Annotated in this window: 51 protein-coding genes; 23 read left to right on the top strand and 28 right to left on the bottom strand. The window is 70.2% G+C overall.

What is annotated here, in order from left to right:
- The first annotated feature begins 107 nt into the window (after positions 1-107).
- The gene (locus ACT541_RS02775; protein ID WP_476134087.1) at positions 108-1,337 is read left to right on the top strand and encodes a glycosyltransferase; all 1,230 of its coding nucleotides are present in this window, start codon (positions 108-110) and stop codon (positions 1,335-1,337) included.
- Between the two features lie 77 nt (positions 1,338-1,414).
- Here ACT541_RS02775 and ACT541_RS02770 read toward each other — a convergent pair whose 3' ends face one another.
- From ACT541_RS02770 to ACT541_RS02750, 5 genes are all read right to left on the bottom strand, one after another.
- Positions 1,415-2,392 carry a glycosyltransferase family 2 protein gene (locus ACT541_RS02770; protein ID WP_476134086.1) on the bottom strand — a complete coding sequence of 326 codons (978 nt, stop codon included), beginning with the start codon at positions 2,390-2,392 and terminating at the stop codon, positions 1,415-1,417.
- A gap of 175 nt (positions 2,393-2,567) precedes the next feature.
- A complete protein-coding gene (locus ACT541_RS02765; protein ID WP_476134085.1) occupies positions 2,568-3,695 on the bottom strand; it encodes a DegT/DnrJ/EryC1/StrS family aminotransferase in 1,128 nt (375 codons plus the stop codon).
- Positions 3,696-3,758: 63 nt separating this feature from the next.
- Positions 3,759-4,898 carry an ATP-grasp domain-containing protein gene (locus tag ACT541_RS02760; RefSeq protein WP_476134083.1) on the bottom strand — a complete coding sequence of 380 codons (1,140 nt, stop codon included), beginning with the start codon at positions 4,896-4,898 and terminating at the stop codon, positions 3,759-3,761.
- Positions 4,895-5,974 carry a Gfo/Idh/MocA family protein gene (locus ACT541_RS02755; RefSeq protein WP_476134081.1) on the bottom strand — a complete coding sequence of 360 codons (1,080 nt, stop codon included), beginning with the start codon at positions 5,972-5,974 and terminating at the stop codon, positions 4,895-4,897. Before ACT541_RS02755 ends, ACT541_RS02760 begins: the two co-directional genes overlap by 4 nt.
- Before the next feature lie 156 nt (positions 5,975-6,130).
- Positions 6,131-7,231, bottom strand: coding sequence for an FkbM family methyltransferase (locus tag ACT541_RS02750; protein WP_476134080.1), 1,101 nt, complete (start codon positions 7,229-7,231; stop codon positions 6,131-6,133).
- A gap of 296 nt (positions 7,232-7,527) precedes the next feature.
- On the opposite strand from ACT541_RS02750, the gene glpD reads away from it, so the two are divergent.
- From glpD to ACT541_RS02705, 9 genes are all read left to right on the top strand, one after another.
- The gene (glpD, locus tag ACT541_RS02745) at positions 7,528-9,063 is read left to right on the top strand and encodes a glycerol-3-phosphate dehydrogenase (protein WP_476134079.1); all 1,536 of its coding nucleotides are present in this window, start codon (positions 7,528-7,530) and stop codon (positions 9,061-9,063) included.
- The gene (locus tag ACT541_RS02740; RefSeq protein WP_476134077.1) at positions 9,060-10,160 is read left to right on the top strand and encodes an ABC transporter ATP-binding protein; all 1,101 of its coding nucleotides are present in this window, start codon (positions 9,060-9,062) and stop codon (positions 10,158-10,160) included. Before glpD ends, ACT541_RS02740 begins: the two co-directional genes overlap by 4 nt.
- A gap of 14 nt (positions 10,161-10,174) precedes the next feature.
- The gene (locus tag ACT541_RS02735; protein ID WP_476134076.1) at positions 10,175-11,254 is read left to right on the top strand and encodes an ABC transporter ATP-binding protein; all 1,080 of its coding nucleotides are present in this window, start codon (positions 10,175-10,177) and stop codon (positions 11,252-11,254) included.
- 3 nt (positions 11,255-11,257) lie between these two features.
- Positions 11,258-12,154, top strand: coding sequence for a carbohydrate ABC transporter permease (locus ACT541_RS02730; RefSeq protein ID WP_476134074.1), 897 nt, complete (start codon positions 11,258-11,260; stop codon positions 12,152-12,154).
- Between the two features lie 3 nt (positions 12,155-12,157).
- On the top strand, positions 12,158-12,952 hold the full coding sequence (locus ACT541_RS02725) for a carbohydrate ABC transporter permease (RefSeq protein WP_476134073.1): 795 nt from the start codon (positions 12,158-12,160) through the stop codon (positions 12,950-12,952).
- Between the two features lie 10 nt (positions 12,953-12,962).
- Positions 12,963-13,289 (top strand): DUF2160 domain-containing protein, encoded by a 327-nt coding sequence (locus ACT541_RS02720; RefSeq protein ID WP_476134071.1) that lies wholly within the window; start codon positions 12,963-12,965, stop codon positions 13,287-13,289.
- Positions 13,290-13,446: 157 nt separating this feature from the next.
- On the top strand, positions 13,447-15,183 hold the full coding sequence (locus ACT541_RS02715; protein WP_476136012.1) for an ABC transporter substrate-binding protein: 1,737 nt from the start codon (positions 13,447-13,449) through the stop codon (positions 15,181-15,183).
- Positions 15,184-15,309: 126 nt separating this feature from the next.
- Entirely contained in the window at positions 15,310-16,803 is a 1,494-nt protein-coding gene (gene glpK, locus ACT541_RS02710; RefSeq protein ID WP_476134069.1) for a glycerol kinase GlpK, read from the top strand.
- An 87-nt stretch (positions 16,804-16,890) separates the two neighbouring features.
- The gene (locus ACT541_RS02705) at positions 16,891-17,697 is read left to right on the top strand and encodes a DeoR/GlpR family DNA-binding transcription regulator (RefSeq protein WP_476134067.1); all 807 of its coding nucleotides are present in this window, start codon (positions 16,891-16,893) and stop codon (positions 17,695-17,697) included.
- An 8-nt stretch (positions 17,698-17,705) separates the two neighbouring features.
- Here ACT541_RS02705 and ACT541_RS02700 read toward each other — a convergent pair whose 3' ends face one another.
- The 9 genes from ACT541_RS02700 to ACT541_RS02660 form a co-directional block, all read right to left on the bottom strand.
- Positions 17,706-18,644, bottom strand: a complete 939-nt coding sequence (locus ACT541_RS02700) for an AEC family transporter (RefSeq protein WP_476134066.1) — start codon at positions 18,642-18,644, stop codon at positions 17,706-17,708.
- A 182-nt stretch (positions 18,645-18,826) separates the two neighbouring features.
- Complete coding sequence (locus ACT541_RS02695) at positions 18,827-19,780, bottom strand: D-2-hydroxyacid dehydrogenase (protein WP_476134064.1); 954 nt, start codon at positions 19,778-19,780, stop codon at positions 18,827-18,829.
- Positions 19,781-19,883: 103 nt separating this feature from the next.
- Complete coding sequence (locus ACT541_RS02690; RefSeq protein WP_476134063.1) at positions 19,884-21,893, bottom strand: transketolase family protein; 2,010 nt, start codon at positions 21,891-21,893, stop codon at positions 19,884-19,886.
- A gap of 108 nt (positions 21,894-22,001) precedes the next feature.
- Entirely contained in the window at positions 22,002-23,891 is a 1,890-nt protein-coding gene (locus tag ACT541_RS02685; protein ID WP_476134061.1) for a TRAP transporter large permease, read from the bottom strand.
- Positions 23,892-23,896: 5 nt separating this feature from the next.
- Entirely contained in the window at positions 23,897-24,928 is a 1,032-nt protein-coding gene (locus tag ACT541_RS02680; RefSeq protein WP_476134060.1) for a TRAP transporter substrate-binding protein, read from the bottom strand.
- A gap of 98 nt (positions 24,929-25,026) precedes the next feature.
- Complete coding sequence (locus ACT541_RS02675) at positions 25,027-25,908, bottom strand: NAD(P)-dependent oxidoreductase (protein ID WP_476134058.1); 882 nt, start codon at positions 25,906-25,908, stop codon at positions 25,027-25,029.
- A gap of 88 nt (positions 25,909-25,996) precedes the next feature.
- A complete protein-coding gene (locus ACT541_RS02670) occupies positions 25,997-26,998 on the bottom strand; it encodes a transketolase family protein (protein WP_476134057.1) in 1,002 nt (333 codons plus the stop codon).
- A complete protein-coding gene (locus ACT541_RS02665) occupies positions 26,995-27,843 on the bottom strand; it encodes a transketolase (RefSeq protein WP_476134056.1) in 849 nt (282 codons plus the stop codon). The genes ACT541_RS02670 and ACT541_RS02665 overlap by 4 nt, the downstream gene beginning before the upstream one ends.
- A gap of 157 nt (positions 27,844-28,000) precedes the next feature.
- The gene (locus ACT541_RS02660) at positions 28,001-28,750 is read right to left on the bottom strand and encodes an SDR family NAD(P)-dependent oxidoreductase (protein ID WP_476134055.1); all 750 of its coding nucleotides are present in this window, start codon (positions 28,748-28,750) and stop codon (positions 28,001-28,003) included.
- Positions 28,751-28,859: 109 nt separating this feature from the next.
- Here ACT541_RS02660 and ACT541_RS02655 point away from each other — a divergent pair, with 109 nt between their 5' ends.
- Positions 28,860-29,747, top strand: coding sequence for a LysR substrate-binding domain-containing protein (locus ACT541_RS02655; RefSeq protein WP_476134054.1), 888 nt, complete (start codon positions 28,860-28,862; stop codon positions 29,745-29,747).
- A gap of 10 nt (positions 29,748-29,757) precedes the next feature.
- Here ACT541_RS02655 and ACT541_RS02650 read toward each other — a convergent pair whose 3' ends face one another.
- From ACT541_RS02650 to ACT541_RS02615, 8 genes are read right to left on the bottom strand one after another with little or no spacing between them, the layout of a single operon-like run.
- Positions 29,758-30,354 (bottom strand): hypothetical protein, encoded by a 597-nt coding sequence (locus ACT541_RS02650; protein WP_476134053.1) that lies wholly within the window; start codon positions 30,352-30,354, stop codon positions 29,758-29,760.
- A 43-nt stretch (positions 30,355-30,397) separates the two neighbouring features.
- Positions 30,398-31,162 carry a hypothetical protein gene (locus ACT541_RS02645; protein ID WP_476134052.1) on the bottom strand — a complete coding sequence of 255 codons (765 nt, stop codon included), beginning with the start codon at positions 31,160-31,162 and terminating at the stop codon, positions 30,398-30,400.
- Positions 31,159-31,932: a S1 family peptidase gene (locus tag ACT541_RS02640; RefSeq protein WP_476134050.1), complete on the bottom strand. Its 774-nt coding sequence runs from the start codon at positions 31,930-31,932 to the stop codon at positions 31,159-31,161. The genes ACT541_RS02645 and ACT541_RS02640 overlap by 4 nt, the downstream gene beginning before the upstream one ends.
- Positions 31,929-32,426 carry an RT0821/Lpp0805 family surface protein gene (locus ACT541_RS02635; RefSeq protein WP_476134049.1) on the bottom strand — a complete coding sequence of 166 codons (498 nt, stop codon included), beginning with the start codon at positions 32,424-32,426 and terminating at the stop codon, positions 31,929-31,931. The genes ACT541_RS02640 and ACT541_RS02635 overlap by 4 nt, the downstream gene beginning before the upstream one ends.
- Before the next feature lie 28 nt (positions 32,427-32,454).
- Positions 32,455-36,090 (bottom strand): tubulin-like doman-containing protein, encoded by a 3,636-nt coding sequence (locus ACT541_RS02630; RefSeq protein ID WP_476134047.1) that lies wholly within the window; start codon positions 36,088-36,090, stop codon positions 32,455-32,457.
- Positions 36,091-36,124: 34 nt separating this feature from the next.
- Positions 36,125-36,604: a hypothetical protein gene (locus tag ACT541_RS02625; RefSeq protein WP_476134046.1), complete on the bottom strand. Its 480-nt coding sequence runs from the start codon at positions 36,602-36,604 to the stop codon at positions 36,125-36,127.
- A 25-nt stretch (positions 36,605-36,629) separates the two neighbouring features.
- Complete coding sequence (locus tag ACT541_RS02620) at positions 36,630-38,234, bottom strand: hypothetical protein (protein ID WP_476134045.1); 1,605 nt, start codon at positions 38,232-38,234, stop codon at positions 36,630-36,632.
- Positions 38,207-39,616 (bottom strand): hypothetical protein, encoded by a 1,410-nt coding sequence (locus tag ACT541_RS02615; RefSeq protein ID WP_476134044.1) that lies wholly within the window; start codon positions 39,614-39,616, stop codon positions 38,207-38,209. The genes ACT541_RS02620 and ACT541_RS02615 overlap by 28 nt, the downstream gene beginning before the upstream one ends.
- Positions 39,617-40,072: 456 nt before the next feature.
- On the opposite strand from ACT541_RS02615, the gene ACT541_RS02610 reads away from it, so the two are divergent.
- From ACT541_RS02610 to ACT541_RS02595, 4 genes are all read left to right on the top strand, one after another.
- Positions 40,073-40,630, top strand: a complete 558-nt coding sequence (locus ACT541_RS02610; RefSeq protein ID WP_476134042.1) for a sigma-70 family RNA polymerase sigma factor — start codon at positions 40,073-40,075, stop codon at positions 40,628-40,630.
- A complete protein-coding gene (locus ACT541_RS02605) occupies positions 40,627-41,313 on the top strand; it encodes an anti-sigma factor (RefSeq protein WP_476134041.1) in 687 nt (228 codons plus the stop codon). Before ACT541_RS02610 ends, ACT541_RS02605 begins: the two co-directional genes overlap by 4 nt.
- Positions 41,314-41,348: 35 nt before the next feature.
- Complete coding sequence (locus tag ACT541_RS02600; protein WP_476134039.1) at positions 41,349-42,914, top strand: S8 family serine peptidase; 1,566 nt, start codon at positions 41,349-41,351, stop codon at positions 42,912-42,914.
- Between the two features lie 203 nt (positions 42,915-43,117).
- Complete coding sequence (locus ACT541_RS02595) at positions 43,118-43,417, top strand: hypothetical protein (protein ID WP_476134037.1); 300 nt, start codon at positions 43,118-43,120, stop codon at positions 43,415-43,417.
- Between the two features lie 81 nt (positions 43,418-43,498).
- Here the strand turns inward: ACT541_RS02595 and ACT541_RS02590 are convergent, their stop codons facing one another.
- A complete protein-coding gene (locus ACT541_RS02590) occupies positions 43,499-43,816 on the bottom strand; it encodes a hypothetical protein (protein ID WP_476134036.1) in 318 nt (105 codons plus the stop codon).
- Positions 43,817-43,853: 37 nt separating this feature from the next.
- Here ACT541_RS02590 and ACT541_RS02585 point away from each other — a divergent pair, with 37 nt between their 5' ends.
- A complete protein-coding gene (locus ACT541_RS02585) occupies positions 43,854-44,222 on the top strand; it encodes a hypothetical protein (protein ID WP_476134035.1) in 369 nt (122 codons plus the stop codon).
- Here ACT541_RS02585 and ACT541_RS02580 read toward each other — a convergent pair.
- Positions 44,145-45,161, bottom strand: a complete 1,017-nt coding sequence (locus ACT541_RS02580) for a hypothetical protein (RefSeq protein ID WP_476134034.1) — start codon at positions 45,159-45,161, stop codon at positions 44,145-44,147. The genes ACT541_RS02585 and ACT541_RS02580 overlap by 78 nt on opposite strands.
- Complete coding sequence (locus tag ACT541_RS02575) at positions 45,161-45,868, bottom strand: lysophospholipid acyltransferase family protein (protein ID WP_476134033.1); 708 nt, start codon at positions 45,866-45,868, stop codon at positions 45,161-45,163. The genes ACT541_RS02580 and ACT541_RS02575 overlap by 1 nt, the downstream gene beginning before the upstream one ends.
- A 143-nt stretch (positions 45,869-46,011) precedes the next feature.
- Between ACT541_RS02575 and ACT541_RS02570 the strand changes: the two genes are divergently transcribed.
- Positions 46,012-46,293, top strand: coding sequence for an acyl carrier protein (locus ACT541_RS02570; protein ID WP_476134032.1), 282 nt, complete (start codon positions 46,012-46,014; stop codon positions 46,291-46,293).
- Complete coding sequence (locus tag ACT541_RS02565; RefSeq protein ID WP_476134031.1) at positions 46,290-47,504, top strand: beta-ketoacyl-[acyl-carrier-protein] synthase family protein; 1,215 nt, start codon at positions 46,290-46,292, stop codon at positions 47,502-47,504. The genes ACT541_RS02570 and ACT541_RS02565 overlap by 4 nt, the downstream gene beginning before the upstream one ends.
- A gap of 13 nt (positions 47,505-47,517) precedes the next feature.
- Here the strand turns inward: ACT541_RS02565 and ACT541_RS02560 are convergent, their stop codons facing one another.
- Together ACT541_RS02560 and ACT541_RS02555 are read right to left on the bottom strand one after the other, a co-directional pair.
- Positions 47,518-49,173 (bottom strand): ATP-binding cassette domain-containing protein, encoded by a 1,656-nt coding sequence (locus tag ACT541_RS02560; RefSeq protein WP_476134030.1) that lies wholly within the window; start codon positions 49,171-49,173, stop codon positions 47,518-47,520.
- 87 nt (positions 49,174-49,260) lie between these two features.
- Positions 49,261-49,920 carry a DUF4833 domain-containing protein gene (locus ACT541_RS02555; RefSeq protein WP_476136010.1) on the bottom strand — a complete coding sequence of 220 codons (660 nt, stop codon included), beginning with the start codon at positions 49,918-49,920 and terminating at the stop codon, positions 49,261-49,263.
- A 352-nt stretch (positions 49,921-50,272) separates the two neighbouring features.
- Between ACT541_RS02555 and ACT541_RS02550 the strand changes: the two genes are divergently transcribed.
- From ACT541_RS02550 to ACT541_RS02540, 3 genes are read left to right on the top strand one after another with little or no spacing between them, the layout of a single operon-like run.
- Positions 50,273-51,376 carry an inositol-3-phosphate synthase gene (locus ACT541_RS02550; RefSeq protein ID WP_476134028.1) on the top strand — a complete coding sequence of 368 codons (1,104 nt, stop codon included), beginning with the start codon at positions 50,273-50,275 and terminating at the stop codon, positions 51,374-51,376.
- Entirely contained in the window at positions 51,373-52,203 is an 831-nt protein-coding gene (locus ACT541_RS02545) for an SDR family oxidoreductase (RefSeq protein ID WP_476134026.1), read from the top strand. The genes ACT541_RS02550 and ACT541_RS02545 overlap by 4 nt, the downstream gene beginning before the upstream one ends.
- Positions 52,200-53,081, top strand: coding sequence for a phosphatidate cytidylyltransferase (locus tag ACT541_RS02540; protein ID WP_476134024.1), 882 nt, complete (start codon positions 52,200-52,202; stop codon positions 53,079-53,081). Before ACT541_RS02545 ends, ACT541_RS02540 begins: the two co-directional genes overlap by 4 nt.
- Before the next feature lie 3 nt (positions 53,082-53,084).
- Here ACT541_RS02540 and ACT541_RS02535 read toward each other — a convergent pair whose 3' ends face one another.
- Entirely contained in the window at positions 53,085-53,588 is a 504-nt protein-coding gene (locus tag ACT541_RS02535; RefSeq protein WP_476134023.1) for a phosphatidylglycerophosphatase A family protein, read from the bottom strand.
- A gap of 108 nt (positions 53,589-53,696) precedes the next feature.
- Here ACT541_RS02535 and ACT541_RS02530 point away from each other — a divergent pair, with 108 nt between their 5' ends.
- A complete protein-coding gene (locus tag ACT541_RS02530) occupies positions 53,697-54,839 on the top strand; it encodes an LptF/LptG family permease (protein WP_476134022.1) in 1,143 nt (380 codons plus the stop codon).
- Positions 54,836-56,020, top strand: a complete 1,185-nt coding sequence (locus ACT541_RS02525) for an LptF/LptG family permease (protein ID WP_476134020.1) — start codon at positions 54,836-54,838, stop codon at positions 56,018-56,020. Before ACT541_RS02530 ends, ACT541_RS02525 begins: the two co-directional genes overlap by 4 nt.
- The last annotated feature ends 129 nt before the right edge of the window (positions 56,021-56,149 follow it).

Here is a 56,149-nt window from a genome sequence, read left to right as displayed (position 1 = left end):
CTTGTGCGGCGCCGGATCGGGCGAATGAATGATCAGCTTCTCCTTCTCGGCGAAGGTCGCCGGCGGATAGGGAGGGCCGTCAGGCGACCCAGATCGAAAGGCTGCAGTTGAAGGTCGTCGTGAAGCGCGATACCGTTTTTGCCCGTGACGTCGCTCTGTCGGCAGCGAGGGTTGGCCGCAATGCTTCGAATTCGCCGCGCGAACGGAATCACTCCAACGATTTTCTCACCCGCAACGAATACGCTGGAACGAGACGACTGTGGAATCCACGTGCAATGAGCATGACCAAACCGCGTGTCTCCGTCGTGATGCCTTCCTACAATCACGCTCCGTTCGTTGCGGAAGCGATCGAGAGCGTTCTATCGCAGAGTTTCTCGGATCTGGAGCTGGTCATCGTAGATGATGGATCCTCCGATGAATCCTGCAGTGTGATTCGCTCCTTTCGCGATCCCCGAATCGTCTTTGAAGCTTTCGAGAGGAATAGAGGTTCCGTCGAAGCGGGAGCGCGCACACTTGCTCTTGCACGCGGCGACTACATTGCCATCATGAGTTCAGATGATCGTTTTCTACCAAGAAAGCTTGAGAGGCAGGTCGAGATACTTGAGACACGCCCCGACGTGATCGCCACATTCGGCCTGCCGAAACTCATCGATCACGAAGGTCGCCCCCTGCCGAAGGGGAGGTCGACGATCGGTCGAGCTTTCGATCGACCGGTAAACGATCATACGGAACAGGTTCGAGCGCTCTTCTACAAAGGAAACTTCTTCTGCCATCCTACCATGTTGGCTCGCAGAACCCTTTACGAACGCTGTGGTGGCTACGACCCTCGCCTACGCCAGTTGCCCGACTACGACATGTGGTGCCGGGCGGTCGGTGTCGGACCGCTGCACATACTCGATGAGCCACTGACGGAATTCCGCATTCACCGAGACGGAGGCAACACGAGTGCATCTTCGCCGTCGAACCGCCGCCGCGATGCATGGGAAGCCGCGCGTGTACTCGAACGCTTTCCATCTCTGCCCGAGGACCTCTTGGAAGCGGCATTCGGCGCCGACGTGCCGGAAGCAGGACGCAATCGTGGCTATTCCTGGCGGGTCAAACTGGCCTTGATCGCCGTGGAAATCACGCATTCCAGACCGCATCAGGTCTTCGCGGTAGAAGCCATCGAAAAGGCTTACGACGCAGGCGAGCCAGGAGTCGACTCCTCTCTCCTCCATGAGATACGCGGGAGAAGCAATCCGTTCCGCATTTCCGACCGTCGGCTGAAACGGCTCCAAGAACAGGCTCGGCGGCAATGGTGGCGCTTCGTCGATCATCTGAGCGGCATCGGAAGATGATCTGCCGACGCCCCTGTCCCTGTTTGGCGCGAAGAGCGCGGAGGTGAGAGGCGAATCGGATCCCCCCAGGGGGCGGCTCACCAGGGCTCGCGTTTCCGAAAACCGGTGTGGTAGAAGAAACTACCCAAGCGCGCGCCGATTGCAAGCCTCGCGGACCGCACTAGATCGCGAACGCGACTGCCGGGTTTGACGGCCCAAATCTCGTGCCTATTCTCCCACGCGAACCGCGCCAATCCGACGGCGAAGCAACTCGTTAGCTTCTCTTCCCACAGAGAGGAGAGGCGAGAGTAGGATTCTCCGACAGGCCCGGGGAGCCGAGAGAACGCCCTGAGCCGCTTGCCGACCTCGTCTTCTCGCATTTCTCGACGAGACCGGTAGCCGCTTCTGATGGGCTTCGGCTTGTGCCTATTGCGGCGCGCCATGTCCGTGACATTCGCTTCATGCTGGCGGTATCGGACGAGCGGTCGATCGATCCGAACGATCCGACCGATCGAGGTCGCGACAGCTGCGAGCCACCAGTCGTAGATCGGGATGTCGGGAAAGGGCAGCGCGATCTCACGGAGCCGACGATGAAACAGCATCGCGTGACCCGAAACGCAATTGGAGAATGCGAAGACGAGCGGACCGCCTCCGTCGACCGCTGTCATCGTCTCGAAAGCACGTCGCCCCATCGGCCGGCCATCGGCATCGATGAGTTGCGAATCCGAATAGACGAGAACGACATCAGGAGGGATCGCCGCCTTCAGCAACACGGCCAGCTTGTCGACTTCCCATACGTCGTCCTGATCACAGGGAGCAATCCATTCACCGCATGCCGCCGCAATCAGGCCCTCGAAGTTGCGCTGCAAGCCCTTCCGCTGGACGTTGCGCAATATGGTGAAACGCGAATCCTCCGCAGCATGACGCTCGAGGATCGCGAGCGTCCCGTCGTCTGAAGCGTCATCACCGATCAAGACCTCGAAGTCCGTGAAGGTCTGTGCTCGAATTGATGCAATCTGCTCGTCGAGATAGCGCGAGCCGTTGCAAGTAGCCAGTGCGATCGTCACGGTAGGCATCGTTGATCTCCGCGCGACTTAATCAATACAGACGAACTCCAATTCCCAAAAACACTCGACCGTGCCATCCCCAGGCATCCCCGACCGAAGCACCTCGGATGACGATTGCCATTGTTGCGCTTGCCCTCTGGCCAACCTCTGGATCCGACCGAAAATAGAGCGACCGCGGAGGCTCTCAGGCCGACACGGCCTTGCCGCGGAACACCTTCTCGATGTCGGCGACGTCTTCCGCCTCGACGCCGGAGTGGAACGGCAGGCAGAGCACCCGGCGCTTGACCGTCTCGACATGGGCCACGTTCCGCGTCGTGACGATCGGCCGGCCGCGGTAGGGTTCGAAATCGGTGCAGATCGGGTGGAAGTACTTCCGGGCGTGGATGCCGATCCGCTTCAGTGCGTCGTAGACCGCGTCACGGCTGCGGCCGAAGAGGGTCTCGTCGATCACGATCGGGAAATACTGCTCGGAATTGCTCACGCCCGGCTGCTCGGGCGGAAGGCCGATGCCCGGGAGATCGGCGAGGAAGGCGCGATAGGCTGCCCGGAGGCGGCGGCGCTCGGCCTGTTCGGCCTCGACCAACGGCAGATTGAGCAGGCCGACGATCGCCTGCAGCTCGTTCATCTTGCCGTTGATGCCGACCGAGACGACCTCCTCCTCGTTCTTGATGCCGAAGTTGCGGAGGAAATAGATCGTCTCGTCGTCCTCGCGCCGCGCGGTGGTGATCATCCCGCCTTCCAGCGTGTGGAAGAGCTTGGTGGCATGGAAGGAGAAGACCGAGGCGTCGCCGAAGGTGCCGATGCCGCGCCCGTTCACCGTCGTGCCGAAGACATGGGCCGAATCGTAGATCAGCCGCAGGCCGTGGCGGGTGGCGATCGCCTGCAGCGCGTCGAGATCGCAGACCGTGCCGTAGACGTGGACGGCGAGGATGGCGGACGTCTTGTCGGTGATCGCCTTCTCGACGGCGTCGGGCGAGAGCGTCAGCGTCACCGGATCGACGTCGGCGAAGACCGGTTCGAGCCCGTTCCAGGTGATGGCGTGGGCGGTCGCGGCGAAGGTCAGCGGCGTGGTGATCACCTCGCTGCCGGGCGGCAGGTCGAACATCTTCAGCGCCGCGAGCAGCGCGATCGTGCCGTTGTTGAAGAGCTTCGCCGTCGACACGGCGAGCCGATCGGCGAGCGCCGCCTCGAGGCGCTGGTGGAACGGGCCGCCGTTCGACAGGACGCGGCTCTTCCAGACCTCGCTCGCCATGCGCTGGAAGTCGCCCTCGTCGGGCATGATCGGTCGGGCGACGTAGAGGGGCCTCGGCATGGTGGCGGTTCCTGCATTCGCGGCCCTGCGGCCGGCGCGAAGGTGGGCGATCGCGTCGCCCCGTCAGAGCGGGCGATAGACGCGCCGCTCGAGAAACAGTCGATGGGCCTCGTCGCGGCTCGCCTCGTCGGTCGGCTCGACGAAGAGGACGCCGATGCGGCCGGCATGACCCGGCGCCAGAGGTTCGCCCAGCCCCTGGAGCGCGAAGAAGGCGCGCACCGGAAGGAGGTGGTCGAAGCCGAGGCCGGAATAGATGCGGGCCTGCGGCGAGGTCACGGTGTGGCGCAGCACCGGGCGGCGCTCGGTCGCGGCGGTTGCCAGCGGTTCGCCGAGGAAGTGCGAGGCGTATTTCGCGGCGTGGCGGTAGCCGGTCGAATATTCGATCAGCAGCGCGTAGAGGTCGCCCGGGCAACGCCGAGTGATCTCGACGATGGAGACGCGCTCGCCGTCCCACAGGAACTGCAGGTGGACGAGACCGTCGACGAGGCCCAGCGCCTCGGCGATGCGGTCGACCGCGGTCGCGAGCTGGGCGCGCGCCGCCTCGGGCATGTCGAAGACGACGTGGCTGGTGTCGACGGCATAGGGGTCGACCGACGAGCCCTCGATCACGAAGGTGCCTTCGACGGCGCGGCGGTCTTCGATGAAGACCGACCAGCTGTGCAGCTGTCCGGTGACGAAGGGTTCGATCAGCAGGCGGCCGGTCGGGCTCGCCGCCGTGGCCCGGTCGATCGCATCGCGGCTCGCCTGCCGGTCGGCGGCGTCGAAGACGGTGATGCCGCGGCCGCTGAAGGCATCGACCGGCTTGCAGATGAAGCGCCCGGCGGCGGGCAGCTTCGCCGGATCGATCGCCCGCGGTGCCGGCAGGTCGAGATCGGCGCAGAGGGCGCGGAACGAGGCCTTGTCGGAGAGCGTGTGGTTGGCCTTCGCACCGTCGAGCCGACCGTCGCCGCCGGCGATCGCGACGCAGGTGGCGATCGAGACGTCGGTGCAGCCGGGCACCAGGCGGTCGATGCCGAGGCGTTCCGCATGGGCGGCGACCGCCGAGACGTCGGAATAGTCCTGTTCGATCCAGCGCTCGCCGGCGTCACGGGCGATGGCGTCGCGGGCGCGGTTGCCCATCACCCAGACGTCGTGGCCGCGTTCGACGAGGTGGCGGAAGATCGGCAGGGCCGAGAAGCCGGTGTCGACGAGCAGGACCTTCATGACCGCACCGTCTCCGCCGCGCCGTCGTCGACCGAGGCGATCGCGACCGTCGCGCCGGTGGCGATCGAGCGGCGGATGGCGTTGACGACGCGCAGGTTGTTCCAGCCGTCGCGGGCGGTGACGCGCGGCGTCGCGCCGTCGGCGATCACCGCGACGAAATGGTCGAGCTGCGCCTCGAGCGGGTCGCGGCGGCGGAAGTCGATCCGGCCGTGCTCGAAGGGCTTCCACCACGAGCTGCCCTCGGCCGAGGCGTAGCTGCGCGTGCGCATCGAGGGGAAGTCGAGCGATCCGCGGGTGCCGGCGAAGTGCCAGCAGTTCTCTTCGGGGAAGTGGGGATAGGACGGGTTCTCGCCCGAGGTCATCTCCCAGCTCTTCGAGCTCGCCGCGGTGTCGGACAGCAGGAAGGTGCCGAGGGCGCCGCTCTCGAAGCCGAAGGTCATCGCCACCGTGTCCTCGACCTCGTAGCCGCGGGTGCGTTGCGAGGCCACCGCCGAGACCTTCTCGATCTCGCCGGCGAAGTGCCGCATCAGGCCGATCTCGTGGATCAGGTTGATCAGGATCGGACCGCCGCCGATCTTCGTCCGCCAGGGGCCGTCGAGGAAATACTGGGCGGGCTTGTAGAACAGCGCCGAGCCGGTCAGCGCCACCATGTCGCCGAAGGCGTCGCTGTGCAGGAAGCCGTCGGCCGCCGCGAGCAGCGGGCTGTAGGTGCGGTGATGGCCGACCAGGATCGGCACGCCCGCCGCCTCGGCGGCTTCCGTCAGCCGCCGCCCCTCGTCGAGCCGGTCGGTGATCGGCTTCTCGACCAGCGTCGGGATGCGCCGGTCGATGCAGGTCATCGCCTGGGCGAAGTGGAACTCGTTGGGCGAGGAGACGATGGCGCCGTCGATCGTCTCGGCGGCGAGGGCGGCCTCGACGCTCGCATAGAGCGGCGTCTCGTGGGCGCGGGCGAAGGCGAGGTTTTCCTCGCTCGTCGGTGCGACCACGGCGGCGAGGCGGCATCGCGGATGGGCGCGGACCAGACGGGCATGCTGCGTGCCGATCAGTCCGGGCCCGGAGAGCAGGATGGAGATCATGTCGTCGTCGACCGAGCGTGTAGGCACCGACCCTCCGGCGGCCTGGGCCACCGGAGAGCGGGCAATTCGAGAAGCCCACTTGCTACATCCCGGGGTGCCGCTTGTCGAGGTCGGGGGCCTGCCGGGCCCCGCGGCGCGGCGCCGCCGACCGTCGCCTCAGCCCTTCTTCGGCACGAAATACATCACCGTCTCCGACCAGCCCTCGGTGTAGTGGCGCAGGTGGAGGTCGTAGTCGACGCCGAGCGACAGGACGTATTCCGGGATCTCCCAGAAATCCGAGGCGCGGTGATAGACGGCGATCGCCAGGATCGGCCGGTCGGCGGCGATGTGGCCGGCGGCGCCCTTCAGCGCCGGGATCTCCCAGCCCTCGAGGTCCATCTTGACGAAGGAGACCGGCTCGTCGACGGCGGCGTCGAGCGTCGTCACGTCGATGAAGGACGAGCCTTCGTCCGACACCGCGCTCGCCGATCCGGCGTCGGAGGAGAAGGCGAGGCGCCCGGCGGTGTCGGAGACGCCGAGCGGCACGAAGCGGATGTCGCGCACGCCGGCGAGCCGCGCCTGGGCGGCGGCATGGTTCTCGGCCGAGGGCTCGAACAGATGGACGCGGGCGTAGTCGGGATGGCGGCGGACGAACTCCTCCGTCGTGTCGCCGTCGAAGCCGCCGCAGTCGACGAAGACCGCCCCGGCGGCGGGCGCGGCGAAGGGTTCGAAATACTGGTCGCGCAGCGCGACGCGGAAGCCCTCCATCAGGGCGATGTCGGCGGTCAGGCGATAGGCGACGAGCGTGTCGAAGATCCGGATCGATTCCGCATCGGCGAGCCGGGCGCGGACGGCGCTCCAGCGCGCCGCGTGCGCGGCGAAGGCCTCGCGCGCCTCCGCCACGAAGGCGGGCAGCGGCAGGTCGGAGGCCGGATCGCGCGTGAGGTCGGCATAGGCGAGGATCCGCGCCTCGGGGATCGCCTCGAGCCGGCGGCGGGCCGAGATCGGGCTGATCGAGGTCGAGGCGTTGATCACGGTCGCGCCGCGCGGGACGTCCTCGGTGCGCACCTCGGGCGTGCCGTTCCAGGTCGATCCGGGGGCGGCGAAGTCGTTGACGACGCCGGCGACGGGATGGCGCGCGATCAGCGCCGCGGCCTCCGGGTTGCGCCCCATGACGTAGAGCGGCCCGTCCCGCAGGGCGCGGTCGACGGCGTGCGGCGCGGCGCGGCCGGTGAAATCAGCGATCGTCTCTCGTACGAACCGCCCTGCATCGAACATCCGATCGGTCTCCTGTCGGCGAACGCGCGCGAAACCGTCTCGTGCCGCGTGTCGCGGCCGCTCGTCCCGGGGGGCGGCGGCGCGGGGGGATATTGCTGCGGTCGCGGCGGGGGAGCAACAGGGGATCGACGCCGAGCCCCGCCCGTCCCCGGCCGCCACGGCGATCACGGAAAATTCGGAAAGGGCGTTTTCATTTTCGATTGACTTCGTTTCGCGCGGCAAATAGAAAATCACACAACAAAAATTCCATGGCAACGACCATGGGAGGGGACGGAAATTCACGGAGGAGGATCGGCATGGCCGAGGTCTACGACCTTGCCGTGATCGGCGGCGGCATCAACGGATGCGGCATCGCGCGCGACGCGGCGGGACGGGGTTTGTCCGTCCATCTCTGTGAAATGAACGATCTCGCCAGCGGCACCTCGTCCTGGTCGACGAAGCTCGTCCACGGCGGGCTGCGCTACCTCGAATACTACGAGTTCCGGCTGGTTCGCGAGGCGCTGTTCGAGCGCGAGATCCTGTGGCGCATGGCGCCGCACGTGATCGAGCCGCTGCGTTTCGTGCTGCCGCATCACCGCGGCCTGCGCCCCGCGTGGTTCCTGCGCCTCGGCCTCTTCATCTACGACCATCTCGGCGGCCGAAAGCTGCTGCCCGCCACCCGCACGCTCGATCTCGTCGCCGACGCGGCCGGCGGGCCGCTGAAGCCGGGCCTCTTCACCAAGGGTTTCGAATATTCCGACTGCCGCGTCGACGACGCCCGGCTGGTGGTGCTCAACGCCCGCGACGCCGCCGCCCGCGGCGCGGTGGTCGAGACGCGCTCCCGTGCGGTGCGCTCGACGCGCGGGGCGGACGGCTGGACCATCGAACTCGAGGCGCGCGACGGGGAGATGCGAAAGACGATCCGCGCCCGCGCCGTCGTCAACGCCGCCGGTCCCTGGGTCGCCGACGTGCTCTCCGGCGCGCTCGGTTGCGAGCCGAAAGCGAAAGTGCGCCTCGTCCAGGGCTCGCACATCGTGGTGCGCCGGCTCTACGACCACGACCGCTGCTACATCTTCCAGAACGCCGACGGCCGCATCGTCTTCGCCATCCCCTACGAGCGCGACTTCACGCTGATCGGCACCACCGACCTCGACTATCGCGGCGACCCGGCCGAAGTGCATGCGACCGAGACCGAAATCGCCTATCTGCTGGCGGCGGCGGGCGAGTATTTCCGCGAGCCGATCCGCCGCGACGACGTCGTCTGGTCCTATTCCGGCGTCCGCCCGCTCTACGACGACGGCGCCAGCGAGGCGAAGGAAGCGACCCGCGACTACGTCTTCGATCTCGACGACACGGTCGCCGGCGCGCCGCTCCTGTCGATCTTCGGCGGCAAGATCACGACCTATCGCCGTCTCGCGGAGGCCGCGCTGAAGCGGCTCGAGCCGAAGCTCGGGCGCCTGGCGCCCGCCTGGACGGCCGGCGTGCCGCTGCCCGGCGGCGACTTCGGCGTCGACGGGCGCCCCGCGCTCGAGGCGGCGCTGCGCGTCGCCCATCCCTGGCTCGGCGAAGCCCTCGCCCGCCGGCTGGTGGCGACCTACGGCACCGAGACGACGCGTCTCCTCGACGGTGTCGCCGACGAGACGGGGCTCGGCCGGCGCTTCGGCGCCGATCTCACCGAACGCGAGGTCGACTGGCTGATCGAAAAGGAATGGGCCTGCACCGCCGAGGACATCCTGTGGCGGCGCACCAAGCTCGGTCTGAGGATCGGGCAGGACGACGCGGCGGCGCTCGAGGCGTACGTTCGCGAAAAGCGGTCCGCAGAGGCCGCGGCGACGGGGAGGGTGTCGAAGTGAGCGTGCGTCTCGAGGGCGTGTCGAAGATCGTGGGACGGGAGACGCATCTCGCCGATGTGTCCCTGGCCTTCGAACGCGGCACGCTGAACGTGGTCCTGGGGCCGACGCTGTCGGGCAAGACCAGCCTGCTGCGCGTGCTCGCCGGCCTCGACGTGCCGACCGCCGGCCGGGTGTGGGTCGACGGCGTCGACGTGACCGGCGTCGACGTGCGCAAGCGCTCGGTGGCGATGGTCTACCAGCAGTTCATCAACTATCCGAACCTGACGGTCTTCGAGAACATCGCCTCGCCGCTCAGGGTTCGCGGCGCCGGCCGGGCCGAGGTGGAAGAGAAGGTGCGCGCGGCCGCGGCGACCTTGCGTCTCGATCATCTCCTCGACCGCACGCCGCTCGAGCTCTCCGGCGGTCAGCAGCAGCGCTGCGCCATCGCCCGCGCCATCGTCAAGGGCGCCGACCTCGTCCTCCTCGACGAGCCGCTCGCCAATCTCGACTACAAACTGCGCGAGGAGCTGCGCGAGGAACTGCCGCGGATCTTCGCCGAGAGCGGCGCCGTCTTCGTCTATGCGACGACCGAGCCGAGCGAGGCGCTGCTGCTCGGCGGCTCGACCGCGGCGATGTCGGAGGGCCGGCTCGTTCAGTTCGGACCGACGCTCGACCTCTATCGCCGGCCGATCGATCTCTTCGCCGCGCGCACCTTCTCCGATCCGCCGCTCAACGTCATGACGGTGGAGAAAGAGGGCGATACGGTGCGGCTTCCGACCGGCGCGCCGGTCGCCGCCGTCGGCATGCTGGCGAACGCGCCCGACGGCACGCTGCAGATCGGCGTACGGGCCCACGATCTCTCGCTCGCCGGCATCTCCGAGGAGCCGATCCGGCTGGTCGGCGCGGCGGAAGTCACCGAGATCACCGGATCGGAGAGCTACCTGCACTTCCATGCCGGCCCGCTCCACTGGGTGGCGCTGCTGCCCGGCGTCCACGAGATCGCCCCCGGCGCGCCGGTGGCGGTCCGGATCGATCCGCGACGGCTGTTCGTCTTCGACGCGGACGGACGACTCGTCGCCGCGCCGGACGCCGGTCCGTCGTCCGATCTAATCGATTGAGGCGAGAGCGAAACATGGCACGCATCGATTTCGTCGATCTCGCCCACGCCTACCGGCCGAACCCGACACGGGAAGCCGACTACGCGCTGAAGGCGATGACCACCACCTGGCGGCAGGGCGGCGCCTATGCGCTGCTCGGGCCTTCCGGCTGCGGCAAGACCACGCTGCTCAACATCATCTCCGGCCTCGTCACGCCGTCGCACGGCGCGGTGCGTTTCGACGGCGTCGACGTGACGCGGCTGCCGACCGAGAAGCGCAACATCGCGCAGGTGTTCCAGTTCCCGGTGATCTACGACACCATGTCGGTCTACGACAATCTCGCCTTCCCGCTGCGTAACCGGAAGCTCGCCGAACCCTTGGTCGATGCCCGCGTCCGCGAGATCGCCGGCCTCCTCGACCTCGACGGCGACCTCAAGCGCCGCGCCCGCGGCCTCGGCGCCGACGCCAAGCAGAAGATCTCGCTCGGGCGCGGTCTGGTCCGCCCCGACGTCGCCGCCATCCTCTTCGACGAGCCGCTGACGGTGATCGATCCGGCGCTGAAGTGGGAGCTGCGCTCCAAGCTCAAGGCGATCCACCGCAAGCTCGACATCACCATGATCTACGTGACGCACGACCAGACCGAGGCGCTGACCTTCGCCGACACGGTGGTCGTCATGTACGACGGCGGCATGGTCCAGTCGGGCCGGCCCGACGAACTCTTCGACCGGCCGGAACACACGTTCGTCGGCCATTTCATCGGCTCGCCGGGCATGAACGTGCTCGCCGCCGAGGTCTCCGGCCGGACGGCGCGCGTCGGGTCGGCGACGATCGATCTGGTGCACGGCTACGACCGTCTGCCCGCGGGCGCGCGGATCGAGCTCGGGGTCAGGCCGGAACATGCGGTGATGACCGCGGGCGAGGGCCTTCCCGTCACCGTCGAGCGGATCGACGACCTCGGCCGCGTCCGCTACGCCCGGGTGCGGCTGGGTGATGCCCGGCTCTCGGTGCTGGCGCCGCGGGGCATCGCGATCGACGGATCGACTGCCCGCATCGCGATCGATCCCGCCCGCGTCCACGTCTATGCCGACAGCCGCCGCGTGGCGGGGGAGAACTGAGCCATGGACAAGCCCATCCGGCATTCCGCCTGGTTCTTCGTCCTGCCGGCCTTCGCGCTGGTCGTCTTCAACGCCGTCGTGCCGATGATGACGGTGGTGAACTATTCGGTCCAGGACACGTTCGGCAACAACCAGTTCTTCTGGAACGGCATCGGCTGGTACCAGGAGCTGCTCGACCCCGCGACCGATCTCGGCGGCCGTTTCTGGGACAGCCTCGGCCGCAACCTGCTGTTCTCGGCGATCATCCTGGCGATCGAGGTGCCGCTCGGTGTCGCCGTCGCCATGTGCCTGCCGCGCAAGGGCTGGACGGTGGCGCTCTGTCTCGTGGTGATGGCGCTGCCGCTGCTCGTTCCATGGAACGTCGTCGGCACGATCTGGCAGATCTTCGCCCGCGAGGACATCGGCCTGCTCGGCTGGGTCGTCAACCACGGGCTCGGCATCGAATACAACTACACCGCCGGCGTCTTCTCCGCCTGGGTCACCATCGTCGTCATGGACGTCTGGCATTGGACCAGCCTGATCGCGCTGCTCGCCTATGCCGGGCTGAAGTCGATCCCCGACGCCTATTATCAGGCCGCCCGCATCGACGGCGCCTCGCGGCTGGCGGTCTTCACCGCGATCCAGCTGCCCAAGCTGCGCCGCGTGCTGGTGATCGGCGTGCTGCTGCGCTTCATGGACAGTTTCATGATCTACACCGAACCCTTCGTGGTGACCGGCGGCGGGCCGGGCAACTCGACGACGGTCCTTTCGATCGATCTCGTCAAGATCGCCCTCGGCCAGTTCGACCTCGGCAAGGCCGCCGCCATGTCCATCGTCTACAACCTGATCGTGCTGACCGTCTGCTGGGTGTTCTACACCCTCATGACGCAGCTCGACGCCGACCGTCCGCAGGAGGGCTGAGCCATGCGCGGCCGCAACGTCCTTCTCGTCCTCTATCTCCTGTTCCTGATGTTGCCGATCTACTGGCTCGTCAACATGAGCTTCAAGTCCAACACCGAGATCACCAACGTCGGCCTGACGCTGTGGCCGCGCGACTTCACGGCGCAGAACTACGTCAACATCTTCACCGATTCGGCGTGGTACATGGGCTATGTCGACAGCCTGATCTACGTCGGGCTGAACACGGTGATCTCGATCTCGGTGGCGCTGCCGGCGGCCTATGCCTTCTCGCGCTGGCGCTTCCTCGGCGACAAGCACCTGTTCTTCTGGTTCCTGACCAACCGGATGGCGCCGCCGGCGGTCTTCGCCCTGCCCTTCTTCAATCTCTATTCGGCGATCGGCCTGTTCGATACCCATTGGGCCGTCGCCCTCGCCCACACGATCTTCAACGTGCCGCTGGCGATCTGGATCCTCGAGGGCTTCATGTCGGGCGTGCCGCGCGAGATCGACGAGACCGCCTTCATCGACGGCTACTCGTTCCCGCGGTTCTTCGTGAAGATCTTCGTGCCGTTGACCGCGTCGGGCATCGGGGTGGCCGCCTTCTTCTGCTTCATGTTCTCGTGGGTCGAGCTGCTGCTCGCCCGCACGCTGACCAACAACATGCCGATCTCCTCGATCATGACCCGCACGGCCTCGTCGTCGGGCATGGACTGGGGCCAGCTCGCCGCCGCCGGCGTGCTGACGCTGATCCCCGGCGCGCTGGTGATCTGGTTCGTCCGCAACTACATCGCCAAGGGCTTCGCCCTGGGTCGGGTCTGAGGAGGGCGCCATGTTCGACATCGCCTGGATGGCCTGGACGCCCGCGACCGTCCTGTTCTACGCCGCGATCCTCGCCGCACTCGTCACGCTCACCGTGCTGGCGATCCGCTTTCCGGAGACCGAACGGGTCGGAATCCTGCGCATTCCGACGACGCGCGGCGACCGACTGTTCGTGACGCTGCTCGGCACCGCCTTCATCCACCTCGCGTTCCTGGCGCTGTTCGGCGCCGACACGATCGCGACGCTGCCGATCCGCGACGGCGTCGAGATCTCGCGGCTGTGGATCGGCTCGCTGATTTCCCTCGTCTACGGGGCGGCGGTGTTCCGCTTCGTGTGACGTCCGCGGAATTCGGGCGCGACCTCGCCGAGGGGCCGCGCCCGAGCAAGGAGACGGTCCGCCGCCAAGGCCGCGGGCCGCTCGAAAAACGAGCCGGGACGGTGCGCCCCCGGCATCGAAAACGATCGCGCACCATCGGGAGGAAGACATGAAACGGATGACCAAGCGCCTCGGACTGGCCGCTCTCGCCGCGGCCCTGATGACCACCAGTGCCATGGCCGGCATGGACGAGGCGAAGAAGTGGGTCGACAGCGAGTTCCAGCCCTCGACCCTGTCGAAGGAGGAACAGCTGAAGGCGCTCCAGTGGTACGCCGATGCCGCCAAGCCCTTCGCCGGCATGGAGATCAACGTCGTCTCCGAGACGCTGACCACCCACGAATACGAATCGAAGGTGCTGGCCAAGGCCTTCACCGAGATCACCGGCATCAAGGTCAAGCACGACCTCATCCAGGAGGGTGACGTCGTCGAGAAGATCCAGACGCAGATGCAGTCGGGCAAGAACATCTACGACGGCTGGATCAACGACTCGGACTTCATCGGCACCCACGGCCGCTACAATCAGACGCTCAACCTGACCGACTGGATGGCGGGCGAGGGCAAGGCGGTCACCGACCCGATGCTCGACCTGCCGGACTTCATCGGCACGTCCTTCACCACCTGGACCGACGGCAAGCTCTACCAGCTGCCCGACCAGCAGTTCGCCAACCTCTACTGGTTCCGCTACGACTGGTTCACCAACCCGGACATCAAGGCGAAGTTCAAGGCCAAGTACGGTTACGAGCTCGGCGTGCCGGTCAACTGGTCGGCCTACGAGGACATCGCCGAGTTCTTCACCAACGACATCAAGGAGATCGACGGCGTCAAGGTCTATGGCCACATGGACTACGGCAAGAAGGACCCGTCGCTCGGCTGGCGCTTCACCGACGCCTGGCTGTCGATGGCCGGCAACGGCGACAAGGGCCTGCCGAACGGCCTGCCGGTCGACGAGTGGGGCATCCGCATGCAGGGCTGCAACCCGGTCGGCTCCTCGGTCGAACGCGGCGGCGACACCAACGGCCCGGCGGCGGTCTATTCGATCACCAAGTATCTCGAATGGCTGAAGAAGTACGCTCCGCCGGCGGCCGCCGGCATGACCTTCGGCGAGGCCGGACCGGTGCCTGCCCAGGGCAACGTCGCCCAGCAGATCTTCTGGTACACCGCCTTCACCGCCGACATGGTGAAGCCCGGCATCCCGGTGGTGAACGGCGACGGCACGCCGAAGTGGCGCATGGCCCCCTCGCCGCACGGTTCCTACTGGAAGGAGGGCATGAAGCTCGGCTACCAGGACGTCGGTTCGGTGACGCTGCTGAAGTCGACCCCGGTCGACCGCCGCAAGGCCGCCTGGCTCTATCTCCAGTTCATCAACTCCAAGGTCGTGTCGCTGAAGAAGAGCCACGTCGGCCTCACCTTCACGCGTGAATCGGACATCTGGGACAAGTCCTTCACCGACCGCGCGCCGAAGCTCGGCGGCCTGATCGAGTTCTACCGCTCTCCGGCGCGCAAGCAGTGGACCCCGACCGGCAACAACGTTCCGGACTATCCGAAGCTCGCCCAGCTGTGGTGGCAGAACATCGGCGACGCCGCCTCCGGCGCCAAGACGCCGCAGGCCGCCATGGACAGCCTCGCCGCCGCCCAGGACAGCGTCATGGAACGTCTCGAGAAGTCGGGCGTGCAGGGCGCCTGCGGTCCGAAGATGAACAAGAAGGAGACGGCCGAGTACTGGTTCGCCAAGGCCGAGAAGGACGGCACCATCGCGCCCCAGCGCAAGCTGGCCAACGAGAAGCCGAAGGGCGAGACCGTCGACTACGACACGCTGATCAAGTCCTGGCCGGCCAACCCGCCGAAGAAGAACTGATCGGCGTCGCATCGGCGCGGGAGACATGGTTTCCTCCATCTCCCGCGCCGATCGACCCGGCGCCCGAGGGGGTACGCCCCCTCGGAGCGCTCGACATCGACGCGCAAGAGCGACGGAACGCGACCAATGGGCCTTCATCTCCTCGCCATCGACCAGGGCACGACGTCCACCCGCACGATCGTCTTCCGCGCCGATCTGACCGTCGCGGCGGTCGCCCAGGAAGAGTTTCCGCAGCACTATCCCGCCTCCGGCTGGGTCGAGCACGACCCGGAAGACCTCTGGCGCACCGCCGTCTCGACCATGCGCGAGGCGATCGCGCGGGCGGGCATCGGCCCGGCCGAGATCGCCGGCATCGGCATCACCAATCAGCGCGAGACGACGGTGGTGTGGGAGCGCTCGACCGGTCGGGCGATCCATCCGGCCATCGTCTGGCAGGACCGCCGCACCGCCGACATCTGCGCGAACTTGCGCGAAGACGGCGCCAACGAGGCGCTGGTCGCCGGGCGCACGGGGCTGCGCATCGATCCCTATTTCTCGGGCACCAAGATCGCCTGGATCCTCGACGCGGTGCCGGGCGCAAGGGCGCGGGCGGAGGCCGGCGAACTCGCCTTCGGCACGGTCGACAGTTTCCTCCTGTGGCGGCTGACCGGCGGCGAGGTCCATGCGACCGACGCCACCAATGCCTCGCGCACCGCGCTCTTCGACATCCACCGCGGCGTCTGGGACGAGGAGCTGTGCCGGCTGCTGCGCGTGCCGATGGCGATGTTGCCGGTGGTGAAGGATTCCTCCGCCGTCTTCGGCACCACCATGTCGGATCTGCTCGACGGTTCGGTCGCCATCCTCGGCATGGCCGGCGACCAGCAGGCGGCGACCGTCGGTCAGGCCTGTTTCCGCCCCGGCATGATGAAGTCGACCTACGGCACCGGCTGTTTCGCCCTGCTCAACACCGGCGACGTGGCGGTCGCCTCGAAGAACCGGCTGCTGACGACCATCGCCTATCAGCTCGGCGGCAGACGCACCTATGCGCTCGAGGGCTCGATCTTCGTCGCCGGCGCCGCGGTGCAGTGGCTGCGCGATGGGCTGGGCCTCATCGCCGAGGCCTCGGAGACCGGGGCGCTCGCCGCCACCGCCGATCCGGCGCAGGACGTCTATCTCGTCCCCGCCTTCGTCGGGCTCGGCGCGCCGTGGTGGAACGCCGAGGCGCGCGGCGCGATCTACGGCCTGACGCGCGGCACGACGCGGCGCGAGCTCGCCCGCGCGGCGCTCGAGAGCGTCGGCTTCCAGACCCGCGACCTGATCGAGGCGATGCATCGCGACTGGGCGGGGTCGGCGAACACGATCCTGCGCGTCGACGGCGGCATGGCGGCCTCCGACTGGACCATGCAGTTCCTCGCCGACATCCTCGACGCCCCCGTCGACCGGCCGCGGGTGATGGAGACGACGGCGCTGGGCGCCGCCTATCTCGCCGGTCTCGGTGCCGGCCTCCTGCCGGAACCCGACGTCTTCGCCGAATCCTGGGTGCTGGAGCGCCGCTTCACGCCGCACATGGACGGCGAGACGCGCGACCGGCGCTACGACGGCTGGCGGGCGGCGGTCGTGCGGACGATGCAGGCGGGTTGATGCGCGATCCGGAGAGATCGGATTCATCCGGTCTCGACAGCGTCGGAGCCGGATGAAACAAGGCGGGCGACCATCACGGAGCGGGCGATGACACCGACGGAAGCGCTATCGCAACGACAGCTCGACATCGTCCAGATCGCCCGCGAGGTCGGCCGCGTCAGCGTCGACGATCTCGCCCGCCGTTTCGACGTCTCGCCGCAGACCATCCGCAAGGATCTCAACGACCTGTGCGATCGCCGCGTGCTGTCGCGCACCCACGGCGGCGCGGTGATCGCCTCCGGCGTCGCCAACCTCTCCTACGAGGCACGGCGCTTCGTCGATCTCGACGAGAAGCGGGCGATCGGCGAGGCGGCGGCGGCGCTGGTGCCGGACGGCACCTCGCTCTTCATCAACATCGGCACGACGACGGAAGAGGTGGCCAACGCCCTCGTCGGTCACCAGAACATGCTGGTGATCACCAACAACCTCAACGTCGCGATGCAGCTCTGCCGGCTCGAGACCTTCGAGGTGATCGTCGCCGGCGGCCCGATCCGCCGTGGCGACGGCGCCGTGGTCGGCGAGGCGGCGGTCGATCTGATCCGCCAGTTCAAGGTCGACACCGCGGTGATCGGCGCCTCGGCGATCGACGAGGACGGCTCGCTGCTCGACTTCGACTATCGCGAGGTGCGTGTGGCGCAGGCGATCATCGAGAACGCCCGGCGGGTGATCCTGGTCGCCGACAGTTCGAAGATCGGCCGCGTGGCGCCGGTCCGGCTCGCCCGGTTCGACCAGATCGACGTGCTCGTCACCGACTGCCTGACCTCGCAGCCGCTGCGCGACCTCTGCCGCGCCAAGGGTATCGAGGTGGTCGAGGCCATGCCCGAGAGCCGCGACGTCGAACGCGACGGGATGTGAGGGGCGCCTCAGCCGGGCACGCCGAGGGCGGCGACGACCAGCGACAGGGTGACGAAGGAGAGCGCGGTGGCGCCGAGCAGGGCCGCGGCGGCGCGTTTCTCGTGGCCGTAGGTCTGCGACACCAGCGCATAGACCGACAGCATCGGCGAGGCGGCGAAGATCAGCATCGCCGTGCGGAAGTTCGCCGCCGGGGCCGGCAGGAGGTGCAGTGCCGCCCAGACCGCGAAGGGATGCAGCGCCAGCTTGGCGACGACGATCGCCGGCAGGTCGCGGCCGACCGCCGAGGGCCGGAGGCCGGCCAGCGCGCCGCCGATGGCGAAGAGCGCGGCGGCGGTCGAGGCGTCGGCGAGGAGGTCGATCGCCCGCATCAGCGGCGCCGGCGGCAGCCAGCCGGCGGCCGAGGCGGCGCAGCCGGCGAGAATGCCGAGGATCATCGGGTTGCGCGTCAGGCGGCGGGCGACGAAGAACAGGATGCGGTGGATCGGCTCGCCGGCCCGGGTGCCGCCTTCGGCGAGGCCGAGGGCGATCGGGATCATCACTAGGTTCTCGACGGCGAGCGTCAGCGACAGAGCGATCAGCGCGTCGTGGCCGACCACCATGACGGCGATCGGATAGCCGATGAAGCCGCTGTTCGACGACGAACTGCCGAGCGCCATCATCGAGGCGTCGGCGACGTCGCGACGGGCGAGCACGCGGGCGCCGAGGAAGACGGTGGCGAAGGCGAAGAGCGAGCCGGCGACGTAGATGCCGAGATAGCGGGCGTCGATCAGCTCGATCAGCGGGCGTTGGGCCAGCGCACGGAAGAGCATCGCCGGCAGGGCGAGGCGGATGACGAAGACGCCGATGCCGCGGATGTTGGCGGCCGAGGTGACGCCCGAGATGGTGGCGGCCCAGCCGACCAGGATCAGCAGGAAGATCGGGAAGGTGATCGAGAGAATGGCTGTCATCGGTCGTCCGGGCGAGGTCACGCCGTCGGGCGGCCGTGTCGGGGCGGGGGCGGATCGGGGGGCAGTCGGCCGGCGGCGAAGCGTCGCGGCCATGGGCCCAAGAGCCTTCGACTTTCGTCTGAAATGTGGCGGCGGCGCGCCGTGCGCGCCGCTCTGCCCTTCCGAATCCGCAACCCCGACGGTCAGCCGACGACGTTCGACGGCTTGCCCGCGACGAAGTTCTCGACGTTGTCGAGCAACTGGTCGGTCAGCGTCTGCTGCGCCTCGATCGAGGCCCAGGCGGTGTGCGGCGTCACCACGACCTTCGGATGCGCGGCGAGACGCATGAAGCTGCCGCCGGCCGGCGGCGGTTCGGGCAGCGTCACGTCGAGACCGGCACCGGAGACGAGACCGGCGTCGAGTGCCTCGAGCAGATCCTCCTCGACGATCAGGCCGCCGCGGGCGGTGTTGACGATGATCGGCTTCTTCTGCATCGCCGCGAACTGCGCCTTGCCGATGAAGCCGCGGGTCTCGGCGGTCAGCGGGCAGTGGAGGGTGATGACGTCGGAGGTGGCGATCAGCTCGTCGAAGGAGATGTGCGCCGGGGTGACGACCGGGGGTTTGGGATCGTGGATCACCACGTCCATGCCGAAGACACGGGCGATCTCGGCGACGCGACCGCCGAGCACGCCGCCGCCGACGATGCCGAGACGACGGCCGGCGAGGTCGACCGCCGGATAGTCGAAGTAGCAGAACTGCGCCGCCTCCTGCCAACGCCCGGCGAGCACCGAGGCGCGATAGGGGACGATCGAGCGGGCGACCGCCAGCATCAGCGCGAAGGTGTGCTCCGGCACGGTCGCCTTGGCATAGCCGCGGATGTTCGACACGGTGATGCCGCGGGCCTTGGCGGCGGCGACGTCGACGCAGTCGTAGCCGGTGGCGGCGACCGCGATCAGCTTCAGCTTCGGCAGACGGGCGAGGAGGTCCTCGCGCAGGTTGACCTTGTTGACGAGGACGATGGTGGCGTCCTTCACCCGGTCATAGGTCTCCTCCGCCGTGGTGCGGGCATATTCGATCCACTCGTGGGAGAAGTCGGGGCGACGGACGACGACGTCGGGGGCGATCGTGTCGCGGTCGAGAAAGACGATGCGGTGCATGGGGTTCTCCGTCGGCGCGCCGGCGCGCGGATGCATGGGACTTCGGGTCGAGGACGGGACGGTCGCGATCGCGACCGCCCCGCGGTACGGGCGGCGTCCCGGGTCAGAGGCGGGCCCGCACTTCCTCGACGACCTTCTCGGGCGTGATGCCGAAATGGCGGAAGAGTTCGTCCGCCGGGCCGGAGGCACCGAAGGACGACATGCCGACGAAGCCGCCGTCCTCGCCGATCCAGCGCTCCCAGCCGAACTTCATCGCCGCTTCGACCGCGACGCGGACAGTGCCGCGACCGATCACCGCGGCACGATAGTCGGCCGGCTGCGCCTCGAAAAGCTCCCAGGACGGCATCGAGACGACGGCGGTACCGACGCCTTCGGCCTCGAGCACGGCGCGGGCGGCGACCGCGATCGACACTTCCGAACCGGTGGCGAAGATCGTCGCCCGGCGCGGACCGCAGGCGGCGTCCTGCAGGATGTAGGCACCGCGGGCGGAGCGGTTCTCGGCCGCCCCGTCGGTGCGCAGCGCCGGCACGACCTGGCGGGCGAAGACCAGCGCCACCGGGCCGGTGCGATGCTCGAGCGCCCACTCCCAGCACTCGATCGTCTCGATCGGGTCGGCAGGCCGCATCACCGTCATGTTGGGCATGGCGCGCAGCGAGGCGATGATCTCGACCGGCTGGTGGGTCGGGCCGTTCTTGCCGATGCCGATGCTGTCGTGGCTGAAGACGAACTTCACCGGCACGCCCATCAGCGCCGCCATGCGCATCGCCGGACGTTCGTAGTCGGAGAAGGGCAGGTAGGTGACGGCGAGGGGCACGACGCCGCCGTGCGCCGCCATGCCGTTGGCGGCCGAGCCCATGACGTGCTCGCGCACGCCGCAATGGACGTAACGGCCCTGACGATCCTCCGCGGTGAAGGCGGTGAGCTGGCGCTTGTGGTTGGTCGGCGCCTCGAGGTCGGCGCAGCCGACCAGCATCTCGGGCAGACGGTCGTAGAGCTGCGAGGCGACGTCGCTCGATGCCTGGATCGAGAAGTCCTCGCGACCCTCGGCCGCCCAACGCGCCTTGAGGTCGTGGAGCATGGCGCGCCAGCCCTCGGGGAGGCGGCCGGCGACGACGCGTTCGAACTCGGCGACGACGGCGGACGCGGTGCGCTCGATACGCGCCCGGTGCGCCCGACGCTTCTCGGCGCCGGCGAGACCGGCGGCGCGCCAGGCGGCGGCGATGTCGGCGGGCACGCCGAAGGCTTCGTCGGTCCAGCCGAAGCGGGCGGCCATGGCCTCGCGGTCGGCCGGGAAGAGCTTGCCGGAATGGCCGCCGCGCTTGCCCTCGAGCCGGTCGATGCCGCGGGCGATCACGGTGCGGCAGGCGATCATCGAGGGACGCGGATCGGCCTTGGCCAGCGTGATGGCGGCATCCACCGCCTCGACGTCGTGGCCGTCGATCTCGACGACGTGCCAGCCGGCGACGCGGAAGCGGTCGGGAACGCTCTCGGAGATCGACAGCGTGGTCGAACCGTCGTCGGTGATGGCGTTGTCGTCCCAGAAGAAGGTCAGGCGGCCGAGGCGCAGGTGGCCGGCGAGCTGGATCGCCTCCTGGCCGACGCCTTCCTGCAGGCAGCCGTCACCGACGAAGGCCCAGGTGCGATGGTCGACCAGATCCGACCCGAAGCGCGCGCGCAGCTGTTCCTCGGCGATCGCCATGCCGACGGCGTTGGCGATGCCCTGGCCGAGCGGGCCGGTGGTCACCTCGATGCCGGCGGCGGGGTCGTATTCGGGGTGGCCGGCGCAGTGGGCGCCGAGCTCGCGGAAGGCCTTCATCGCCTCGACGTCGATCTTCTCGTGACCGGTCAGGGCGAGCAGCGCGTAGAGCAGCGTCGAGCCGTGGCCGTTGGAGAGGACGAAGCGGTCGCGGTCGAACCAGGTCGGCGCGGCCGGATCGAAATGCATGTGGCGGGTCCACAGGACGGTGGCGATCTCGGCCATGCCGAGCGGCACGCCCTGATGGCCCTCGCCCGCCTTCAGGATGGCGTCGACCGCGAGGAAACGGATCGCGTCGGCCATCCGCGCGGGATCGGCGGCGACGGCGGTTGCGGTGCGGGGTTCGTGGCGGGTCATGGCATGCCTCTTCCGTTCTCGCACCGGACGGCCGGGCGAAGGAGGACGGGTTCGAAGGGGAGAAAGGGGGCCCGGACCGCCCCGGGAGAAGGCGGTCCGGGCAGGGGATCAGCTCGGGAGGAAGCCGATCGAGATCCAGGGAACCGCGGCGACGACGGCGAGGCCGACCAGCAGGGCCAGCATGTAGCCGACGATCGGCTTCATGCCCTCGTCCGGGTTCACGCCGCCGATGGCGGTGGCGCAGTAGTAGCCGACACCGAAGGGCGGAGCGAAGAGGCCGACGCCCATGGAGAGGATCACCACCATCGAGTAGTGCACTTCGTGGATGCCCATCTGACGGGCGATCGGGAAGAGCAGCGGTCCGAAGAGGACGATCGAGGGAATGCCTTCCAGCACCGAGCCGAGGATGATGAAGGCGACGATCGACACCACCATGAAGGAGAAGGCGCCGCCCGGCAGGCTCGACATCGCCTTGGCGAGGTCGTGGGAGAAGCCCGACTGGGTGAGCGACCAGGCCATGGCGGTGGCCGCGCCGATGATCAGCAGGATCGCGCCGGAGAGGCTCGCCGTGTCGATCAGCATCGGCCCCAGCCGCCGCCATTCGAACTGGCGGTAGACGAAGATGCCGACGATCACCGAGTAGACGACGCCGATGGTGGAGACCTCGGTGGCGGTCGCGACACCCTCCATCACCGCGGCGCGGATCAGGAACGGCAGGGCGATGGCGGGCACCGCGATGGCGGCCCAGCGGGCGAGGTCCTTCTTCGACGGCTTGACTACGCCCGACAGGTCGTCGTTGCGATAGCGCCAGAACACCAGCACGCAGAGCGTGACGCCGAGCACGATGCCGGGCAGCATGCCGCCGGTGAAGAGGGCGGCGATCGACACGCCGGTCACCGAACCGATGGTGAGGAGCACCAGCGAGGGCGGGATGGTCTCGGTCTGGGCGCCGGTGGCGGCGAGCAGGGCGACGAGGTCGCCGGGCTTGGCGCCGCGCTTGATCATCTCCGGGAACAGCACCGGCGTGATGGCGGCCATGTCGGCGGCCTTCGAACCGGAGATGCCGGAGACCAGATACATGGCGCCGACCAGCACGTAGGAGAGACCGCCGCGGACGTGGCCGAGCAGACCCGCCAGGAACTGGATCATCGCCTTGGCCATGCCGGTCATCTCGATCAGCTGACCGAGGAAGACGAAGAGCGGCACGGCGAGCAGGATGAGGTGGCTCATGCCCTCGTCCATGCGGCCGACCACGACGGCGAGCGGCGTCCCGGTGACGAAGGTCAGGTAGCCGACCGTCGCCAGACCGAAGGAGAAGCCGATCGGCACGCCGGCGAAGACGGAAGCCGCGACGAGGGCGACGAAGAAGATCACCAGATTGTAGTTGCCGATCGTCTTCAGCCAGGGTGCCGCCAGCCACAGCACACCGATCATCGCGCCGACGATGGCGGCAGCGGCGAGGAAGCGGCCGATCGAGGCGACCTTGAGCAGGCGAAGGACCGAGAGCACGCCCATCAGCACGTAGCCGATCGGCAGCGCCGCCGCCTTCCAGGTGTTGGGGATGTCGAGCGCCGGCAGCGTCACGAACATCTCGTCCTCGGCATATTCGATGCCGGGGTGGACCACCGCCGCCAGGAAGACCAGCGGCGCGGCGATGGCGAGGACCTCGAGGAAGGCGCGGGTCTCGATCTTCGAGCGCGAGACCAGCGCGGTCATGCGCATGTGCTCGCCACGATAGAGCGCGATCGCCGAGCCGAACATCGCCAGCCAGATGAAGAGCACGGCGGCGAGTTCGTCGGTCCACACCATCGGCGAGTGGAAGAGGTAGCGCATGGTGACGCCGAACAGCAGGACGCCGATCTCGGCGATCACCAGGAGCGCGGCCGGAATCTCGATCGCCCGCGCCAGGATCGTCTCGGCCGTGGCTACGGCCCGCCGCCATCCGAGCGCGGGTTGCCCCGCGCTCGCTGCGGCCACGTCGGTGGCTCCGTGGGACATGGCGTTCACCCGAGCTTGCCGACGGCGGCTTCGAGCAGACCCCAGGCCTCGGCGCCGTACTTTTCCTTCCAGTCCTTGTAGAAGGTCGTCTTGGCGAGAGCGTCACGGAACGGACCGCGGTCGACGTCGACGAACTCGATGCCCTTGGCGGTCAGATCCTTGCGCAGGCTCTCCGACAGCGCGGCGATGTCGGCACGCTGCTTGGCGCCGGCGGCGTCGAGCTCACGCACCACGATCGCCTTGAGGTCGTCCGGCAGAGCGCCCCAGGCACGACGGTTGAACAGCTGGTAGTAGCCGTCCCAGACGTGACCGGTCATCGAGCAGGACTTCTGCACCTCGTAGAGGCGGGTCGAGGCGATGATGGCGAGCGGGTTCTCCTGGCCCTCGACCACCTTGGTCTGGAGCGCGGAGTAGAGCTCGTTGAAGTTGATCGGCGTGGCGCCGGCCTCGAGCGTCTTGAACACCGAAGTCAGCATCGGCGCCGGCGGGACGCGGATCTTGAAGCCCTTCAGATCGTCGGGCGTCTTGATCAGACGGGTCGACGAGGTGATGTGGCGGAAGCCGTTGTCCCAGGCCTTGGCCGGGGCGAAGAGGCCGACCTTGGCGATCTGCTCGGCGATGTACTTGCCGAGCGCGCCGTCCATCGCCTTCCAGACGTGGTCGTAGTCGGGGAAGGCGAAGCCGGTGTTGACGATACCGGCCGCCGGCACCAGCGTCGCCATGATCGAGGTGGCGAGATTGAAGATCTCGACGCCGCCGTTGCGCACCTGGGCGAGCAGGTCGGTGTCGGAGCCCAGCTGGTTGGCCGGGAACAGCTTCATGTCGATGCGACCGCCGGAGGCCTCGCGGATCTTGTCGATCGCTTCCTGCGCGCGGGTGTTGATCGGATGCGTCGGATCCTGACCGGTGGCGTACTTCCAGGAGAATTCCGCCGCGTCGCCCCGACGCGAGATGATGGTGATCATCGGCAGGGCGGCGCCGGCGGCCAGCAGGCTACGGCGGGTCAGTCCGGACTTGGTCTTGGCTTCGTTGCTCATCTTCTCACTCCCTGACGGCCGATATACGGCTCTTTCCGTGGATTGGAATTCCCATTCGTGCCGAGCACCCTCCCGCCCGGCGCGGATCGTCGTCTCCTTCAGAGGCCGCGGCCCCGCAGCGCGCGATAGGCGCGAATGACCTGGCTGTCGTCGGCGGCGCCCATTCCCCGGCCGGAGACCGACAGGAACATCTGGTGGGCGACCGCCGCCATCGGCAGCGCCGCCTTGGCGTCCCGGCCGGCTTCCAGCACGATGCCGAGATCCTTGACGAAGATGTCGACCGCACTGGTGATGCGCGGTTCGTCTTCGAGCATGCGCGGCCCGCGGTCGCGCAGCATCCAGCTCGACGCCGCGGAACCCGCGACGATGTCGAGCATCTGTTCCATGTCGAGGCCGATCGCCTCGGCGAGCGACAGCGCTTCCGCCGCCACCGCCAGATGGGCACCGCACAGCAGCTGGTTGACCGCCTTGGCGGTCGCGCCCTGCCCGGCCTCGCGGCCGACGCGGACGACCTTGGAACCCATCGCCTCGAGGACCGGTTTCACCGCCGCGAAGTCGGCGTCGGGGGCCGCCGCCATGATGGTGAGGCTGCCGGCGGTCGCACCGACCACGCCGCCGGAGACGGGCGCGTCGACGAAACCGTGGCCGACCTCGACCACGCGACGGCCCAGCGCCGCGGCGGCGGCCGGCGGACAGGTCGCCATCAGCACGACGCGGCCACCGGGGGCGAGGTGGCGGAGCGCGTCGCCGGAGAAGAGGATGCTCTCGGCCTGGGCGGCGTTGACCACCATCAGCACGGCGACGTCGGCGCCGGCGAAGGCGCCTTCCAGCGTCGGGGCGTCCCGGCCGCCGGCGGCCGCCAGCGCGGCCCGCGCCTCGGCCCTGAGATCGAAACCACGGACCTCGTGGCCGGCCTTGGCCAGATTGGTCGCCATGGGCAGGCCCATCGAGCCGAGCCCCACGAATGCGATCGAAGACATGTCGTCCCTCCCTCGGCACGGCGATTCCGCCGGCCGGTCGACGCTCGGGGGCGCGGCGACCGCGCCCCCGTTTCGCATTCGCAGGCGCTTACTTCAGCCAGCCCCTGACGCTCGAGCAGATCGCATCGACGGAGATGCCGTAGCGGTCGTGCAGCGTCGGCAGGGCGCCGGCGGCGAGGAACTCGTCCGGCAGACCGATGTGGCGGAAGGCGGTCGGACGGACGTCGGCCAGGATCATCTCGCGAGCGATCGCCTCGCCGAGACCGCCGATCACCGTGTGGTTCTCCATCACCACCACGAGACGGCCGGGGCGGCCGGCCTCGCGCAGGATGGTCTCGACGTCGAGCGGCTTGATCGTCGGGACGTGCAGGATGCCCGCCTCGATCCGGTCGGCCTTCAGCGCCTCCGCCGCCTCGTGCGCCCGCATGGTCATCAGACCCGAGGACACGAAGAGCACGTCGGCGCCGTCGCGCAGCAGCTTCGCCTTGCCGAGCTCGAACCTGTAGTCGTACTCGTCGAGCACCAGCGGCACCTGGCCGCGCAGCAGGCGCATGTAGACCGGGCCGCGATGGTCGGCGATGACCGGCACGATCTGCTCGATCTCGTGGGCGTCGCAGGGGTCGATCACCGTCATGTTGGGCATGGCGCGGAACAGCGCCAGGTCCTCGGCCGCCTGATGGCTCGGGCCGTAGCCCGACGTCAGGCCCGGCAGGGCGCAGACGATCTTCACGTTGCGGTCTTCTTCCGCGATCGTCTGGTGGATGAAGTCGTAGGCCCGGCGCGAGGCGAAGACCGCGTAGGTCGTGGCGAAGGGCGTGAAGCCCTCGGCCGCGAAGCCGCCGGCGGCGCCGAACAGCAGCTGCTCGGCCATGCCCATCTGGTAGAAGCGGTCCGGGAAGGCCTGCTTGAAGATGTGCAGGTCGGTGTACTTGCCGAGGTCGGCGGTCATGCCGACGATGTCGGGACGGTTGCGCGCGACCTCGACGAGGGCGTGACCGAAGGGCGCCGGACGGGTGCGCTGATCGGCGCCGGCGATCGAGGCGATCATCGCCGAGGTGGTGAGACGCGGCTTGGCGGGGGCGGTGTTCATGCGGTCCTCCCGGCGTCGAGCGCCTCGAGCGCCAGCTTCCATTCGTGGGCATCGACGCGGATGAAGTGGTTCTTCTCGCGGGCTTCCAGGAAGGGAACGCCCTTGCCCATCAGCGTGTCGGCGACGATCATCCGCGGCTTCTTCTCGGGCGAGCTCATCGCGTCGTCGAAGGCGGCCTTGACGGCCTCGATGTCGTTGCCGTCGACGCGGCGCACCCACCAGCCGAAGGCCTCGAGCTTGGGCACCAGCGGCTCGAACAGGGTCTCTTCCTTGGAGGGACCGTCGGCCTGCATCTCGTTGATGTCGACGACCGCGATCAGGTTGTCGAGCTCGAACTTGGCGGCCTGCATGATGGCCTCCCAGACCGAGCCTTCACCGAGTTCGCCGTCGGAGAACAGCGTGAAGACGCGCGACGCGGAGCCCTTGGCCTTGAGGCCGAGGCAGTGGCCGACGGCGATCGACAGGCCGAGACCGAGCGAGCCGCCCGACATCTCCATGCCCGGCGTGTGCGAGGCCATGCCCGACATCGGCAGGCGGCTCTCGTCGAAGCCGTAGGTCTCGAGTTCGGCCTCGGGGAGGATGCCGGCCTCGAGCAGGGCGGCGTAGAGGGCGATGGCATAGTGGCCGTTCGACAGGAGGAAGCGGTCGCGCCCCTCCCAGGTCGGATCTTCCGGCCTGTACTTCATCGCGTGGAAATAGGCGACCGCCAGGACGTCGGCGATGTCGAGGGCCTGGGCGATGTAGCCCTGACCCTGGACCTCGCCCATGCGTACCGCGTTGCGGCGCACATGGTAGGCGCGATCGGCCAGCGTCTTGTTGGGAAGAGCTCGTGCCGTGTCGGACATGGATCTGCGTGCCTCCTTTCGCCTCGGCCGGCGCGATCGGATCGCGGAAAGGCACGAGGCGGGGAAGAGTGGGGATGATGACGATCGTCGCGGGCGGACCCGAGACCGTTCGAACGGGGTCCGGCGGGACGATCGTCGCCGCGTCGGGACGATCCGATCAGTGGATCAGCATGCCGCCGTTGACGTCGATGACGTTGCCGGTGAGGTAGCCGGAGAGGTCCGAGGCCAGGAACAGGTAGATGTTGGCCACGTCCTGCGGCACGCCGAGACGGTTCAGCGGGATGCCCGCGAGGATCTCGACGCGCTTCTCGTCGGAGATCTTGCCGGCGTTGATGTCGGTCTGGATCAGGCCGGGCGTCACGCAGTTGACGCGAATGCCGTCGGGGCCGAGTTCGCGGGCCATCGCCTTGGCGAGGCCGAGCACGCCGGCCTTGGCGGCCGAGTAGTGCGCGCCGCCGAGGATGCCGCCGCCGCGCTGGGCGGAGACCGACGACATGCAGGCGATGGCGCCCTGCTTGCGTTCCTTCATGTGCGGGATCACCGCCTGCGACAGGAACAGCACGCCCTTGAGGTTGACGTTCTGGATGCGGTCCCAGTCGGTCTCGGTGATGTCCCACACCTTCACCGGCTGGGTGATGCCGGCGTTGTTGATCAGGATGTCGATCTTGCCCATGACCTTCAGGGCCTCGGCGATCGCCGCGTCGCAGGACGCCTTGTCGGCGACGTTGCAGCCGATGCCGACGTGGCCGGGGCCGAGACGGGCGGCGGCAGCCTTCGCGCCATCCGTGTCGAGGTCGAGAATGACGACTTTCGCTCCCTGATCGGCGAAAGTCTTCGCAGTGGCGAAACCGATGCCGCGTTCGCCCGCAGCACCCGAAATGACGGCAACTTTGTCTTTGAGAAGCATGTTTTCACACCCTGACCGAGTTATTGGTTGGGCGGAGTGTGGTCGTGAGCCCCGAAAATGAAAAACACAAAGATTGCATCTATGGGTGAATTGAGTTCATGTGTCTCACATGAAACCACTCCCGCTCTCCGGCCTCCAGGCCTTCGAAGCCGCTGCCCGCTCCGGCAGCTTCCGTGCCGCCGCCGAAGAGCTCGGCATCTCGGCCAGTGCCGTCAGCCACGCGGTGCGCAAGCTCGAGGATCTGCTCGGGGCGATCCTGTTCGAGCGCGAGGGCCGCAGCGTGCGGCTCAATCCGGTGGGGACGATCCTCGCCTCCCACGTCGGCCGCGGCTTCGACGACCTGCGGCAGGGCATGGAAATGGTGGGTACGCGCTCGACCAACCTGCTCAGGCTGCACTGCGCGCCCTCGATGGCGGCGCAATGGCTGACGCCGCGCCTCACGCGGCTGAGGCGCGACCTGCCCGATCTCGAGGTGCGGCTTTCCGCCTCGGCGGAGTACCATCGCTTCCAGACCGACGAGATCGACGCCGACATCTCCTACGGCCCGCCGCGGGTCGAGAGCATGGCGAGCATTCCGCTCGGGCTCGAGCGGGTCTGCCCGCTGTGTTCGCCCGAACTCGCCGCGACGATCACCAAACCATCGGATCTGCTCGACCACATCCTGATCGAGAGCGAGCGCAAGCGGGTGCGCTGGGACCGCTGGTTCGCCGCCAACGGCCTCGCCCCGCCGCGGCCGCGCGGCTATCGCTTCGACCGCTCGTTCATGGCGATCGCCGCGGCGGTCAACGGCATCGGCGTGGCGCTGGAATCGTTGCGCTTCGTCGAGGCCGAGCTCGAGAGCGGCCGGCTCGTCGCTCCCTTGCGCGGCATCTCCAACGACATCGAATACACCGGCCACTATCTGGTCTTCCCGTCGACGTCGAAGCCGAAGCGCGCGGTTCGGATGTTCGCCGCCTGGCTGATGAGCGAACTCGGCCTACCGCCACCCAATCTGTGAGCCGGCGGGCTCAGCGGGCGAGGAAGGTGACGGTGGTCTCGCCGTCGACGGCGCGGATCTCCAGCGATCCGCCGGCGAGGTCGCCGAGCGAGAGCGGCGGGCCGTCGACGATCATCGGCTTGCCGTCGCCGGTGCGCACGCGGATCGGTCCCGCGCCGGCGACGGTGAAGGCACGCCCCTTGCCGACGGCGTCGGCGAGACGCACCGGCGTCCATTCGCCCCGGCGCGCGACGACCTCGAGCCGGCGCTCGGCCGTCGAAGGACCGAAGAGGCCGCTGTTCCAGACGACTGCGACGACGACGAGCAAGGCCGCGACGGAGACCACCGTCACCACCGCGGCGCCGGGCCGCATCGGCCGGACCTCCGAGAGCGTCTTCGACCCGTTCCCGCCCGACGGCTCGACCTCGACCACGGACCTCCTCTCGACCCGGCCCGGCATCTCCGAAGGTGGATCGACGCGGCCGGACCTTCCCGGCTCGATCACCACCTCGGCGCGCGGGGTCGGATGTTCCAGCTCGACGCCGCATTCCGGGCAGTAGCGGAACAGCCGCACGACGACCGGCCGCTTCTCGGCGCACAGGGAACAGGTCGGGGCGGTGTCTCGCATGGTTCTCGATGTCCTCGTCGATCCCGGGGCAGGTCTCGGCTGGTCAGGTCCGGCCGCAGGCGATGGTGCCGGCGGGCGGCGGCGGCGTGCAGGCGGCGCGGCGGCGCGACCGTTCGAGCGCCGCGCCGGTGAGGCGGCCGAGTTCGACCGCGTTCGGCAGGTCGCGCCAGCGCGTCTCCCGCTCGTCGGCGAGGAAGGTGCCGACCGCGGTGCGCAGGGCGTCGTCGGACGCCGCCTGGGTCGAGAGGTAGCGCAGGGCGACGAGATCGCCGCAGGCCGGCCGGTAGTCGGCGGCGCAGAGCGGCGGGCGGACGACCGGCGCCGGACGCGGCGCGAGCGAGGCGACGGTCGGACGCGGCGGATCGGCACAGACCATCGGCGGCGGCGGCGGACCGTCGCGCATGATCTCGCGGAAATTGACGATCTCGGGCTCGACCGCGGTCCAGTCGTTGGTCGAACGCCGGCACCAGCGGCCGGAGCCCTTCATGACGAAGCGGACCCCGCTCGCCTGGACCTGGCCGTTGGCGTTGTTGATCTGGAAGGCGAAGCTCTTGCAGCGAACGCCCGCGTCGCTCTCGACGTCGCGGCAGGAATGGATGCCGAGGAGATGCGTCCCGGTATTGGCCTTGGCCATGGCGTCGGAACAGTCGGCCTTCTCCAGCATGGCCGAGAACTCGCGCTGGATCCGGGCATAGGGCAGATCGGGGATGCACCACGGCGTCTCCAGGGCGACGCTGGTTCCGTCGGCGGCGACGGCGGGCCGTAGGACGAGGAGCGCGAGAGCGGCGAAGGCGGCGATCGATCTCATCGGGAACACCCCACGCGCAGGACGAAGCCGCGGGCCGCCTCGCCGCGCGGGTCTCGACCGGACGGCGGCGCGGCGCGGCGGCCGTCCGCCGTCGGCTGATCGGTTCGACGATCGGCGGGCGGGGCGACGTCGGGGCGGACGTCCATGTAGAGCAGGAAGCGGCGCAGCGCGTCGGACGGCACGGCGAGCACCGAGGCCTCGGAGCCGGTCCATTTGGCGACGACCATGCCGAGCACCGCGCCTTCCTCGTCGACCACGGGACCGCCGGAGAAGCCCTTGGGCGCCGCGCCGTCGAGGTCGAGGAGCGGCACGGCGACGCGCTCGACGCGGAGGCCGAGCACCTCGGTCGTCCGCGCCGCCGGGTCCTCGGCGATCTCGCCGCGCTTCTCGGAATGGCCCCACAGGACCGCCGGACGATCGGCGACGGCATCGGCGAAGGCCGGCCGCGGCAGATCGCGCAGGGACGGGACGTCGAGCAGCGCCACGTCGTGGCGGGCGTCGAGGCCGAGCAGCGAGGCCGAGCCGCCGCGACCGCGGTGGCGCGCCCACACGGTCGGGCAGCCGGCGACCACATGGGCCGCCGTCAGCACCTTGCCGGCACCGACGTGGAAGCCCGAGCCGCTCGGCGCCATGCCGCGCGGCCAGACTTCGCGGAGCGCCGACGCATAGGTGGCGCGCGGGTCGAAGGTCTCGGCGCCGGCGGCGGGAAACACCGCCGACGCGAGGACCGCGACGACCATCGCCGCGCGAGACGGGGCGGACCGGATCAATAGAAGCCGTCCGCACCCGCGCAGCGGGTGTGCTCCTCGCTGAAGGTCTGGCCGCCCTCGTGCTTGTGGTAGGATTCCTTGAAGACCGCGCAGCTCTTGCCGTCCTGCGTATAGGTGCGCAGGGCGACGAACTCGCCGCGGTTGCCGGTCGTCGGATTGGTCCAGGCGCGGCGGACGTGGCCGGTCTTGTTGCGGGCCTGTTCGGCGAAGGCCGCTCGCATCGCCGCATTGCGGGCGGCGCGGTCGCGCTCGTCCATCTGGCGGCCGATCTCGCCGCCGATCAGGGCGCCGCCGAGACCGCCGATGGCGGCACCGACGAGGGCGCCGTCGCGACCGCCGATCGCCGAACCGATGACCGCGCCGGCGGCGGCACCGCCGAGCCCGCCCATCAGGGCGCCGCTCTGCTGCTTGGGTCCGGCGGTGGTGCAGCCGGTCAGGACCAGCGACGAGGTGACGAGGAGAACGCCGGCGAGACGCGAAGACTTGGAAGGCATGGGACTGTCCTTTCGATGGGAACGACGATCAACGGGAAGGCGGCGGAGGCGGGGGCGGAGGCGGCGGGGCGACCGCGAAGAGGCCGGCCAGCACCGTCGTGCCGGCGGCGCTCCAGGCGGCCCCGCCCTCGGGGCAGACGAGCGTGTCGCGGACGAGCGCACCGGCGGCCGCCATCCGCGACAGCGTCTCGCCGTCGAACGGGCCGGTCGGCGCGTTGGCGGCATCGACCACCCACCAGCGCGCGGCGGCGACGGGCGGCGGCGGCGGCGCGAAGGTCGGCGCGGCGGCCGCCGGGGCCTCGCCGCGCAGCAGGCGCTCGATCACCTCGGGGCGGAAGCCCGCCGTCCTGATCCGCCGCTTGTCGGCGGCGCGCAGCGCGATGTCCTCGCCGGGATCGCGGTTGACCTCGCTGCCGTCGACGTCCTCGACGCTGCCGGGGACGATCTCGGTCCACTGGCCGAGGACATCGGGGGCGAGCAGGCGGGCGATGGCCTCGTCGGCCGTCAGGTCGGTCTCGAATCGGGGATGGCGCTTGGCGCTCCTGTCGAGGAAATACGTCTCCAGTTCCTGGCAGACGTGGTGGGCGAGGCCGCCGAGGCGGGATTCGCGCTTGTCGATCTCGACGCGGCGCGGGGCATAGGCGCGGTCGGCCGTCCACTTGGCGAGCGCGGCGAGCGCCAGCATCTGCGACGAGGTCAGGCCGTCCTCGAACTGGCCGACCTGCTCGCGCAGCTTCGCTTCCTGCGACAGCATGAAGTTGGAGCGACGGATCTTGCGTTCGCTGCCGGCGCGGTGCCAGTCGTTGGGGCGGATCTGGATGCGGTAGTTGCCGTCGTCGGCCCGCACCAGCAGGCCCATGATCACCGCCTTGACGAAGAGCGCGAGCTGGGCGCGCTGGCGCTCGATCTCCTCGACCTTGGGCACCACCGGCGCCGGGAACTGCTCGTAGTCCTTGTGGTTGTGGAGCGGGATGGCATCGGGGCGATGCATCTCCTCCTCGTAGGCGCGGCGCCACTCGCCGCGCAGCGGATCGATCAGGTCGAGCGGGATGCCGCTCAGCTCGCAGTAGCAGACGATCTTGCCGCGGACCGAGGTCTCCTCGTAGCCGACGGTCTTGACGCCGACGCGGGCCGGCAGGCTGGTGGCGATCTGCGGACCGAACTCGCGCTGGAACTCGGCCTTGTCGTTGACGGCGATGATCAGCTTGTACTGTTCCTCGCCGAGCTTGAGCTCGTCGCGGTCGAAGCGGGCGTCGATCCACGGCATGGCGCGCTGGATCATCTTGCGGAAGAGCTCGCGGCGATCCTCCTCGGGGATGGCCCTGAGCGCGTCGGTGCAGGAGGTGATCTTCGGCAGGTGGCGGGCGAGGCGGCGGTTCGATTCCTCGATCACCATGTTGATGATCCGCGCCTGTTCCTTGTCCTCGAGCAGACGGCGGAACAGACCGCGCGACCCGCCCTCGCCCTTGAAGGCCTCGCGGCCCCACAGCAGCAGGTCGTCGGAGGCGACGGCGATCTCGATCTTGCGGTCGGCGATGGTGAAGTAGGTGCCGCCGTCGGGCCGGCGGATGACGTCGTCGACGCGGTCGATCTGCAGCTGGACGTTGGCGAGCAGGCGCTGGACCGTGGCGCGGCCGCGCAGGAACTCGCCGACGAGGCCGGTGCCTTTGCGCTCGTTGGTGGTCGCGTCGGTGCCCTTGGGCGCGCCGAGGCGCTCGCAGACCTCGTGCAGCAGGATCTGCGCCTCACGGCAGGCGATCGCGCGGAGCCTGAGGCGCAGGATGTCGCCGACGTCGTACTGGGCCTGACCGAGGATGGTCTCGGCCATCGAGCGGTTGGAGCCCAGCGACAGGAACCGCGGCTGCGCCGCCTCCTGCAGCCGTTTCAGGCTCGGGATGTAGTTCTGGTTGGCGATCTCGTTGGCGAGATTGGCGTATTTCTTCTCCGCCTCGGCCAGACGGGCGATCGCGCCGGCCGATCCGTCCTCGACGGCGCGGACGATGTCCTCGATCAGCGCGATGGTGTAGTCGAGGCCGCCGCGCTCGTGGTCGTCGACGTAGCGATAGAGCAGCGCCGGCAGGCCCTCGTCGCCCTCGCCGACGAGGCGGGCGGTCAACTTCTCACGGTTGAGCTTGATCTCCTCGCCGCGCGGGCCGTAGGCGACCTGCTGGCCGGGGCGGCCGTCGACGTCGACGCGGCGCTGCTCGAACACGCGCTCGACCTCGCGCGGCCAGGCGGCATGATCGGCGAACTCCAGCCGGATGCGGTCGACGTCGCGGCCGACGTCGATCACCAGCGTGCCGTCGATGCGGCCGTTGTCGTCGCGCATCAGCAGATGGTCGACGAGGGCGAATTCGGCGATCGCCAGTTCGCCCTGACCGATGCCGATCTCGGGAATGTCCTGGAAGGCGGTCGAGGCGAGGTGGAGGTTGTTGCGCAGGAAGGCGTCGCGTTCCTCGGCCTGGACGGCGTTCTGCCGCGCGTTCTGCAGGACGCCGAAGAAGGCGGCGATCATGTCGCGCGTCACCTCCTTCACCGACTTGTCGTATTCGAGCGCGGTGGTGGTGTTCAGCGTCGACTGGCCGACGCTCGAATAGCCCTTGTAGAAGGAGAAGGCGGTGTCGCCCTGGGCCGCCCAGATGCGCGGCGCGTAGGGCCGCATCTTGAACTGCTGCTGGTTGACGCCGATCGAGCGCTTGCGCCGCGCGAAGTCGGAGTTGCCGAAGTCCTCGAACATGATGTCGGCCACCATGTCGAACACCACGTCCTTGTCGCCGGTGAGATCGCCGGCGACGTTCTTGGTGTCGATCAGATAGACGTCCTTGAACGGCCGCTCGACGCCCTCGGGGCGATCGCGGTCGGTCCAGCGGCCGACGTAGGGGGCGCGGCGGTCGCCGCGCATGCACATCTCGAGCTCGGACAGCGCCGCGTAGCCGTTGGCGAAGACGCGGCCGCGGTTGGCGCCCTGGAAGCCGCCGGGCAGCAGCAGGAAGAGGTCGACGTCGGACTGCGGCGCCAGCCGCAGGCTCGAGGCGAGATAGCCCATGTCGATGAAGCCGCCCGAACCGGTGCCGCCGGCGACCGAGGCGAGCACGACGATGCGCAGCGTGTTGGGCTGGATGGTCAGGCCGAGGCGCTGGAGCTGGTCCTCGCGATTGACGTTCTGGAGGATGCGCTGGCCGCCGTCGACCATCGAGTCGCGCAGGCGGGTGAATTCCTGGAAGAAGAGCAGGCGCGAGATGGCGCGGACCTGACCGGCGCCGTGCTCGGCGTTGATGCGCGACAGGTCGGTCGCCGGCATCCACTCGGCGATGTTGGCCTGATGGCGGGCCTCGTCGCGGTAGTAGACGAGGTCGACCTTGTTCTGGATCGCCTCCTTCGGGCTGAAGGCGACGAGTTCGGACAGCGGGTCCTGGCGCTGCGACTTGTTGCTCTCGACCGCGATGTTGGTGTCGGTGTCGAAATAGAGGAAGGCGGCCGGCGGGAAGTCGGCGAGCGACGACAGGCGGTAGCCGTTCCAGTCGGCCTGGAGGATCCGCCGCCGCAGCCTGAGCGCGATCTCCATGCCGGTGCCGCCGACCGCGACGAAGAGCGTCGGCCGGACCTCGACCGTGCGATCGGCGCCGCGCGGCCCGAGTTCGATGTTCGGTACGTTGGTATTCATCGTTCCGCCCCCTTTCGCCGAGGCCCGAGTGAGGTCACCGCCGCGTCTTCAGGGCGCGGGCGAAGAGGTAGATCGTCGCCACCAGGAACAGCGCCGCGACCGCGCCGGCCGGGCCGTAGAAGACGACCAGCGACCACCAGCGGCCGAGCGTGCCGACCAGCACCATCAGGGTGGCGAAGACGATGAAGAACCACGCCATCCAGCCGGCGGCGTTGGCGGCCGAGGGCGTCGCGCGGCGGGCGACCAGATGGCGGGCGATCAGCGACTTCGGGATCAGCGCCACCAGCGCCACCAGGATGGTCAGGCAGGCGATCACCGCGATGTCGAAGCCGTTGAAGGGCAGGCGGTCCCAGCCCATGCCGCGATCGGCGGGAACCCCGGTCGAGCCGCCGATCGGCGGGGCGGCCGCGGGCTTCGCCGGCGCGGTGCCGTTCGACGGCGGCAGCACGGGCGCGAGCGGCGCCGGCACCGGCGGCGTGGTCTTCTGGGCGAGGAGGATCGGCGTCTGCGTCATGTCGGCGTCTCCGGAACCGGCGGGTTCATGTCAACGGGGTGGCCCGCGCGCTCTTCTCGCCGAACAGACCGCCCTTGACGGTCCAGGTCCGGCCGGAGGCGGCGGCGTAGGTGGTGCGTTCGAAGGGGCGCAGGTTCAGCTTCACGCGCTGACCGTCGAGGTCGACGATCTGCGGTCGGCGGCGGGCGAAGTGGAAGGTCGCCAGCGTCGCGGCGATCACCGCGAAGATCGCGCCGAGCAACAGCCGGATGGTGTCGATCGGATAGGCATTGGCGGCGAAGTGCAGCGGCAGCATGCCGTCGGATCGCGGGATGCGGTTGCCGGCGAGGAAGATCTGGGGCACCGCGAGATCGTCGGCCGAGGGGCCGCCGAGCGCGGCCGCGTCGCCGAGGAAGACCCGGCGCAGCCGCTGCACCGCGTCCGGCTCGCGCTCGACGTCGATGTCGGCCACCTCGAGCCGCAGGCTGCCGCTCGAGACGAAGGCCTCGGAGACGAGCTTGCTGCCGTCGTCGGGACGCACGGCGGAGAAGTCGAGCGAGACGGTGATCTCGCGCGCCTCGCCCGGCGCGATCGCCTCCACCACCGCCGGCACGACGGAGGCGCGCAGCTCGGCCTTCGCCGCCGATTCGTCGGGCTGCCAGGCGAGCCGCAGCGCCGCCCGGCGGACGACATAGGGGTAGATCGTGTTCTGCAGCGAGGCGCGCAGGACGAGCGGCGCGGCGCGCCCGACCTCGGCGCCGCCGACGAAGACGTTGCCGTCGCGGTCGAGGCCGACCTCGATCTTCTCGTCGACCTGCTGCGGCTCGACCACCAGCCGCAGCGCCTCGCGCTCGAGCGGCCGGATGCGGAAGGCGCGGCCGAACTCGGCGATCAGCTGCGGCCGTTCGACGACGTGATGCAGCAGCCTCAGGCCGTCGTCGCCGAAGGCGATGCCGTAGATCATGAAGCCGGCGTCGCGGCCGAAATGCGGGCGGGTGGCGCTCTGGGCCGCCATCTCGACCGGCAGGGCGACGACGCCGGTGGCGCCGAGCTCCTCCCAGCCGCCGCTCAGCCGCTTCATGAAGGCGGCGGAGGAGGCGAAGACGTCGCGGGCGGCCATGGTGCCGATCGGCGCGTTCTTGTTGTTGGTGACGATCCAGACGATGCCCTGCGGCTGATCGGCGAGGGCGATGATGCGGGCGCGCAGCAGCGCCTCCTCGAGGAAGGCGTTGGCGAGCCCGCCGGTGCCGTTCTGCGGGATCGCCACGGCGGCGAGGGCGCGGCGGACGCCGTCCTCCGACCAGAGCGCCAGCATCGAGCTCTCGACGCAGCCGTCGACGGGGAAGAGGAAGCGCGGCGAGCAGCCGTCGGTCCGCTTCTCGGCCTCGCGATGGCTGTTGAAGCTCGCCACCGCCATCGGCCAGGCGTCCTGACGGGTCAGGGCGACGAAACGCTCGATCCGGCGCTGGAAGGCGCCGGCGGTGTTGTTGATGTAGCCGTCCATCCAGCCGCTCGCCTGGACGAGGTAGACCTGCCCCGCCGCGGCGGCCGCGGGCGCGGGCGACAGGACGACCGAGACGAGGGCGAGAACCGCTCCGGCGAGGAGACCCGCGAAGGCGCCGGTCAGGCGCGACAGGCGACGATGACGCATCGTGTGTCCTGACTGCTGGCGAGGAAGAGGTGGTCGGCGAAGACGAAGGCGCGGGCGTCGTGGCGGTTGGACCAGGGCAGGGTGCCGCTCCCCAGCGCGTAGAGGCCGTGGCCGACGAGCGACAGCAGGCGGAACTCGAAGCCGCGCGGCAGGTGGACGTTGCCGCCGGCCATGACGTCGTCGGGGTCGATGCCGTCGGGCAGCTCGCCGACGGCGACCAGCGAGGCGTCGCTCCATTCCAGGAGCGGCACGGCGAAACGGCCGTCGAAGGCCTGCACCACGACGCGGACGCCGTCGTGCGCCGTCGGCCGCCGGCAGAAGTCGGCCCCCTGGAGGGTGAAGGCACCGCCGCTCACCTGATAGCCGGAGACCGGCGCGTATTCCTGCGCCCCGGTCGAGATCTTGGCCCAGGCCCAGCCCGCCTCGGTGGCGCCGAACTGCCAGGAACGCCCCTGCACGTCGAGGTGGAGGTCGAGATGGGCGGCGGCGCGGAAACCCGGCCGCCAGGCGTGCCAGGAGGCGCTGCCGGCGGTCGCGTGGAGGAAGCCGTTCCGGCCGACCCAGACGACGGCGTCGTCGGCGAGGAGACGGGGCCGGCCGAGCGTCTCGTCCGCCCCCTCGCCGACGACGGGACGGAAGCGCCAGTCGCTCTTCTCGCCGTCGCCGCGCAGGGCGAGCCGCATCGTGCCACCCTCGAGGACGGGCCAGGCGACGTCGTCGCCGATGCGGGCCGGGGCGCCACAGGCGCCGGCGCAGGGCGCGACGTCGCGGCGGCACTGGTCCTTGGCGAAGGAGGCGACGACGAAGACGGGGCGACCGTCGGCGACGGTGGCGAAGCCGCGTTCGCCGGCGACGACGCCGTGGCGATCGCCGGGCAGCAGATGGCCGAGCGAGAAGGGATAGGGGCGGCCGACGATCTCGCCGTCGGCGGGACCGGCGAAGAGATCGTCGGTCGCGAACCACTCGATGCGGCCTTCCTCGTTCAGGGCATGCAGCACCGCGGTCCGGCCACAGGCGAAGAAGTCGCGATGTGCCTTGGCGAAGCGGACGACGCGTCGCTCGGCGGCGAGCAGGGCGTCGAGCATCGGCCGGCGGGGCGCGACGAAGGGCGAGCCGAAGGGCGGCAGGGCGCGGGGCGACGCGAGCGCGCGACGATCGTAGGGCGAGAAGCGGAACCCCGGCGGGAAGGGCCCGCCGTCGGCGGCGGTGCCGCTCAGGGCGAACCAGCACAGGCGCGGATCCTCCGGCGCGAGCTTCTCGGCACCGAAGAACAGCGCGTCGACGCGCCTGGGGCCGAAGGAGAACTCGAGGCTTCCCGCCCCGCCCCAGCCGGCGACGGCGGCCGGGGTGCTCCAGTTGCTGCGCGTCGCGTCGATGCCCACGATCCCGAAACCCCATGACGGGGGGCGCTTCACGAGGCATGGCACGAGCGTTCGCGGAAACCGGCGTCTCGCCGGCCGCGTCGCGCGCATCCCCCTGATACAACCCCCTTCAACCCACGCTAGAGTCGCATCTCTCTCGATCAGCAACTTTAACGAAATGTTGATCAAATGGCTCGCCGCGAGTCAAGCGCCCGCGGCGACCTGCGCATGCGACATTCGCCGTATTGCTCGTTTTACGTGTATATCGGGTGTGGTCCGGGCGATCGCCGCTCTCCCGCCGGTACGGCCGAAGATCGGGCTCGCGGGCAGGCGCGACAGCGCTTATCGTCGGGATCGGGCGCGCGACGACGGCCGACGGCGGGGGCTTCGCCGATCGGTCGAATTTTCGCGAAAGAAGTTTGAACCGAACGGCGAGCCGGCGCGACCCATGGTCGAACGGCCCGTGTTGGACCGGACATGACGACGAGCGACGAGGACCTCCTGCGAAGGATCGCCGCGGGCGACCAACTGGCGATGCGCGTGCTGTTCTCGCGCCATCAGACGGTCGTCTTCCGTTTCGTGCTGCGGCTCGTCCGCGACGAGACGGTGGCGGAAGACGCGGTATCGGAGACCTTTCTCGACGTCTGGCGTCAGGCCGGCGCCTTCGAGGGACGCTCCCGGGTCTCGACCTGGCTCCTGTCGATCGCCCGCTTCAAGGCGCTCTCCGGTCTCCGGCGTCGCCGCGAGGCGGGGCTCGACGAGGAGAAGGCGGCCGAGATCGAGGACGAGGCCGACACGCCCGAGGTCGTCTCGCAGAAGCGGGACAAGGGCGCCGCCATCCGCCTCTGCATGGAGCGGCTGTCGAGCGAACACCGCGAGGTCCTCGACCTCGTCTACTACCACGAGGCCTCCGTCGAGGAGGTCGCGAAGATCGTCGGGATCCCGGAAGGCACGGTGAAGACCCGTCTCTTCCACGCCCGCAAGAAACTCGCCGAGCTGCTCGCCGCGGCCGGCATCGATCGAGGTTGGCCATGACCCAGACGGCTCACGACAAGGGACGCGGCGAGATCGAGGATCTCCTGCCCTGGTACGCCAACGGACGGCTCTCGGCCGCCGATCGCGGCCGCGTCGAGGCCGCGCTGGCGGCGGACGGCGAACTCGCCCGCCGGCTCGACCTCGTCCGCGAGGAGATGGCCGAGGCGATCGCCCTCAACGAGGCGATCCGGCCGCGTTCGACCGCCGCCTTCGACAAGTTGATGACGGCGATCGCCGCCGAGCCGCGTCCGGCGCTGCCGCTGGCGGCGGTGAAGTCGGGCCTCGTCGAACGGATCGGCACACGGCTCGCCGACCTCCTCGCCGGGCTGGCGCCGCGCCGGCTCGCCTTCGCGGCGGCCGCGGTCGTCGCCGTCCTCGCCGTTCAGTCGGCGGTGGTCGGCGGCCTCCTCGGCAGCCGTTCCGGCGGTGGCTTCGAGACGGCGTCGCGGGGCACGGTCGCGGTGACGGCCAAGGGGCCGACGCTGCTCGTCGCCTTCGCCCCCGAGGCCCGCATCGACGAGATCGGCGCCCTGCTGAAGCGCCACCGCGCGAGCCTCGCCGAGGGGCCGAAGGCCAACGGCTTCTGGCGCCTGTCGCTCGCCGAGGGCGGCGACGCCACCGCGGTCGCCGCTGCGCTGAAGGCGGAAGGCCGCCTCGTCACCTTCGTCCAGGTCGCGCCGTGACGCGCGACCTGCACCCGTCGAGCGGAGATCGAACGATGCGCGATGTCTCGGATCATCCGACGAACCAGCCCCGCGTCCGGCGCCGGCGAGGCATCGCCCTCGCCGGCTTCGTCGCCGTCGCGGCCCTGCTGGCGGCGGCGCCGAGCGCCCTCGGCCAGTCCACCGGACCGTCGAACACGGGGCCCTCCAGCAATGCCGGCAGCCGCTCGGCCGACGGGGGGCAACTGCCCAACGGCGCGGTCATCCTCCACGGCCTGCCGCACAACGAGCGCTGGGAAGAGGACTACATCCAGCGCCGGGCGCGGCGGGTGATCGTCATCGAAGACGACGAGGACGATCTGCCGATCGTCCATCGCCGCGCCGGCCCGGTCGAGCGGGTGGAGACGCCGCGCCGGACGACGACGCGCGGGCCGATCGTCACCCTGCCGCCGGCGGGCGAGACGCGCTACGTGCCGGGCGAGGTGCTGATCGAGGCGAAGAGCACGGTCGACGTCGCCCGTCTCGCGGCGCGGCGCGGCCTGCGCCTCGTCGAGAGCCGGCCGATCCGGCTGACCGGCACGGTGCTCCACCGCCTCGCCGCCCTCGACGGCCGCGGCACGCGCGAGAGCCTGGAACGGCTGAAGAGCGAGGGCACCATCGCCTCGGCCCAGCCGAACTGGATCTACACGCTGCAACAGACGCCCGCCGCGCCGGGCGAAGCGGTCGCGACCGCGCCGGCACCGACCGCGACGCTCGCCACCGCGGCGACCGGCGAGGCCTCGACGGCACCGCTGCCCGGCCAATATGCCGCCGCCAAGCTGCAGCTCGACGCCGCCCATGTCCGGTCGCTGGGGCGCGGCGTGCTGGTGGCGGTGATCGACACCGGCGCCGACGCCGGCCATCCCGAACTCGCGGGGGCGATCGAGGGGAGCTTCGACGCGCTTCCCGGCGTCGATCCGACGCCGGGCGCCCACGGCACCGCCATGGCCGGGGCGATCGCCGCCCGCGTGCGGCTGTCGAGCGCGGCGCCGGCGGCGCGGCTCTTGACGGCACGGGCCTTCGGACCGCCGGGCGCACGCGGCGTCGCCGAGGGCGTCACCTTCAACGTCGTCACCTGCCTCGACTGGTCGGTCGAGCAGAAGGCGCGCGTCCTGTCGATGAGTTTCGCCGGGCCGGCCGACACGTTCCTCGCGCGGATGATCCAGCTCGCCCGCTCGCGCGGCGTGGTGGCGGTGGCAGCCTCCGGCAATGCCGGGCCGCAGTCGGCACCGCTCCACCCGGCGGCGACGGCGGGCGTGGTGGCGGTGACGGCCTCGGACGCCGACGACCGCATCCTGCCGCAGGCCGTCCGGGGCAACCATGTCGCCGTCACGGCGCCGGGCGTCGACGTGCTCGTTCCCGCCCCGCGCGGCGGCTACGACCTGACGACCGGCACCTCGGTGGCCGCCGCCGAGGTCTCGGGCGTCGTCGCGCTGCTGCTCGAGGCGCGGCCCGACCTCGCCCCCGACGCGGTCGGCCGCATCCTGACGGAGACGGCGATCGATCTCGGCGCGCCGGGACGCGATCCGGTCTTCGGCGCCGGTCTGGTCGACGCCGCCGCCGCGGTCGCCCGCGCCCGCTGACGCATTTCTCGCGCGAGCCCACACGATCCGCCCGCCGCCCTCGCGGCGGGCGTCGTCGTTCCACGGCGGATTTCCGCCGTTTCTCGGCCGTCGCGCGAAAAGACGAAAAAATCGACGGCGGGCGTGAACCCGATCTCCTCCCGGTGCGACCCATGGACAAGAAGGCCATGACGGTGCCTTCCCCGGACCCCGAGGAGAGAGCCATGTTCCAGTCGAAGAAGATCCTGACCGCCGCCCTCGTCGCCACCACGATCGCCGTCGCCGGCGTCGCCTCGGTCGGCACCGCCCAGGCGTTCCCGCCGCCCCACCCGCATCACCACCATCACGGCGGCCCGGCCTGGGGCTGGGGTGTCGGTGGTCTCGCCACGGGTCTGGTGATCGGCTCCACGCTCGCCCAGCGCCCCGTCGCCTACGAGGAACCCGTCCGCCGCTGCATGATCGTCGAGCGCGTCAACCGCTGGGGCGACGTGGTCGGAACCCGCCGGGTCTGCCGCTACGAGTGACCCGATCCTCACCCCCTGCTCGCGATGGCGAGGTCCGCTCCCCCCGGCGGACCTCGTCGTCGTTCGTGCAGGTCCTGCCGGTCAGTCGAGCTTCAGCACTTCCGGCTCGACCGGCGGTTCGACCGCACCGCCGGGGATCGGGCGACGGCGGGCGGGGATCGCCACGACGTATTTCGCACCGTCGGAACAGACGACGAGATTGGGCGTCAGGCCCTTGGCGCGCAGCTCGGGATAGCCGTCGACCGGATCGCTCGCCGTCACCTTCGGGCAGGTCCAGCCCTTGGCGACGACCAGTTCGCCGTGGCGGGCGAGGACGAATTCGCGCGGCGGCACGACGTCGGCCATGGCAGACCCCGCGGTCGCGGCGAGGACGAGAAGGGTCGGGACGATCGTGCGCATGGAAGCCTCCGCATCGGGTGTCGTGGTACCCTAGGTCATGGACCTCGGCCTCGCAAACCTCACCGCCGCTCAGGGCGGCGCGCTCCTCGCCTCGATCACGATCGAAGCCCTCGTCGCCGGCCTCGCCGCGCGGGCGACCGGCTGGGCGGCGCCGGGGCGGGCGGCGCTGGTCGCCGTGGTCGCGACGCTCCTCACCCATCCCTTCGCCTGGAATGCCGTCCTCGCCTTCGCCGAACCCGAGACCTGGGGCACGGTGGTTCTCATCGTCGAAGCCGGGGTCGTCGTGGTCGAGGGCGTGGCGCAGGCGATCGGATCGCGTGTGGGCCTCTCACGCGGTCTCGCCCTGTCGGCGCTCGCCAACGGCGCTTCGGCCGGCTTCGGCCTCCTCGTCGACGCCTTCCGCTGAGACGGCGCCGAGCATCAGCATCATCACCGGGATCTCCAGCCAGGCATGGATCAGCGCCGCCAGCCCGTAGAGGCGGCGGGCATCGGGGAAGTCGAGGCGGAAGAGGACGAGCAGGACGAGACCGCACGCCGCGAGCACGGCGGCGAAGACCGCCGGCCGCGGCCAGGGGACGCGGCCGCGGGCTCCGGTCGGCAGCATGCGGGGCAGCAGGTGGATCACCGCGCCGTAGTGCATGGTCTGGGCGAAGACCGCGGCGGCGAAGAGGTCGACCGCACGAGATCCGCCGGCCAGCGCGGGAGCGACGTAGACGCCGAGATGGCTCTCGATGCCGCCGGCCCCGAGCGGCGACAGGTCCGGCAGCCACAGGCCGAGCCGATCGGCGAGATCGGCGGGGAGCCCCGTGACGATCAGCGCCGGAACGAGCACGAAGGGCACCGACCAGAGCGCGAGGCGGCGCATGCGGTCGCGCGCCGGCGTCACGTCGAGGACGAGCGCCAGCGGCGTTCCGTTGTGGGCGACGGCGAAGACGAGCAGCGTCGTCGCCGGGGCGAGGACGGCACCGGCGACGAGCGCGAGGCCGATCGCCGCCACCGCCACGCGGCGACGGCGCAGCAGGCCGAGGCAGGCGAAGACCAGGCCGGCGCCGCACAGCAACTCGGCACCCGCCGCGACCGGCGGCGCGACGAGGCCGGCCCAGCCGGCGATCCGGGCGGCGAGCGCGCCGGCGAGGAGAGCCGCCAGCGCCGGGCCGATCCGGGCGAGGCGGCCGGAGAAGCGCAGGTCGACGAAACGCAGCTCGGCGAGGACGTGCGGCAGGCCGAAGGCGGCGAGCGTCACGGTGTAGACGGCGACCGGGGCGGCGACCGAGGCGGCGAAGCTCGCGGCGATCGTCGCGACGATCGCGAGACGGCCGAGCGGCGAGAGGGTTTCCGCGCGCATCACCCCTCCCCTCGGCCGCTCGCGCCGAGGCGGGTCGCGAGCACCGCGACGAAGGCGCGGCGATCGAGACCCGCCGGGATCGGCGCGCCGATCACCACGCGGATGGTGCCGGGAAACTTCAGCCAGGTGTCGGGCGGCCAGCAGCGGCCCGAATCGAGCGTGATCGGCACGCAGGGCACGCCGAGGAGTTCGTAGAGCGCGCCGACGCCGGGCTGGATGCGGTCGCGGCCTTGCGCCTGGCGGGTGCCGGAGGGAAAGATCAGCAGGCTGCGGCCGGCGGCGACGGTGCGTCGGGCCTCTTCGAAGGCGGTCTTGAGGGCGGCGATGTCGCCGCCGCGGTCGATCGCGATGTGGCCGGCGCGCCGGGCGACGAGGCCGCCGAGCGGCCAGGAGAAGATCTCGCTCTTGGCGAAGGCGGCGGGGTCGTCGAGCAGCAGCGGCAGGAACAGCGTCTCCCAGGCCGACTCGTGGCGCGATGCGACGAGACAGGCGCCCCTCGGCAGATGCTCCGCCCCTTCGACCCGCCAGTCGATGCCGGCGATCGTCCGCAGGAGCCATCCGAAGAGGCGGAAGAAGGCGGCGAGGATGGGGCGCGACGGCCGTCGGTCCGGGATCAGCAGCAGCGGCGCGAAGGGCAGGAAGACGATCACCGCGCCGACCGCGGCGACGTGGAAGAGAACCGAGCGGACGACGACGGCGGGTCCCATTTCCGCTTCCTTTCACGGGCATCGCCGGCCCGCCGATCGCGGCGCGCGTACGATCCCTGATCGACGACCTGTGTCCTTTGCAGAGCCGATCGCTTGGCTTAAGACAGATTCGACGGATCTGGAACTGCCTGCAGGGTGTTGTCATGGCCGAAACCGCCGAACGGAACGAAGATCTACGGCGTCGCCTGCTCGCCATCGTCGCGGAAGAGGGCATGGTCGGCGATCGTGTCATCGACGACGACCAGCGCCTCGACGATCTCGGCATCGCCTCGGCCGACTTCGTCATGATCCTCATGGCGATCGAAGAGAAGTTCGGCGTCTACGTGCCGGTCGACGAGAAGCTGACCGAGGCGAAGACGGTGGGCGAGCTCATCGACGTCGTCACCACCCACATCGAAGAGCATCGTCGGCAGGAGGCGTCGTGAAGCCCGTCGCGATCACCGGTCTCGGGGCCGTCTCGGCCTGCGGCATCGGCGTCGAGCCCCTGTGGACCGCCACCCGCGACGGCCGGAGCGCCGTGGTCGACGTCGCCTTCCCGCGCATCCACCGCCAGCAGGTCAAGCGCGCCGCCCGCATCGCCGAGGCCGACTTCGCCGCGCTCGCCACCGACGCCAAGCCGCGTTTCCAGGACCGCACCGCCATCCTGGCGCTGGCGGCGGCGCGCGAGGCGATCGCGCAGGCCGGCCTCGGGGCTGGCGACTTCGGCGCCCGCTGCGGCGTGGTGGTGGGCTCGGGCTTCGGCGGCGCCGAGACGCTCGAGCGCAACTACGTCCGTTTCGTCGAGGCGCCGGCCGAGCGCTCCGACCCGATGGCGATCCCCAAGATCATGACGAGTTCGCCGGCCTCGTGGATCGGCATGGAATGGAAGGCGACCGGGCCGACCTTCTGCATCTCCACCGCCTGCGCCTCGGCGACCCAGTCGATCGCGCTCGCCGCCGACCTGATCCGCGCCGGCGTGGTCGATCGCTGCATCGCCGGCGGGGCGGAATCGCTGCTGGTCGACGGCGTCTTCGCCTCCTGGGAGGCGATGCACGTCATGACGACGGGCGTCTGCCGCCCGTTCTCGCGCGAACGCACCGGCATGGTGCTGGGAGAAGGCGCCGGCATCGTCGTGCTGGAGGCACCCGAGGCGGCGCGGGCGCGCGGCGCGACCGTGCTCGCCGAACTGGTCGGTCAGGCCAACACCTCGGACGCCGCCGATCTGCTGCGCCCCGATCCCGCCGGCGCCACCGCCTGCGTGCGCGGCGCCGTCGCCTCCAGCGGGCTCGATCCGGCGCGGATCGGCTATTGCAACGCCCACGGCACCGGCACGATCGCCAACGACGTCACCGAGGCCCAGGCGCTGCGCGAGGTGTTCGGTCCGGCCTTCGACGGGCTCCTCGTCTCCTCGACCAAGCCGATCCACGGCCATGCGCTGGGTGCCGGCGGAGCGCTCGAGCTGATCGTCACCGTCGAGGCGCTTCGGGCGCAGATCGCGCCGCCGACGATCGACTTCCTCGGCGTCGATCCCAAGATCGGCTTCGAACCGGTGCCGCACGTCGCCCGGGCCTTCTCGGCAGACGCGGCGATGTCGAATTCCTTCGCCTTCGGCGGCATCAACGCCGCGCTGGTGGTGGCGCTGCCCGGCCGGGCGTGACCGACGATCGCTCTCAGTGCGCCGCGGCCTCGACGTCCGGCCGCCCGTGTTCCTCGACGGCGACGATGCGGCCGTCGGCGAAGCGCACCAGCCGATCGCACCACGGCACCCAGGCGAGATCGTGGGTGGTGACGACCACCGTCTTGCCGCGCGCCTTCAGCTCCGGCAGCAGCTCGCGAAAGAAGAACTCGCGCTTGCCGGGGTCCTGATCGGCGACGAACTCGTCGAGCACGACGATGTCGCGGTTCTCCAGCATCACCACCGCCAACGCCAGCCGCCGCCGCTGGCCCGACGACAGTTCGAGCCGGGTGAAGGCGCCGTCGTCGTAGTCGGTGACGCCGTCGAGACCGAGGCGGCGCAGGATCTCGCGGGTGTGCTCGGGATCGACGTGGGAGAGGCCGAACAGACGATAGAACAGGTGGAAGACGGTGAAGATCGCGGAGAAGCGGTCGCGATGGGCGGCGCGGTCGGCCTCCTCCACCGGCACGCCGTCGACCAGAATGCGGCCGCCGTCGATGTCGATCAGGCCGGTCAGGACGTTGAGGAAGGTGGTCTTGCCCGAACCGTTGTCGCCGACCACCAGGACGATCTCGCCGCGCCTCAGCTCGAAGTCGATCGGGCCGAGGGCGAAGCCCGTCTCGCCGTCGGCGCCCCAGCGGGCGGTGACGCCCTCGAGCGTCAACGTCTTGAAAGGAAGCGGCATCGGCCGGTCCTCGGGAACCGGGGCGGCGCAGGCGCGCAGCTCGGCGTCGAGATCGTCGATGCGGCGGAAGGAGACCATCGCCCGAAGCAGGCCGGGGATCTGGCTGACCACCGCCTCGAAGGGGCCGAGCGAGAACAGGATCACCGTCAACAGGCGGAAGACCACCGTGCCGTCGCCCTCGCCGAGCCAGGGCACGAGGAAGACGACACCGCCGACCAGCACGAACTTCAGCGACTGCACCACCACTTCGCCGGCGGCATAGCGCCGCTCCATGCGGATGGTGGTGTCGCGCGCCGCACCGACGGTGTCCTCGACCTCGCCGGCGAGATCGGCACGGCGGGGGCGATGGAGCTTCAGTTCGCGGAAGCCGGCGATGACGTCGTTGACGCGCTCGAAATAGCGGATCTCGAGGGCGCGGATGTCGCGCGCCAGCCCCGAGATCGCCCGGCGCTGGAGGTAGTAGCCGAGGATGCCGCCGGCCATCACCACGACGGTGAAGACGGCGACCGGCACCGACATCAGGAAGATCTGCGGCAGCGCCACGGCGAGGAAGACCACCGCGGGGAGGAACTCGAGCAGGGTGCGGCTGATCTGGGTGACCACCTGAACGTCGGTGGTCATGATGTGGTAGAGGCTGCCGTGCTCGCGGCTCTGGACGAAGAGCGGCGGCGTCTCGAGCAGGTGGCGGGTGAGCCTCAGGCGCAGCGCCGCGGCCATGCGCGCCACCATGGTCTGCGCCATCACCGGGTAGACGAGGTGGAGCACCGCATAGGCGGCGAGCGTCACCAGGAAGACCGGCAGCCAGAACGAGAAGAAGTTCGGCTTTCCGACGTCGGAAGCGGCGGCGTTGGTGACGATCAGCAGCGCGTCGCGGGTGAGGCCGGTGACGACGGCGAGGCCGATCACCGGCAAGGGCATGCCCTTCGGTGCGTTCCTCCACAGGAAGGAGAACATCTTCCCCAGCATCGCCACCTCGCGGCCTGCCCCCGCGCGATCCCGCGCCCGCACTGCTTATCGCCTCGGGCGTGCCGAGGCGAGCCCTACGCCCGTCGATCAGCCGAAGACCAGACGTTCGCGATAGAAGCCCTTCTCGCCCTCGGTCACGGCATAGACGTCGACGTGGCGGAGGGTCGGAATGAAGTGTCCGCGTTCGGCTTCGACCCAGACGTAGACCGGCCGGCGCGGCTTGCCGTCGATCTCGACGAGGATGCGCGGCTTGCCGTCGGGACCGAGGTCGAGGCGGCCCTTGCGCGACGACAGCGCGGCGACGTGGACGCTCCACACCCCCGCCGTCTCGGGCGTCGCCACGAGGCCGAAGGCGAACCGGCGTTCGAAGAAACTGAGCTCGCGGCGATGGCCGGCGGTGGCGAAGCGGCGCCAGAAGGTCTCGACCGGCTCGTCCGGGTCGAGCCGGCCGTCGGCGAGACGCCGGGCGGCATAGACGATGGCGTTGGCGTCGATCGCGTGCTGGACGAAGAACAGCATCCCCGCGTCGGTCGGAACCGCCTGCGGCCGGCCGATCGGCAGGGTGGGAAACCGCGCGAACTCGGAGCGGATGTCGGGCAGGAAGATCGACTGCGCCGCCACGGCGCGCGGCATCGCGACGGTGGCCAGCGCCGCCGATCCGAGCCCGAGAAGATCGCGCCGGCTCGGATCGCCGCGACGCGCGGCGCGCTTCGATCCGGCGGCCGGTCGATCCGACGAGAAACCCATGGCGTCCACGTTTCCTCTCGCTCGTCCTCGAGGGCGGTCACTGTCGGACCGAACCGCGGCGGACTCAAGTCCGGACGAGGCCGCAGGGCAACTTCGACGGCAAATCGACCTCTAGGCCCATTTCCCGACTTCTTTCGCGCCCGACGGGTGGTTAGCATGCCCCCCTCTCGCGGGCCCGCCGGTGCCGCGACCCGTTTCGGGCCGAGACGCGGGCGACGCGGGTGCCGCGCGGGACGAGACGCGGCGGAGTGAGGCGGCGCGCGAGGGCCGTGCCGGAGCGACGAAGAAGACGCCGGTCGACCGGTTCCGCCCCGACGGGCGAACGGGCCGACGAACGATGCCGAGGCCAAACATGTCACGGAAGATCCGCACTGCGATCGTCGGTCTGGGAAACTGCGCCAGCTCGCTCGTTCAGGGCGTCGCCTATTGCCGAGCGCTCGGCGACGAGGCGATCGGGGTGCCCTTCCCCGTCCTCGCCGGCCGCAGGCCCGGCGACGTCGAGATCGTCGCCGCCTTCGACGTCGATGCGCGCAAGGTCGGCCGCGACCTTTCCGAGGCGATCTTCCAGGAACCGAACTGCACCAAGATCTTCCATCGCGACGTGCCGGCGGCGGGCTTCACCGTCCAGCGCGGCCCCGATCTCGACGGCGTCTCCGCCTTCATGCGCAACCAGATGCCGTCGCGCAGCTTCGTGCTGTCGGACGCCCCGGCGCTCGACAGGGCGACGATCGTCGCCACCCTGCGCGAGCGCGGCGTCGACGTGCTGATCAACTTCCTGCCGGTCGGCTCGCAGGCGGCGGTCGAGTTCTGGGCGACCTGCGCCATCGAGGCGGGCTGCGCCATGGTCAACGGCATCCCGGTGCTGATCGCCTCTGACCCGAAGTGGTCGGCGAAGTTCCGCGCCGCCGGCCTGCCGGTGCTCGGCGACGACTTCAAGGCGCAGATGGGCGCCACCATCGTCCACCGCACGCTGTCGCATCTCTTCGACATGCGCGGCGTCAAGATGGACCGGACCTATCAGCTGAACGTCGGCGGCAACACCGACTTCCTCAACATGATGGATCACGACCGGCTGCAGACCAAGCGCCTGTCGAAGACCGAGGCGGTGCAGACCGCCATGCACGAGCGGCTCGACGACCAGCAGATCCGCATCGGCCCGTCCGACTACGTGCCGTGGCTGAACGACAACAAGATCGCCTATGTCCGGCTCGAGGGGCGCCTCTTCGGCGGCGTGCCGATGGAGATCGAGGCGCGCGTCTCGGTCGAGGATTCGCCCAATGCCGCGGCCATGGCGCTGATCGCCATCCGTCTCGCCGACATCGCCCGCGAACGCGGTCTTTCCGGCGACGTCGGCACCATCGCCTCGTTCCTGTTCAAGCATCCGCCGGTGCAGGTCGACGACGAGATCGGGCTCGCCAACATGCTCGACTTCGCCGACGGGCAGGACGGCGCTTGAGCGGCGGCGGCGAAACGACGCGGCGCGGGCCGGCGGTGATCACCGGCGGCTCGAGCGGCATCGGCCTCGCGGTCGCGCTCCGCCTCGCCCGCCGCGGTCATCCCGTGGCACTCGTTGCCCGTCGCGAGGGCCTGCTCGACGACGCCGCCGCGACCATCCGCACCGCCGTTCCGGACGCCATCGTCACCACCCACCCGCTCGACGTCGCCGACGACGCCGCGCTCGCCGCTGCGGTCGAGGACATCGCCGCCGAACACGGGCCGATCGCCTGGCTCGTCGCCGCCGCCGGCATCGTCGAGCCGGGGCTCTTCGTCGATCTGCCGCTCGAGGCCCATCGCCGGCAGATGGAGACCAACCATTTCGGCACGCTCGCCGCCGTCCGGGCGGTGCTGCCGTCGATGCGGGCGGCGGGGGACGGGCGGATCGTCCTCGTCTCCTCCGGCGCCGGGCTCTTCGGCATCTGGGGCTATTCGGCCTATGCGCCGTCGAAATTCGCCGTCCGCGGCCTCGCCGAGGTGCTGCGGCTGGAGCTCGGCGCGATCGGAATCTCCGTCACCCTCGCCCTGCCGCCCGACACCGACACGCCGCAGCTCGCCGCCGAGCGGGCGACGCGGCCGGCGGCGACCGAGGCGATCACGGCGGGCGGCGGCGTCCGTTCCGCCGACGACGTCGCCACGGCGATCCTCGCCGGCGCCGATCGCGGCCGTTTCCTGGTCGCGCCGGGGGCGACGCTCGGGCTGCTCGCCCGCTTCCATTCGCCGATCGCGCCCGTCCTGCGACTGTGGCAGCGCCTCGTCGTGCGCGCCGTCGAAAGGCGGCGGCGATGACGGGCACGCATCACCTGGCGCTGGTGGTCGTCGCCTTTCTCGTCTTCGCGCTCGTCGTGCTGGCGGCGCTGTCGCTGTTGCCCGCGACGGCGCGCGCCGCGCGCGGGCTGTGGCCGGTGATGATCTCGGAGATCGTCATCGTCGCCGTCGCGCTCCTCCTCGTGGTGCCGGGCGGCGTGTCGACCGGTCTCGGCGTCGCCGTTCTCGCGGCGCGTTGCGGCTTCGAGGCGGCGACGGTCACCGTCGCGGGCGACGACGCGCGGCCGCGGGCGCTCGCCTTCGGCGCGGCGCTGGCCGTCGCGGCCGGCCTCGCCGGTTTCGCCGGTTTCGGCGGTGCGGTCGCGGGGGTCGCGCTGGCGATCGGCGCCGGCGTCGCGACGGGACGGCTCGGGCGACCGGCGGGCCTCCGCGACGGGATCTTGCTCGCCCTCTTCCCCGCCCTGCCGCTGGTGCTCTTCGCCGCTGCGGCGACGGGGCCGGACGGCGGAGCGCGGCTGCTCCTCGCCTTCCTGCTGGTCGAGACCATGGACAGCGCCGCCGTGCTCGGCGGCCGGCTCTTCGGGCGACACCCGGCCTTTCCGCGGCTCAGCCCGCGCAAGACGGTCGAGGGGCTCGCGGCCGGGGCGATCGGCGTGGCGATCGCGGCGCTGGTGCTCGGCGTCGGCGTGCTGGGCTGGCCGGCGACGCGGATCGTCGCGGTGGCACTCGCGGTGGCGGCGGCGACGGTGGCGGGCGATCTCGTCGCCTCCTGGGTCAAGCGGCGCGCCGGGGTGAAGGACTATCCGGCGATCCACCCGGTGCAGGGCGGCGTGCTCGACGTGGTCGATGCCTGGATCGTCGCGACGCCGGTGCTGGCGCTGGTCTCGCGCCTCGTGTGAGCCTCAGAGCGCGCCGAGGAGGCGGGCCGCGAGGTCGACCACCGCGATCGAGGCGATCGCCGCGGCGAGGTCGTCGGCCATCACGCCGAGGCCGCCGCGCAAGCCGTCCTGCACGGCGCGGATCGGCTGCGGCTTGACGATGTCGAAGAAGCGGAAGGCGACGAAGCCGACGAGCCACCACAGCGGCGTCGCCGGGATCGCGACGCAGACCAGCGCCATCGCCCAGGTCTCGTCGAAGACGATGCAGCCGGGATCCTCGACCCCGAGGGCGCGGCCCGTGATGTCCGCCGCGCGCACGCCGACGACGAAGCTCGCCGCGAAGATCACCGCCAGCACGGGCCACGGCAGGCCGACGAGGACCAGCGCCGGCAGGAGGCCGCCGGCCGCCCCGACCGTGCCAGGCCAGCCGCGGGCGAGCCCGAGGCCGCCCGACAGCGACAGGGCGTGCGCCGGGTGGGACCAGACGAAACGGAGCGTCGGTGCGAAAGCGGGACGACTGTCGGCCATGGGCGCGATCAGATATGATTCGCCGCCCGGACACGAGTCCCGAGAGCCGCCGCCGCGGCATGCGCCGGCCGGGACGAGATGCGAACGGGACGGGGAGGCGGCCGTCGGATGCTGCGGACTTTCGGTCGTCATCTCGTGCGGCGCAGCCTCGGGTCCATCGCCGCCACGCTCGCGCTGGTGATGGTGGTGTTTCTCGCCGAGCGGATGACCGGCTTCGTCGAGATGCTGATCGAGCGCCGCGCGCCGCTCGGCAACCTGCCGTTGGTGCTCGCCCTGACCGCGCCGGAGATCATCGTCACCGCCATGCCGATCGCCGTGCTGATCGGCGCCCATCGCGCGCTGATGGAGGCCCGCGACGGCGGCGAGACCGTGGTCATGGCCGGCGCCGGGGTCGGACCGTTCCGGATGATTTCCAGCCTCTTCGCGCTCGGCGCCGTCGCCGTCTTCGCCGCGATCGTCGCCGCCGGCTTCCTCGACCCGATGGGCCGGGCGGCGCGCGACCGGCTGTTCCTCGAGGCGGCGCACCGCATGGCGATGGATGCGGTCGAGGTCGGCCTGCCGCCCGACCGGATCGAGACGCTGCGCGGCCACACCTTCGTCTCGCCGGCCTGGGGCGCCGCGGGGCGGCGGCCGCTGCTGGTCTTCCCGCCGCGCGAGGGCGACGGCGAACGCGTCGTCGCGGCGGCCAACTACGATCTCCGGCCGATCGAGGGGACGCGCCGCTTCGCGCTGCGCCTCGACGACGTCTCGGTGATGGATCTGCAGTTGCCGCCGGCCGGAACGACGCCGCAGGCCGGATCGATCGGCGGGTCGGGCTATCGGCTCGGCACGGTGACGCGGGAGATCGATCTCGACGAGCCGCTGCGCGATCCCGTCCTCGCCGACCAGCCGCAGTACCGCACGCTGGTCGCGCGCGTGACGGCGACGGGCGGCGGGCGGTCCGACAACGGCCTGCGCGAGGCCGAAATCGTCGCCCGCGCCTGCCTGTCGCTGATCGCGGTGCTGACGGCGGCGATCGCCGCCTCCTTCGCCGACGGGCGGCGGCGCTTCTTCGCGCTGCCTGCGGCGGGCGCGGCGATGGTGGTGTTCGACACCGGGCTGGTGCGCGTCGTCCGCGCCTTCCAGACCGCCTCGGCCGACGACAACCTGATGATCGGCGCGGCGACGGTCGGCACCCTCGCGGTCGTCCTCGCCGTCGTCGTCCTGCTGCGACAGGGGGCGCTGGTGGCGCCGCGGGGAGGGCGATCGTGAGCCTGCGCGACGGTCTCTTCGACGTGCCGGCGCGGCGTCGCTTCCGCCTCGGCCTCGGCCTGCCCGGCATCATCGCACGGCAGGACTTCGTCGGGCTCGTCGTCTTCGTCGCGACGGTGCAGACGATCCTGCTGCTCGTCGCCATCTCGATCGATCTCGCCCGCTACTTCGATCAGGTGGCGGCCAAGGCGCCGGCCGACCTCGCCGGGCGGATCGCGCTCTTCGCCTGGTATCTCGGCCTCCGGATCGTCGACATGGTGACGCGGCTCCTGCCGATCGCCGTCTTCGTCGGCGTGCTCGCCTTCGAACTGTGGTCGATCGTGACGCGGCGGCGGGCGATCCACTGGGTCTCCGGCCGCCATCCGCTGCGCGTCCTGTGGCCGGCCGCCGCCGTCGGCCTCGTCTTCGGCGCGCTGCAGTACCAGCTCCACGTCGACTGGCGACCGCACGCGGTGCTGCGGCAGGCGGCCGATCGGCTCGGCGCCTACGGCGAGCGCTACGTGCGCGACACGATCCGCAAGGATGCCTGGATCATCACCGGCGACCGGCTGGTGCACGCCCATGTCCGCTTCGGGCCGCCGGCGGAACTGATCGACGTCGACCTCTTCCGCCTCGACCGCGACGCCGGGGTGCGCGAGATCCTGCGGGCGGCGCGGGCCGAGCCGACGGGCCTGCGCAATCTCTGGCGTTTCGACCGGGCGACGCGCTGGACGCGCGACCCGGAGCGGCCGTCGGTGATGCGGATCTCGGCCGGTCCCGACCAGGAACTGGTGCCGATCCCGCTCGATCCGCTCGCCGTGACCTATCTCGGCCTGCCGGCGAAATACATTCCCGACGACGACCTGCGCGCCATGGTCGCCTCCGGTTCGACCATGCTGATCGGTCCCGATCATCGCGTCTGGCCCGAGGTGCGGCGCGCCGACGCGCTGCTGCCGCTGGCGATGGCGCTGCTGGCGGCGAGCGTGTCGCTGCTGGCGGGGGCCTCGCGGCCGAGGCTCGGCCTGCTGATCGGCTGCGTCCTGTCGGGCTATGTCGTCCACGTCGCCACCCGCGTCTTCGTCGTCGCCGGCGAGATGGGCAATCTCGATCCGGTCGCCGCCGCCTGGACGCCGGTCTCGGCGACCTTCGCCGCGGTCGTCGTCATCGCCGCGATCGGCGCGCGGCGGGGCTGGCACGCCTGACCGCGACGGAAGGGCGATGGACTTCGGCCGGTGCCTCGTCCACTCTCCCGCCGTCATCGCCGCGATCGGCGCGCGGCGGGGCTGGCACGCCTGACCGCGACGGAAGGGCGATGGACTTCGGCCGGTGCC

This window comes from Pinisolibacter sp. DMC100, assembly GCF_056313705.1.
The sequence above is the reverse complement of the archived record's forward strand: the minus strand, read 5'-3'. Positions and strand labels throughout refer to the sequence as shown.

Excerpts from the sequence above, each read along its gene's own strand:
- ACT541_RS02770 (WP_476134086.1), bottom strand. The coding sequence starts at position 2,392 with ATGCCTACCGTGACGATCGCACTGGCTACTTGCAACGGCTCGCGCTAT.
- ACT541_RS02765 (WP_476134085.1), bottom strand. The coding sequence starts at position 3,695 with ATGCCGAGGCCCCTCTACGTCGCCCGACCGATCATGCCCGACGAGGGC.
- ACT541_RS02760 (WP_476134083.1), bottom strand. The coding sequence starts at position 4,898 with ATGAAGGTCCTGCTCGTCGACACCGGCTTCTCGGCCCTGCCGATCTTC.
- ACT541_RS02755 (WP_476134081.1), bottom strand. The coding sequence starts at position 5,974 with ATGATCTCCATCCTGCTCTCCGGGCCCGGACTGATCGGCACGCAGCAT.
- ACT541_RS02750 (WP_476134080.1), bottom strand. The coding sequence starts at position 7,231 with ATGTTCGATGCAGGGCGGTTCGTACGAGAGACGATCGCTGATTTCACC.
- glpD (WP_476134079.1), top strand. The coding sequence starts at position 7,528 with ATGGCCGAGGTCTACGACCTTGCCGTGATCGGCGGCGGCATCAACGGA.
- ACT541_RS02735 (WP_476134076.1), top strand. The coding sequence starts at position 10,175 with ATGGCACGCATCGATTTCGTCGATCTCGCCCACGCCTACCGGCCGAAC.
- ACT541_RS02730 (WP_476134074.1), top strand. The coding sequence starts at position 11,258 with ATGGACAAGCCCATCCGGCATTCCGCCTGGTTCTTCGTCCTGCCGGCC.
- ACT541_RS02725 (WP_476134073.1), top strand. The coding sequence starts at position 12,158 with ATGCGCGGCCGCAACGTCCTTCTCGTCCTCTATCTCCTGTTCCTGATG.
- ACT541_RS02720 (WP_476134071.1), top strand. The coding sequence starts at position 12,963 with ATGTTCGACATCGCCTGGATGGCCTGGACGCCCGCGACCGTCCTGTTC.
- ACT541_RS02715 (WP_476136012.1), top strand. The coding sequence starts at position 13,447 with ATGACCAAGCGCCTCGGACTGGCCGCTCTCGCCGCGGCCCTGATGACC.
- glpK (WP_476134069.1), top strand. The coding sequence starts at position 15,310 with ATGGGCCTTCATCTCCTCGCCATCGACCAGGGCACGACGTCCACCCGC.
- ACT541_RS02705 (WP_476134067.1), top strand. The coding sequence starts at position 16,891 with ATGACACCGACGGAAGCGCTATCGCAACGACAGCTCGACATCGTCCAG.
- ACT541_RS02700 (WP_476134066.1), bottom strand. The coding sequence starts at position 18,644 with ATGACAGCCATTCTCTCGATCACCTTCCCGATCTTCCTGCTGATCCTG.
- ACT541_RS02695 (WP_476134064.1), bottom strand. The coding sequence starts at position 19,780 with ATGCACCGCATCGTCTTTCTCGACCGCGACACGATCGCCCCCGACGTC.
- ACT541_RS02690 (WP_476134063.1), bottom strand. The coding sequence starts at position 21,893 with ATGACCCGCCACGAACCCCGCACCGCAACCGCCGTCGCCGCCGATCCC.
- ACT541_RS02685 (WP_476134061.1), bottom strand. The coding sequence starts at position 23,891 with ATGTCCCACGGAGCCACCGACGTGGCCGCAGCGAGCGCGGGGCAACCC.
- ACT541_RS02680 (WP_476134060.1), bottom strand. The coding sequence starts at position 24,928 with ATGAGCAACGAAGCCAAGACCAAGTCCGGACTGACCCGCCGTAGCCTG.
- ACT541_RS02675 (WP_476134058.1), bottom strand. The coding sequence starts at position 25,908 with ATGTCTTCGATCGCATTCGTGGGGCTCGGCTCGATGGGCCTGCCCATG.
- ACT541_RS02670 (WP_476134057.1), bottom strand. The coding sequence starts at position 26,998 with ATGAACACCGCCCCCGCCAAGCCGCGTCTCACCACCTCGGCGATGATC.
- ACT541_RS02665 (WP_476134056.1), bottom strand. The coding sequence starts at position 27,843 with ATGTCCGACACGGCACGAGCTCTTCCCAACAAGACGCTGGCCGATCGC.
- ACT541_RS02660 (WP_476134055.1), bottom strand. The coding sequence starts at position 28,750 with ATGCTTCTCAAAGACAAAGTTGCCGTCATTTCGGGTGCTGCGGGCGAA.
- ACT541_RS02655 (WP_476134054.1), top strand. The coding sequence starts at position 28,860 with ATGAAACCACTCCCGCTCTCCGGCCTCCAGGCCTTCGAAGCCGCTGCC.
- ACT541_RS02650 (WP_476134053.1), bottom strand. The coding sequence starts at position 30,354 with ATGCGAGACACCGCCCCGACCTGTTCCCTGTGCGCCGAGAAGCGGCCG.
- ACT541_RS02645 (WP_476134052.1), bottom strand. The coding sequence starts at position 31,162 with ATGAGATCGATCGCCGCCTTCGCCGCTCTCGCGCTCCTCGTCCTACGG.
- ACT541_RS02635 (WP_476134049.1), bottom strand. The coding sequence starts at position 32,426 with ATGCCTTCCAAGTCTTCGCGTCTCGCCGGCGTTCTCCTCGTCACCTCG.
- ACT541_RS02630 (WP_476134047.1), bottom strand. The coding sequence starts at position 36,090 with ATGAATACCAACGTACCGAACATCGAACTCGGGCCGCGCGGCGCCGAT.
- ACT541_RS02625 (WP_476134046.1), bottom strand. The coding sequence starts at position 36,604 with ATGACGCAGACGCCGATCCTCCTCGCCCAGAAGACCACGCCGCCGGTG.
- ACT541_RS02620 (WP_476134045.1), bottom strand. The coding sequence starts at position 38,234 with ATGCGTCATCGTCGCCTGTCGCGCCTGACCGGCGCCTTCGCGGGTCTC.
- ACT541_RS02610 (WP_476134042.1), top strand. The coding sequence starts at position 40,073 with ATGACGACGAGCGACGAGGACCTCCTGCGAAGGATCGCCGCGGGCGAC.
- ACT541_RS02605 (WP_476134041.1), top strand. The coding sequence starts at position 40,627 with ATGACCCAGACGGCTCACGACAAGGGACGCGGCGAGATCGAGGATCTC.
- ACT541_RS02600 (WP_476134039.1), top strand. The coding sequence starts at position 41,349 with ATGCGCGATGTCTCGGATCATCCGACGAACCAGCCCCGCGTCCGGCGC.
- ACT541_RS02595 (WP_476134037.1), top strand. The coding sequence starts at position 43,118 with ATGTTCCAGTCGAAGAAGATCCTGACCGCCGCCCTCGTCGCCACCACG.
- ACT541_RS02590 (WP_476134036.1), bottom strand. The coding sequence starts at position 43,816 with ATGCGCACGATCGTCCCGACCCTTCTCGTCCTCGCCGCGACCGCGGGG.
- ACT541_RS02585 (WP_476134035.1), top strand. The coding sequence starts at position 43,854 with ATGGACCTCGGCCTCGCAAACCTCACCGCCGCTCAGGGCGGCGCGCTC.
- ACT541_RS02580 (WP_476134034.1), bottom strand. The coding sequence starts at position 45,161 with ATGCGCGCGGAAACCCTCTCGCCGCTCGGCCGTCTCGCGATCGTCGCG.
- ACT541_RS02575 (WP_476134033.1), bottom strand. The coding sequence starts at position 45,868 with ATGGGACCCGCCGTCGTCGTCCGCTCGGTTCTCTTCCACGTCGCCGCG.
- ACT541_RS02570 (WP_476134032.1), top strand. The coding sequence starts at position 46,012 with ATGGCCGAAACCGCCGAACGGAACGAAGATCTACGGCGTCGCCTGCTC.
- ACT541_RS02560 (WP_476134030.1), bottom strand. The coding sequence starts at position 49,173 with ATGCTGGGGAAGATGTTCTCCTTCCTGTGGAGGAACGCACCGAAGGGC.
- ACT541_RS02555 (WP_476136010.1), bottom strand. The coding sequence starts at position 49,920 with ATGGGTTTCTCGTCGGATCGACCGGCCGCCGGATCGAAGCGCGCCGCG.
- ACT541_RS02550 (WP_476134028.1), top strand. The coding sequence starts at position 50,273 with ATGTCACGGAAGATCCGCACTGCGATCGTCGGTCTGGGAAACTGCGCC.
- ACT541_RS02540 (WP_476134024.1), top strand. The coding sequence starts at position 52,200 with ATGACGGGCACGCATCACCTGGCGCTGGTGGTCGTCGCCTTTCTCGTC.
- ACT541_RS02535 (WP_476134023.1), bottom strand. The coding sequence starts at position 53,588 with ATGGCCGACAGTCGTCCCGCTTTCGCACCGACGCTCCGTTTCGTCTGG.
- ACT541_RS02530 (WP_476134022.1), top strand. The coding sequence starts at position 53,697 with ATGCTGCGGACTTTCGGTCGTCATCTCGTGCGGCGCAGCCTCGGGTCC.